Annotated in this window: 36 protein-coding genes and 1 pseudogene; 13 read left to right on the top strand and 24 right to left on the bottom strand. The window is 55.8% G+C overall.

Annotation, left to right across the window (positions count from 1 at the left end; genetic code table 11):
• Positions 1-208: pseudogene (locus WBL42_RS02915) on the bottom strand (hypothetical protein); the annotation flags it as partial.
• A 1,310-nt stretch (positions 209-1,518) separates the two neighbouring features.
• Between WBL42_RS02915 and WBL42_RS02910 the strand changes: the two are divergent.
• Positions 1,519-2,340 (top strand): N-formylglutamate amidohydrolase, encoded by an 822-nt coding sequence (locus WBL42_RS02910; RefSeq protein ID WP_424719767.1) that lies wholly within the window; start codon positions 1,519-1,521, stop codon positions 2,338-2,340.
• Between the two features lie 23 nt (positions 2,341-2,363).
• Here the strand turns inward: WBL42_RS02910 and WBL42_RS02905 are convergent, their stop codons facing one another.
• From WBL42_RS02905 to WBL42_RS02885, 5 genes are all read right to left on the bottom strand, one after another.
• Positions 2,364-2,858 (bottom strand): peroxiredoxin, encoded by a 495-nt coding sequence (locus WBL42_RS02905; RefSeq protein ID WP_424719766.1) that lies wholly within the window; start codon positions 2,856-2,858, stop codon positions 2,364-2,366.
• Between the two features lie 79 nt (positions 2,859-2,937).
• Positions 2,938-3,651 (bottom strand): YkgJ family cysteine cluster protein, encoded by a 714-nt coding sequence (locus WBL42_RS02900; protein WP_424719765.1) that lies wholly within the window; start codon positions 3,649-3,651, stop codon positions 2,938-2,940.
• A 79-nt stretch (positions 3,652-3,730) separates the two neighbouring features.
• A complete protein-coding gene (locus tag WBL42_RS02895; RefSeq protein WP_424719764.1) occupies positions 3,731-5,023 on the bottom strand; it encodes a nicotinate phosphoribosyltransferase in 1,293 nt (430 codons plus the stop codon).
• A gap of 146 nt (positions 5,024-5,169) precedes the next feature.
• Positions 5,170-5,529 (bottom strand): hypothetical protein, encoded by a 360-nt coding sequence (locus WBL42_RS02890; protein WP_424719763.1) that lies wholly within the window; start codon positions 5,527-5,529, stop codon positions 5,170-5,172.
• A gap of 205 nt (positions 5,530-5,734) precedes the next feature.
• Complete coding sequence (locus WBL42_RS02885; protein WP_424719762.1) at positions 5,735-6,232, bottom strand: hypothetical protein; 498 nt, start codon at positions 6,230-6,232, stop codon at positions 5,735-5,737.
• A gap of 152 nt (positions 6,233-6,384) precedes the next feature.
• On the opposite strand from WBL42_RS02885, the gene WBL42_RS02880 reads away from it, so the two are divergent.
• Both WBL42_RS02880 and WBL42_RS02875 read left to right on the top strand, forming a co-directional pair.
• On the top strand, positions 6,385-6,942 hold the full coding sequence (locus WBL42_RS02880; protein WP_424719761.1) for a DUF308 domain-containing protein: 558 nt from the start codon (positions 6,385-6,387) through the stop codon (positions 6,940-6,942).
• A gap of 393 nt (positions 6,943-7,335) precedes the next feature.
• Complete coding sequence (locus WBL42_RS02875) at positions 7,336-7,788, top strand: hypothetical protein (protein WP_424719760.1); 453 nt, start codon at positions 7,336-7,338, stop codon at positions 7,786-7,788.
• Between the two features lie 45 nt (positions 7,789-7,833).
• Here the strand turns inward: WBL42_RS02875 and WBL42_RS02870 are convergent, their stop codons facing one another.
• Entirely contained in the window at positions 7,834-9,435 is a 1,602-nt protein-coding gene (locus tag WBL42_RS02870; protein WP_424719759.1) for a DEAD/DEAH box helicase, read from the bottom strand.
• 527 nt (positions 9,436-9,962) lie between these two features.
• On the opposite strand from WBL42_RS02870, the gene WBL42_RS02865 reads away from it, so the two are divergent.
• From WBL42_RS02865 to WBL42_RS02855, 3 genes are read left to right on the top strand one after another with little or no spacing between them, the layout of a single operon-like run.
• Positions 9,963-10,538 carry a flavodoxin family protein gene (locus WBL42_RS02865; protein WP_424719758.1) on the top strand — a complete coding sequence of 192 codons (576 nt, stop codon included), beginning with the start codon at positions 9,963-9,965 and terminating at the stop codon, positions 10,536-10,538.
• 37 nt (positions 10,539-10,575) lie between these two features.
• Positions 10,576-10,740 carry a hypothetical protein gene (locus WBL42_RS02860; RefSeq protein WP_424719757.1) on the top strand — a complete coding sequence of 55 codons (165 nt, stop codon included), beginning with the start codon at positions 10,576-10,578 and terminating at the stop codon, positions 10,738-10,740.
• A complete protein-coding gene (locus tag WBL42_RS02855; protein WP_424719756.1) occupies positions 10,740-10,952 on the top strand; it encodes a hypothetical protein in 213 nt (70 codons plus the stop codon). Before WBL42_RS02860 ends, WBL42_RS02855 begins: the two co-directional genes overlap by 1 nt.
• 14 nt (positions 10,953-10,966) lie before the next feature.
• Here the strand turns inward: WBL42_RS02855 and WBL42_RS02850 are convergent, their stop codons facing one another.
• Positions 10,967-11,710 carry an MBL fold metallo-hydrolase gene (locus tag WBL42_RS02850; RefSeq protein WP_424719755.1) on the bottom strand — a complete coding sequence of 248 codons (744 nt, stop codon included), beginning with the start codon at positions 11,708-11,710 and terminating at the stop codon, positions 10,967-10,969.
• A 138-nt stretch (positions 11,711-11,848) separates the two neighbouring features.
• Between WBL42_RS02850 and WBL42_RS02845 the strand changes: the two genes are divergently transcribed.
• Both WBL42_RS02845 and WBL42_RS02840 read left to right on the top strand, forming a co-directional pair.
• The gene (locus WBL42_RS02845) at positions 11,849-12,688 is read left to right on the top strand and encodes a deoxyribonuclease IV (RefSeq protein WP_424719768.1); all 840 of its coding nucleotides are present in this window, start codon (positions 11,849-11,851) and stop codon (positions 12,686-12,688) included.
• 262 nt (positions 12,689-12,950) lie between these two features.
• Entirely contained in the window at positions 12,951-15,617 is a 2,667-nt protein-coding gene (locus WBL42_RS02840; protein ID WP_424719754.1) for a PAS domain S-box protein, read from the top strand.
• Between the two features lie 291 nt (positions 15,618-15,908).
• Here the strand turns inward: WBL42_RS02840 and WBL42_RS02835 are convergent, their stop codons facing one another.
• Genes WBL42_RS02835 through WBL42_RS02810 form a run of 6 tightly spaced genes read right to left on the bottom strand, consistent with a single transcriptional unit; the run spans position 15,909 to position 23,203 of the window.
• Positions 15,909-16,112 carry a DUF2997 domain-containing protein gene (locus tag WBL42_RS02835; RefSeq protein ID WP_424719753.1) on the bottom strand — a complete coding sequence of 68 codons (204 nt, stop codon included), beginning with the start codon at positions 16,110-16,112 and terminating at the stop codon, positions 15,909-15,911.
• Positions 16,113-16,141: 29 nt separating this feature from the next.
• Complete coding sequence (locus WBL42_RS02830; protein ID WP_424719752.1) at positions 16,142-17,770, bottom strand: hypothetical protein; 1,629 nt, start codon at positions 17,768-17,770, stop codon at positions 16,142-16,144.
• A complete protein-coding gene (locus WBL42_RS02825) occupies positions 17,767-20,577 on the bottom strand; it encodes a hypothetical protein (protein WP_424719751.1) in 2,811 nt (936 codons plus the stop codon). The genes WBL42_RS02830 and WBL42_RS02825 overlap by 4 nt, the downstream gene beginning before the upstream one ends.
• A 5-nt stretch (positions 20,578-20,582) precedes the next feature.
• Positions 20,583-22,142, bottom strand: coding sequence for an AAA family ATPase (locus WBL42_RS02820; protein WP_424719750.1), 1,560 nt, complete (start codon positions 22,140-22,142; stop codon positions 20,583-20,585).
• A 3-nt stretch (positions 22,143-22,145) separates the two neighbouring features.
• Entirely contained in the window at positions 22,146-22,544 is a 399-nt protein-coding gene (locus tag WBL42_RS02815) for a DUF1257 domain-containing protein (protein WP_424719749.1), read from the bottom strand.
• Positions 22,545-22,552: 8 nt separating this feature from the next.
• Positions 22,553-23,203 carry a 4Fe-4S single cluster domain-containing protein gene (locus WBL42_RS02810; protein WP_424719748.1) on the bottom strand — a complete coding sequence of 217 codons (651 nt, stop codon included), beginning with the start codon at positions 23,201-23,203 and terminating at the stop codon, positions 22,553-22,555.
• Between the two features lie 291 nt (positions 23,204-23,494).
• Between WBL42_RS02810 and endA the strand changes: the two genes are divergently transcribed.
• From endA to pheT, 4 genes are read left to right on the top strand one after another with little or no spacing between them, the layout of a single operon-like run.
• Positions 23,495-24,505, top strand: coding sequence for a tRNA-intron lyase (gene endA / locus WBL42_RS02805; protein ID WP_424719747.1), 1,011 nt, complete (start codon positions 23,495-23,497; stop codon positions 24,503-24,505).
• 8 nt (positions 24,506-24,513) lie between these two features.
• Positions 24,514-25,770: a tryptophan--tRNA ligase gene (locus WBL42_RS02800; RefSeq protein WP_424719746.1), complete on the top strand. Its 1,257-nt coding sequence runs from the start codon at positions 24,514-24,516 to the stop codon at positions 25,768-25,770.
• A 2-nt stretch (positions 25,771-25,772) separates the two neighbouring features.
• Positions 25,773-27,281, top strand: coding sequence for a phenylalanine--tRNA ligase subunit alpha (locus tag WBL42_RS02795; protein WP_424719745.1), 1,509 nt, complete (start codon positions 25,773-25,775; stop codon positions 27,279-27,281).
• 2 nt (positions 27,282-27,283) lie between these two features.
• Positions 27,284-28,912, top strand: coding sequence for a phenylalanine--tRNA ligase subunit beta (gene pheT, locus WBL42_RS02790; protein WP_424719744.1), 1,629 nt, complete (start codon positions 27,284-27,286; stop codon positions 28,910-28,912).
• On the opposite strand, the gene hisF is transcribed toward pheT, so the two are convergent.
• A complete protein-coding gene (gene hisF / locus WBL42_RS02785) occupies positions 28,881-29,687 on the bottom strand; it encodes an imidazole glycerol phosphate synthase subunit HisF (RefSeq protein ID WP_424719743.1) in 807 nt (268 codons plus the stop codon). The two genes, pheT and hisF, sit on opposite strands and share 32 nt — an antisense overlap.
• A gap of 196 nt (positions 29,688-29,883) precedes the next feature.
• Between hisF and WBL42_RS02780 the strand changes: the two genes are divergently transcribed.
• Positions 29,884-31,110 (top strand): adenosylhomocysteinase, encoded by a 1,227-nt coding sequence (locus tag WBL42_RS02780; RefSeq protein ID WP_424719742.1) that lies wholly within the window; start codon positions 29,884-29,886, stop codon positions 31,108-31,110.
• 172 nt (positions 31,111-31,282) lie between these two features.
• Here the strand turns inward: WBL42_RS02780 and WBL42_RS02775 are convergent, their stop codons facing one another.
• From WBL42_RS02775 to WBL42_RS02735, 9 genes are all read right to left on the bottom strand, one after another.
• Positions 31,283-32,671 carry a dihydrolipoyl dehydrogenase family protein gene (locus WBL42_RS02775; protein WP_424719741.1) on the bottom strand — a complete coding sequence of 463 codons (1,389 nt, stop codon included), beginning with the start codon at positions 32,669-32,671 and terminating at the stop codon, positions 31,283-31,285.
• 110 nt (positions 32,672-32,781) lie between these two features.
• The gene (locus WBL42_RS02770) at positions 32,782-33,021 is read right to left on the bottom strand and encodes a winged helix-turn-helix transcriptional regulator (protein ID WP_424719740.1); all 240 of its coding nucleotides are present in this window, start codon (positions 33,019-33,021) and stop codon (positions 32,782-32,784) included.
• A gap of 25 nt (positions 33,022-33,046) precedes the next feature.
• Positions 33,047-33,397 carry a hypothetical protein gene (locus WBL42_RS02765; RefSeq protein ID WP_424719739.1) on the bottom strand — a complete coding sequence of 117 codons (351 nt, stop codon included), beginning with the start codon at positions 33,395-33,397 and terminating at the stop codon, positions 33,047-33,049.
• A 32-nt stretch (positions 33,398-33,429) separates the two neighbouring features.
• A complete protein-coding gene (locus WBL42_RS02760) occupies positions 33,430-34,218 on the bottom strand; it encodes a family 1 encapsulin nanocompartment shell protein (RefSeq protein WP_424719738.1) in 789 nt (262 codons plus the stop codon).
• Positions 34,219-34,230: 12 nt separating this feature from the next.
• Complete coding sequence (locus WBL42_RS02755) at positions 34,231-34,548, bottom strand: ferritin family protein (RefSeq protein WP_424719737.1); 318 nt, start codon at positions 34,546-34,548, stop codon at positions 34,231-34,233.
• Between the two features lie 100 nt (positions 34,549-34,648).
• Positions 34,649-35,266 (bottom strand): superoxide dismutase, encoded by a 618-nt coding sequence (locus WBL42_RS02750; RefSeq protein WP_424719736.1) that lies wholly within the window; start codon positions 35,264-35,266, stop codon positions 34,649-34,651.
• 671 nt (positions 35,267-35,937) lie between these two features.
• On the bottom strand, positions 35,938-36,216 hold the full coding sequence (locus tag WBL42_RS02745; protein WP_424719735.1) for an Hsp20/alpha crystallin family protein: 279 nt from the start codon (positions 36,214-36,216) through the stop codon (positions 35,938-35,940).
• 339 nt (positions 36,217-36,555) lie between these two features.
• A complete protein-coding gene (locus WBL42_RS02740) occupies positions 36,556-37,896 on the bottom strand; it encodes a response regulator (RefSeq protein WP_424719734.1) in 1,341 nt (446 codons plus the stop codon).
• A gap of 5 nt (positions 37,897-37,901) precedes the next feature.
• Positions 37,902-41,597 (bottom strand): PAS domain S-box protein, encoded by a 3,696-nt coding sequence (locus WBL42_RS02735; RefSeq protein WP_424719733.1) that lies wholly within the window; start codon positions 41,595-41,597, stop codon positions 37,902-37,904.
• Positions 41,598-41,633 lie beyond the last annotated feature (36 nt).

Below are 41,633 nucleotides of genomic sequence, written 5' to 3'. Positions count from 1 at the left end.
TCGACGGTAGCGCAATGTTTACTGCTGCACCGTCAAACGGGGTCAAAAACCCTGCGAGGACTGCGATCAGGAGGACGATTCCCTTTTCGGTCCCGGTCAGTACCTCGGGCGGGTTCCGGCAGATATCTGCAGGCCCCTGTTCCTGGCTGACTGTATCATGTTCAGCACATCCGGGATCTGTGCCACCTGGTGATTCTGGTTTCTGCATTTGTATCAGTGGTCCGGTATCAGGTATTTCCGGAAGCGGCTCTATGTAACCTGCGCATAGTTGATGTGAGGCGCTGTTGATCCCTAGAAGAGATCCTCAATCCAGCTTTCCATGAGAAGTATTTCTTTCAGTAATCTTGTGTGTCGTACTATCAATTATTATGTCGGATGTTACTTTCGGAAACTCCCTCATGATACTCATGAAGCATGAAAAGAACCTGACCCCTTCATTCTCTTTTGTCTGGAAGCACTATCCCTTGTTGATTTCTGATCCGGATTGACGGGAGTTTCTCACTCATCAGGTATATCAGCACATCAGTAAGCCGGCAGTATTTGCCAGGGTTCATGAAGTGTTGGGCACAGGGAATGTTATTACCGGATTGATCATGATCATCAGAAATCTGGCGTTCAGGTGCGATTTCAATAAACCTACCGGGAGTTTATTGGCAATGGTATTCGGTTGCATGGGTATATGTATCATCATACGTTTATCCATGCCATTACAGAGTAGGATTGACTATTTTTTTTAACAAAAACAAGGAGTACCTGACGGAAACGGATGATCGTCTTATGATACCTCCCGGGGCCTGCAGAATAACACATCCAAATCCGGATACTTATTACATCTTCTATAAAATACTCTGTAAAAAAAATCGCATATTCTGGGAGGGTTTCGAAATTTTATAGTAGAATCTGGCGTATCCCGTCAATCCGGCAAATTAATAATACTTTTATACCCCTTCCTTTCCACTGGAGAAACCTGCACAAACGCCACAAACCCGAAATAATACTTTTTAATAGCATTCCCGGTCTTGCCGGTTCAAAAGGAAATACAGGTTTCCCCCGGTTCATCCAAAACCAGGTACAATGAGGGAAATATGATTGTGCCCAGGAATACAATGCCACCGAAAGTACCTGATGCCCGATGCTCAAGCACGAACTGCTCTTGCAATACTGGCATGATCCACGGTATGCCTTTTTATGAGGTTATCGTATGTTATGCCGATCGGGGGCACCAGGCGACCGCTCATTGCGTGAACGGCAGGGAAATCCGTCTCATCGAATCGTATTATTTTGAGATTGGCGCCGGCGAAACTACTAAATGAATCCCCCTGTCATCGCATACGAAAGATTACCTGTGCCGGTGAACCGGTCCGGGGACCGGTCAGGTGGGAAATGAAAAAAGAGCAGGCCGTTTTCACGCGAGAGATCCTGCCGCAAAGTGCGTTTATTTCTTTTGGATAACTCCAGATACTGTGCCTTATCCAAAGATTAACTAAACCACCCCTCCCATCTTCAGTCAGGATAACAATGCAGTATCCGTTCTTCATCTCCATTCCGCATGGCGGTACGGAGATTCCCCCGGAAGTGACAGACCGGTTTGCTCTGAACCGGCAGGAAGTCGCCTACTATAGTGATCCTGTCACGCAGACACTGTACAATTTTGGCAATGCGGCCGGGGCGGTGATCGATACACCCGTTTCACGCATGGTCGTGGATCTCAACCGGCCCCCGTTACCCCTCCCCCCCCATGATCCCGATGGTATCATCAAAGTGCGCACTATCGATGGCAAACCGGTCTACCGTGCAGGCCTTTTCCCTGACATACACCTGATCCACCGTCTCATGATGGAATGGTATTTTCCCTATCACCAGCAGATCGATGAGCTGATCGACAGGAACAGGATTAAAATCGCGTTCGACTGCCACACGATGCTGCCGTTCGGATCAGCTGAACAGAAGGACGCAGGTAAAAAAAGACCCCTGATCTGTCTTGGAAACAACGGTGACAACCGGGGCCTGGCAGTGAATGGGGGTATCATTACCTGCCCCGGACCCTGGATACAGGAGCTTGCCCAGGAATTCCGCAGGGAATTCTCTCCGGAATTCCCTGGAGGTGCGGTCGCGATCAACAACCCGTTCTCCGGTGGTTTCATCATCAATGCGCATTACTGGCGCAAAGGTATTCCCTGGATCCAGATCGAGATAAACCGGTCCCTGTATGAACCGGGGGTGAATCCGGATCCGTCACGTGAGCCGGCATATGGGCAGATCGATCTGTTGCGGGAAAAGATCTGGCGGGTACTGACCGGTTTCTGGGACCGGCCGGGAAGGGATGAACCGGGTGAATAAACCCGTTGCCCTTTGCAGGATCTTCAGGAGACGTCCTGCTTTTTTGCAAGTAACACCGTTTTGACTTCCTCCGCGTGCCCTTTCGGGCTGACCTTTCGCCAGACCGCAACGATGATCCCTTCAGGATCGATCAGGAACGTATCCCTCTGCGTCCCGAGAAACTCCTTACCGAAAAGGGTCTTTGGTTTCCAGGAGCCATACGCGTCCAGCACCGTATGTCCGGTATCGGAAAGGAGCAGGATGGAGAGACTGTGTCTCTCGGCAAATTTCTGGTGGCTCGCAGGAGAGTCCGCACTGATCCCTATGACCTGCGCCCCAATCTCTGCAAACTTCTCAAGCGCGGCATTGAACTGCATCGCTTCCACGGTGCAGCCGGGGGTATTGTCCTTCGGGTAAAAATACAGCACTATCCATTTTCCCTGGAATGTACCAAGACATACCTGAGACTCATCTGCATCCGGCAGGCAGAACGGTGGCGCTTTCTTTCCCATGAGGGGATCATCGGGTGACTGTACCATTGGTATCAGCAGAGTGATTGGTACCCCGGCTCTTCAAGGTACTGTTCGGGGAACAACCGGGTCCTCCCTGTGGTGTTTTTCAGTCACTGCGGATAGTGTGCTCTTCGAACCGGTCATCGTAATAGACCATTACCCGGATCACCCCGCCTTTTGCAAAGGCCCGCATCCGGTCATCGTAGATCTTCTGCACGTGCCTGAGCTTGTGCCGGGCAAAGTGATCCTGGATACATTCGAGAAAGTTGATCTCCTGGGTCAGGAACGCATTCTCGTACTCTTTGGTCTCCCGTGCCATAGCCAGGGTCTCTTCCTCAGGGAGCTCCCTGCCGTAGTCCCCATGCAGGTCAATCCCTGCAAACTGCCGCCAGTCAACGACACCGGTTTCGTCGGGCTCGCGGTGGAGCATATATGGGTAGATGCGGCAGATGGCAAACCTGCGATCATAGATCCGGCACCGGCCGTTTTCGAGGAACCAGCAGGTACCGGGTTCGTCCGCCTTTGCTTTGAGGGCATACCCGGAGACATAAAATGTCCCGTTCTGGTCGCAGAACTCCGGGTCCGGGGCCGGCTCCAGGGCCTTTGGATCGATCGACCTGACTGTTGCCACATCGCGATCAAGCAGGAAGACATGGCCGTTGAAGTCGCGTGTGCAGCATTTTGCACAGCAGGTGCATGTAAACCCAATCTCCCGGATGATTGCGGCAAGACGGTCAACGGGGTACTCATAGAGACTGTTGCGCTCCCGGGTGAGAGCATCGATGCGGAAGGGAATCGGGACAAGGGAAATGGTGATCACACCATATTGGTTATAGGGAGATTTGGCAGGGCAGGGTATTGTTTTTTTGTCCGGCAAAGGCCGGGCACATTGTCATTCATCATGGCATCCCCGTCTCCAGGTCACGTTTCTGGTGCACGATCACAGGATATTCTCCTTTTGCCAGGGTTTTCAGGCGGTCAGGAAGTTGTGCGATCCCGCTCTCGTATGTTGCCCGGATCCCTGCCAGTGCCGGCAGAGGTTCGACAGATTTTCCCTTCCTGAGATATACCCTTACCAGGCCCTGCCCCCCGTCACCGCTGGCAATTACAACCTCGTCGTGCTCCATGATGCCGCCAGCATAATGCCGCTGGATCTGCCGGCGGTACGGGAATGTGGCCTTGCCCGGGCTGCTCTTGGACCTGGGCTCACCCTCGTACTCTACGAGTTTGTAGATCATATCGAGGAATGGTGCATCCGATGATGTGATGAAATGCGTTCCTACACCGAATGAATCTATGGGAACACCTGCTGCCAGCCACTTGTCAATAGAGTACTCGTCAACACCGTTGCTGACGAAGATCCTGATCCGGGACAGGCCGGTCGCGTCAAGGCGTTTTCGGATCGTGAAAGCCTGTTCCGGGATGTCCCCGCTGTCGATCCTGACTCCCATAACCGGAATACCCTCCTTCGCAAGCCGTATGATCGTGTCCGTGCAGGTACGTGCATCATAGGTATCGATCAGGAAGAGTCCACGGTCCGGGAAGGATGCAGAGTATGCCCTGAAGGCGGTCTCTTCATCGGCAAACAGCATGATATAGGAGTGCGCCATCGTCCCGATTACCGGGATACCGTACAAACGGCCGGCTTCAAGGTTCGAGGTCCCGGAAAACCCGGTAATATATGCTGCCCGGGCCGCTGCAATCCCGGCCTCCGGCATATGGGAGCGACGGAAGCCGAAATCGACGATACTTTTCCCCCGGCTGACCCCGGTGATCCTCGCGGCCTTGGATGCAGAGAGGGTTTCGAAATGGATGCAGTTGAGCGCCAGCGTCTCAAGCATCTGGATATCGGGGAGAGGGCCTTCGATCTGGACAAGGGGTTCGTTCTGGAAGACAATCGTGCCTTCCGGAACCGCATAGAGGTTCCCGGTGAACCGGTACCTGCGGAGATACGAAAGAAAATCACTGCTGAATATGCCAAGACTGTCGAGATACGCAATGTCCGCATCGGTAAACCGGAACTCCCCGAGCTTCCGGATGAGTGTTTCAAGGCCGCATGCGACGAGGAAATTCCTCTCGCCCGGTAGAGACCGGCAAAAGATGGAAAAGACCGCAGTGCCGGTTTTGCCATGCCCGAGATAGCTCTGCGCCATCGTCAGTTCGTAGAGATCGGTGAGCAGTGCTGTTCCCATGGATGTTTCACCGGGTTATTATCCCGCTTCCTGATCCCGGAACGTTCCCGGGATCTTCTCCTTTTTTATTTAACATCAGATGGGAAAAAACAATGGATGTTGTTGTTCCAGGCTGCACACGGACCGTCAGACTACCGCGACTCACGTTATTCAAATTCCAGCAGGACACGGATTTTGTGTTCTATATGTCCTGAGATCTGGTAACAGCCATCCGGGCAGAGATCGCCCATCAGGTTCCTGATTGCCTCCTCCAGTTCATGACCGGATATCCCATGCTGTTCGTGATCCAGGGTTTCTTCCGGGGGGCATAGTTGCGGGGACGCAGGAATTCTGCACAGGTACGGGTTTGAACCACGGACCCGGATAAAGTAGTAATTATTCCCTACCAGGGACCGGCGGTCTTTCTGTACCCTTTCCAGAACAATGCCATATTCCTCCAGATCTGATCCATGCACCGGATCTGTTATGACTACCCAGCGGGATTCACCCGCATGCAGACATCCCATCTCTTTCCCTCCAGGCTTTTAAAAGAATCTTCCTGCATCTCCCGGGCATTTTGCAGATTGCAACCTGATCTCCGGATGGTGGGAACCGGGTTTCTCACAGTATATATTTTTTGGAGACGGACGTTCATGAACATGCCCGGGTAAAGGAACGTGGCGAGACCGGACGACCTGTCCGAACCCTGGTAAAAACACGTCTGGAAAAAAATTAATTGTACGACCGGAACGGTACGTAGCCATCATAGATCTTTACTCTGTCTCCGTTGGGGGTAATCGCCCAGACTTCTGCCCTGTCGCTATTCTGTGTCGTTCCGGCAAGAACGATATTCTTTCCTACAAAGAGTGGCTGGACCATCTTATCACTCTCAACGACCCCGTCGGACCGCGTAACCTGTACATCGATCTCGGGAATTACATTCATGCCCTTACCTCCGCGGAGGGAGGTAGTGATCTCCGGGTCGATCGCTTCCCCGTTGCTCTGCACCTGGACCTGAATGCTCCAGATCTCTGAGAGCGTATCGGTAGGTCCGGGTGTGGTGGATGCGAGGGTGGTGGGCACACTTGTCGGGGGTGCAGTTGTTTCTGTAGTCTGGATGGTGGTCGGTGCCGGTGTTGCGGCTGCCGGCGCTGTCGGCTGGGCGCACCCTGCCACAAGTGCGAGGACCATGCACAGCATCAGCGTGAATACAATAGTCATCTTATTCATACCGCATGTTTTCACGGGAGGGTATTTGAGGGTATTGTCAAGTAAGGGAATGTGGCCCGGTTTTCCTGCACGTAATCCGGAAAATGCGCATACATTTTTCCATGAAGTGAGTGGGTCGAAATAGTTATCAGGCGGGGTGTCGACGTTTTACCATGCATGAACCTCATCCGCTCCGGTGGAAATCCATGATCTTCTTAGGCATTCTCACGTTCCTGATCGGGATGATCCTGCTCTTTTTGCCGGGATTTGACACCGGCATGTTCACTATATTCACCGGCATTGCCATCATTCTGCTTGCTGCAATTATCGTTGCCGAGAGCCTGTTCATCGACCGTGAAGGCATGTCCCGGTGGGGAATACTCATCCTCGGGGTCCTTGGTATCCTCTTTGGTCTTTTTGTGATTTCCGCCCCCCTGCGTCTTGTCCTCGCGACCGGCATCGCGCTGGGGTTGTTCCTCGTCATCTTTGGGATCATCGAGGCGTTTGTCAGCTATATCATCCTCGAAGACCTCATGGTTCGGCTGGTCATCGGGTCCATGGGATTTGTTGCAATCCTTCTCGGCACGGTGATCCTCATCCGAACCGTGGCCGTTATTGGGATGCTGACGTTCCTCACCGGCCTCTATCTCGTGATCTTCGGCCTGATGCGGATCGCGCACGGCCTCAACGAGCGCAATGCTGAACAGAACATCACGATTAAGCGGCTGTGATACGGGGCATATCTTTTTTTAGTAACTCACTTTTGTTTGTAATTTCGTCAAAAAATATTTTTTATTTTCATACTCCTGTCACTCTTTTTTTTATTGTGGATTGGGACTCCAACAATACCTCCTGCTTAATGCAATAATTTACTCCATTATGGCAGGTTTTGTAGAGTTCGTGATGTTTTGTGCTGAGGTGAAAGGGCAAATTTCTTAATTTTTTGCTCTGTAGAAATCGTTTGAGTTATTTGACGCTCTAGGGGCTTCGCCCCGCCGCTGGGGCGCTCCAAATGCGATTGTGCTGTATTACCAGTGCACAAAAATTCAGAGAATTTTTACAGGTAATACCGAGGCATCACACGCGCCCCCGCCCCCATTTGGGGCAGGTCTGGCGCAAGGGGGATGATCATCATTATGAAAAAGAGGATTTCTACAGAGCATAATTTTTCTATATGTGGCCAGGAAGTAGCGTTCTTTAAATCCACATCTGTCCTTGACATAATTCCCTCATTATTCTCTGTAAGCCAGGGTCTGGGAACATATTTCCCCCAGAGGCCCACGTCATTATTGCCGGATCCTCATCTCTTTTCCGGAAGGAGTCCGCTTTCACTCTCGTCCCCTCTCTCTGAACTACCCCCACAGGCAGGCAGTGGGGATGGGAGTGCAATCGTTGAAAAAAAATATGTGGACTATTGGTTATCCCGAAGAAAATATTCCCACTGCCTCTGGCAGTTCCCTCCGCTGTGGCAACCCTGGAATGCGATACCTCCCGGACAGGTAATTCCCTCAGGCATCATAATGCGCAGGGGCGGTGAGGGGGGACAGGTACTGTCCCTCCTCTCTAAAAAAATCTGATAAAATTATTCCTGTACAAATATTCCTGCGAGTGGCAGAAAAAAATTACGCCCGTTTTCCCGACGCGGGCTCGATCCCGGTGGGCTGGTTGCGGATCGTCCGGTCCTTCATGATGTTATAGACTTCCGCGGCATTCTCTTTTGGCACCTCGACAAATGAGTAGGAATCAAGAATACGGATCGCGCCGATCGCTTTCCCGGGAATCCCGGTCTCCCCGGCAATCGCCCCGACAATGTCCTTTGGGGCGACCTTGTGCATTCTCCCGACACCGAGGAAGAACCTGACCATGCCGTGCTCTGCACCGGTTTCGCCAAAATCGACTTCCCCGGAGGGTTTCTCTGCGGTCAGCTCGGTCCCCATTTCCATCTGCAGCTTGAGGAGCGCAGCGGCAATATCGACGGTGCTGATATCGCCCTCGGCCTCGGTCTCGATGATCCGCACAAACTGCTCAAGGCCGCCAGCCTGAATCGTCTCGCGCACCTGCTCAAAGACCACACGGGTCTTCGACTGGGCAACATCGCTCTCTGACGGCACCGGCATACGGGGGATCTGTACCTTGGCATAGTGCATGATCTCCCGGAGCTTGGTGAAGTCCTTGGGGGTAACAAAGGTGATCGCCTTACCGCTCTTGCCCGCCCTGCCGGTCCGGCCGATGCGGTGAATGTAATATTCCACATCCTGCGGTACATCGAAATTGATCACCATGTCCACATCGTCGACATCTATACCCCGTGCAGCCACATCGGTTGCGATCAGGATCTCGATGGTGCCCTTGCGGAACCCGCCCATGACCCGGTCCCGCTGGGACTGCTTCATGTCGCCGTGCAATTCGTCTGCCCGGTATCCCCGGGCCCTGACCTTACCGGAGAGCTCCTCTGCGCGCCGCTTGGTGTTGCAGAAGATGATCGTAAGGTTCGGGTCAGCCATATCGATGAGCCGGCAGAGTGTGTCCAGCTTGTCGCGTTCCCGTACCTCGATATAAGACTGTTCGGTCTGCGGCACGGTCAGCTCTGCATACTCGACCCGGACAAACTCCGGCTTTGTCTGGAACTTCTGGGAGATCTCCAGGATCGGTTTTGGCATGGTGGCCGAGAACATGAGGGTCTGGCGTTTCTGCGGGACCTTCCGGAGGATCAGTTCGATGTCGTCCCGGAATCCCATGTCGAGCATCTGGTCGGCTTCGTCAAGGACGACCGTTGTTACCTCGTCGAGCCTGAGCGTGCGGCGGTTAAGGTGGTCCATCACACGACCGGGTGTGCCGATCACGATGTGGACACCGGACTGCAGGGCCCGCAGCTGGCGTTCGATCGGCTGGCCGCCGTAAATTGGCAGAACCGTGATGCGGGGGAGGTGGGCAAGGAGGTTGGAGAACTCCTCTGCTATCTGGATCGCCAGTTCACGGGTAGGGCAGAGCACGATGGCCTGCACAACCCGGCGGGTCGGATCGATCTTCTCAATGACGGGAATACCGAACGCTGCGGTTTTGCCGGTGCCGGTCTGCGCCTGGGCAGTCACGTCACGACCGGCCTGGATGAGAGGGATGGCGAGTGCCTGGATAGGCGAGGGCTCTTCAAAGCCCATATCTTCTATTGCTTTCCCGATCTCGCGCGAGAGCGCAAAATCGGAAAACTGTATACGCGTATTCATATCGCAACACCATTTGGCGCATGAGCTCATAAGATGGCGCACGATACAATGTACTGGACTCAGCACTTCTCTAAATTATTTCACTCTTTATGGGATAAAAACGCCCTGCCCTCAGACATACGGTCTCGCCCCTCAATCCGGGGCCTAAACGGGCTTATTTTTCCCTCAGGATCCGGTGGTGAACACAAAAATGGAACAATTTTGTCCACCACGGAAATTATCTCCGCGATTTGTGGCGAAAATAAAAAACCGGTCAAATTGCGGGGCGTTATATTTCCCCTTTAGCGGTGTTCTGGAAGGGGTGTTTTTTTGGTCGGACTTTGTATCATCTGGTACCCGATCGGGTTCCCGGAGGCCATTATGGACCAGAATCCGGATTGGGGATGGGCAGGAAAATTTGGGGTTATTGATCCAATCTGAAATTAGTGAAGTACTGGGACTGTACAGGAAATGTTCACTATGGGGGCCGGAACCTCCCCGTGTTTTTTATACCGGGACGCGAGACAGGGTTAGTACAGGAGAGTAGCATGAAGGTTGTTGCATTCAATGGCAGTGCCCGGAAGGATGGGAATACCGCGATCCTTGTCAGCGCGGTCTTTAAGGAACTGCAAAAGGAAGGGATCAAGACGGAGCTTGTCCAGCTCGCGGGAAAAAAGATCCACGGCTGTATAGCGTGCGGGAAATGTTTTGAGAAGAAGGATGGGCGGTGCGCGGTCAAAGGCGACATTGCGAACGACTGTATCGAGAAGATGGCGGACGCGGACGGGATCATCCTTGCATCCCCCACGTATTTTGCTGACGTCTCGACCGAGATGAAGGCGCTGATCGACCGGTCCGGCTATGTGGCAAAGGCAAACGACGACATGTTCCGGCGCAAGGTGGGGGCGGCGGTGGTGGCAGTCCGCAGGGGCGGTGCGATCCACGCGTTCGATACCATGAACCATTTCTTCTTCATCAGCCAGATGGTGGTGCCCGGTTCTTCCTACTGGAATGTCGGCATCGGCCGCGAAGCCGGTGAGGTGAATGACGATGAAGAAGGGATCAGCACGATGAAGACGCTAGGCGCCAACATGGCGTGGGTCCTGAAAAAACTGAACAAATAATTTTTTTGTTTTTAAAATCTTCTCCGGGAAATACTATGTGGTGATCGTGTCACACCGCTATCCCGGTGATAATCCCTGCGATCTCCTGAGCGGTTGCTGGGTCCATGTCCTGCGCGAGCACCTGCCCGGCCAGCTGCGAAGACGGCCCGGAAACAGACCGGTCATTATTGCTGCGAGCCCGAACTCCCCGAACCGGAAGTAATGCCGTTTCCCTGCACAGTTCTTCTTCTCTGCATACGTCAGCTCTTCGATCCTGGATATGCGGAGCTGCCGGATCAGGTTGCGGAACTCAGCTTCGATCTCTGCCGGCGTTCACCGAAGGCCGCTATCAGGATCGGGACGCAGATATTCTTCCCGCCAATGACGATCACGAAATACGGGGGGATCATATTCCGGTCCGCTGTACCGATCTGAAAAAAGGAATACTGCTAAACGGTTATGGTGAGGTCATCGTTTGCCACAACCAGCCCCGGACACTCCGCGGCAAACCGCTCATGAACCGCCCGGCGTTCTTCAAGAGTGCGGTACACTTCCGCGCCGAAGTGCGTCAGCGCAAGCCGCCGGGCGCCGGCCTCTTTTGCGATCCTGATCGCCATCTCCGGGTTCAGGTGCGGCCACCCGGGACTCTCATCGCCAGGTTTCAGGCCGCATTCCGTTATAAGCATGTCTGCGTTGCAGCCGAGAGTCACGGCATTATCGCAGACGCCGGTGTCCGTGCAGTACGCGATCACCTTCTCGTCGAGTTCCAGCCGGTACCCGAAGCAGGGTGCCGGGTGGATGAGCGGTAGGCAGGTGACCGTGAAGGGGAGGTAGTGCGTTCCCGCAATGAGTTCGCGAACTTCATTTTTGAACGGGAGCTCTTTGAACGGAACCGTGTAAGGCTCGTTGACAAATGTCCCGAGTTGCCCCAGCGTCCCTGCCTGCGTGAAGATCTTCAGCCCCTTGCGGAACCGGAACTTGCAGAGGGTGTGCAGGCCGGTGATATGGTCGATGTGCATATGGCTGAGGAAGAGGAACACCGGTTTGTCCTGCGTGATATACCGGTCAGCCTTCGCGATGCCATTGCCGGCGTCGAAGATGATATCATAGTCCTCTGACTGCACAAGGACTGAGACGGTGTTGCCGGTCACGCTGTCGTACCAGCCGTTGGTGCCAAGGAACGTCACCTTCATGTGTACCGGATTGGCGTTATCCCCTAAAAAGAACCCGGTGCGGGTACTCGTGTGGCGGAGACCTCCCCGATCACAACCCCCAAATACCCCGGCACCAGATTCCTGATTAATGGCACAGCAGCAGGGGCGCAGAACGGTATGGTGAAAGTCGGGGTCCATGTCTCGATTGCCGGTTCCCTCGACTTCGCGGTGGACCGGGCAAAGGATGCAGGATGCAACGTGTTCCAGATGTTCTCGCGCAACCCGCGGGGATGGGGATACCAGCTAGTCCCCGCCGAAGTGGCGGAAACATTCCGGGCAAAAGTCCGCACCACCGGCATCATCCCGGTCGACCACATGCCCTATCTCCCGAACCTTGCCTCGCCGAAACCTGAAATCTGGGAGAAATCGGTCTCTGCCCTGACCGCCGAACTCGGCCGGTGCGGAACGCTCGGGATCCCCTGCCTTGTGACCCATCTCGGCCACCATCTCGGCGACGGGATTGCGGGGGGACGGGCCCGGGTGATCACGGCAATCAATACGGCTCTCGGCGAATCGGACAATGCCGTGCAGCTGATCCTTGAAAATACCGCGGGGGAGAAGAACAGCGTGGGCAGTAGTTTCGAGCACATCCGGGGGATCATGGACGGGATCGAAGAGAAGAAGCGGATAGGTATCTGCTTTGACACCTGCCATGCGTTCGCGGCAGGCTACGAGCTCCGGTCAGAAGAAGGCCTTTCCGAAACGCTTGCGCAGTTCGACGAGCAGGTTGGCCTGAAGAATCTTAAGGTCATCCACCTGAACGATACCAAAGGCGACCGGGGCAGCGGTCTTGACCGGCACGAGCACATAGGCCTGGGGTTCATTGGCGAAGACGGTTTCCGGCACATACTGCACAACAGGATATTTTCCGCCCTCCCGCTGGTCTGCGAGACACCCGTGGATGAACGGCGGGACGACCGGGGCAATATCGCAAAAGTGCGGGAACTGGCCGGGTAAGAATACCCGGAAATGCAGAAATACGGCGCGTCCTCCCGGTTCCTTGTCGGGAACCGGTGTACCCTCCTGGCAGCAGTTGAGTGGAAATGGTGCCGGCATCAGGTTTATGCAGGACTGCCATTTTCCTTTTACCCATAAGTCCCTGCATGAGCAGGCATACATTTCTGTCCCGGTCTTCCGGTTGTATTGCAAAAATACTATTTGCAAATCTTTATACGACTCCATGATGACCAGAAACAATAGCCCGGCCTGATGGACCATCATGATCTCCCTTCTCTATGTTGATGACGAACCTGACCTCCTTGAGATCGGGAAAGAGTTCCTTGAACGGGCGGGTGAGTATTCGGTTACCCCCGTGACATCGGCAGAGGACGCCCTTGCATTGATGGTTTCCCGGCATTTTGACCTGGTACTCTCTGATTACCAGATGCAGGGGATGGACGGGATCGCATTTTTGAAGGAAGTCCGGTCGCGATACCATGACCTTCCCTTCATCCTCTTCACAGGGAGGGGGCGGGAGGAGGTCGTCATCGACGCGATCAACAACGGGGTCGATTTCTATCTCCAGAAAGGGGGCGAACCGCTCGCGCAGTTCACCGAGCTCAGCCACAAGATCATGATCGCCACCGAGCGAAGACGTGCCCTGGATAAACTACGGGTTGCCTACGAGCAGATCATGGTCCAGGAAGAGGAACTCCGCGGGCAATATGACGAGATGGTCACACTCCATACGCGGACCGATGAGTACCAGCGGATGCTGCAACAGGTCCTCAACACGGTCCCGGTCCGGGTGTTCTGGAAGGATACGAGCCTGCGTTTCCTCGGCTGCAATGAACCGTTCGCCCGTGATGCCGGCTTCTCTTCTCCCCTCGACCTGATCGGGAAGACGGATTTCGAGATGGCGTGGAGAGAGCAGGCCGAATTGTACCAGACCGGCGACCGGAATGTCATCGATAACGGTATCTCTAGGATCGGCTACGAGGAGCCGCAGACTTCACCAGGTGGCCGGCAGATCTGGTTACGGACAAGTAAAGTCCCCCTGCGGGATGCAGCCGGAACTATTACCGGAGTGCTTGGTACGTACGAGGACATCACCAGCAACAAACAGGATGAGGAAAAACTCCGGCTCCTCAGGATCTCGGTTGAACGGGCGTATGATGAGGTGTTCTGGCTTGACTTCGAAGGAAATATTCTTTATGTGAACGATTCAGCCTGCCGGATTACCGGGTACTCGCGGGAGGAACTCATTGCCATGAAAATTTTTGAGCTGGATCCGGATTTCCCCCCGGAAGTCTGGAACCGGTCTGTTGCCGACCTCCGGGTTAAAGGCTCGCATCTGTTCACGACCCGGCACCGCTGCAAGAACGGTGTCATCATCGATGTCGAGATCATGACAACCTACGCCATGGAAGGTTCGAAGGAGTTCAGCTTCGCCTTTGTCCGCGATATTACTGCCCGGAAGCAGGAGCAGGAAAAAATGCAGGCAGCCTACGAGCTGCTGGTTGCCGGCCAGCAGGTGCTGCAGGAGAGCGAGGTCCGGTTCCGGAAGCTTCTTGAGCAGTCGTTCGATGCAGCGATCATCCACCAGGACGGGCTGGTCGTTTTTGCCAATGACCCGGCTGCCAGGCTCCTGAAAGCTCCGGGTCCTGAAAGCCTGACCGGAACAGCAGTTATGGATCTCGTGGATCCGGTATCGGACACGGTTGTCCGTCAACGGATCAGGACCATGGCCGAATCGCCGGAGAATGTTGTGCCGGCAATCGAAGAGCGGTTCCGGTGTCTTGATGGTACTCCCGTTAATGTTGAGGTCATCGCCTCCGCCTCCGTATACCGGGAGAAACCGTCGGTCCTCGTGCGGTTCCGGGATATCAGCGAGAGAAAAGCGGCCGAGACTACCCTCCGGGAGAGCGAAAAGCGGTACCGTCTCATCCTGCAGCATGCCTCAGACGCGATCATTATCCACGAGGTTACCAATGAACACCCCGGCAGGCTCATTGAAGTGAACGACAAAGCCTGCCGGATGCTGGGGTACACCCGGAAAGAACTGCTCGGGATGAGCATTCCGGATATCGATGTCCCGGAACAGGCAGCACATAGCCCTGCTATCCAGCAGCAGCTCTTTTCTGAAGGTACTGCGTTGTTCCAGACAGAACATGTAACAAAGGACGGTACGCGGATCCCGGTGGAAGTGAGTGACAGCCTTGTTACCCTTGATGACCGCCATGCAGTCCTTTCGATCATCCGTGACCTGCGGACCCAGAAGAGGACAGAACAGGTGTTGCGGGAGGCCAATCGGAAACTTGGCCTGCTCAGCAGCATCACGCGCCATGATCTCCGGAACAAAGTCCACGCCCTCCTGGGGTATCTCGCCCTTGCAAAGCATAAATCAGCAGATCCTGTCATGACCGGCTTTATTGAAAAGCTGGAGTCAGTCACCGGTGCCATCAGCGTGCACATCGAGTTTACCAAAATCTACGAGGACCTCGGCAGCATGGAACCGCTGTGGCTGGATATCATGGCGGTAATTCCCCGATGGCAGGTTCCCCCGGAACTGGCCCTGGAAGAAGACCTGCCACAGCTCATGATTTTTGCCGATCCCCTCATTTCCAGGGTCTTTTCCAACCTCCTGGATAACACAGCCCGTCATGGAGAACATGCGACAACGATCCGGATATCCGCAAGGGAATATCCGGAAGGGCTTGTCATCGTATGGGATGATAACGGGATTGGCATAGCGGTGAACGAAAAGGAGAGGATCTTCACCCAGGGATATGGAAAGAATACCGGCCTCGGCCTGTTCCTTTCCCGGGAAATCCTCGCGCTCACCGGTATGACTATCCGCGAAACGGGGACGCCCGGAAAAGGAGCGCGGTTCGAGATCCTCGTGTCCGGAGGGGCATATCGTTTTATTGGCAGGGAGCCGGAGTAACTTCCAGCCGCCCGCCGGATATCCGACACATTTTTGCTGTCCACGGGTCCCCCTCGGCACCATTAAAGAGCCCGTTCTCCCGCACTGCGGTGCATCTGTACCTGTCCTTTCCTCTTGCCGCTGCCCGGATTGCAGCAGGCTTGCGGATTGCTGACAGGAATGGGAAAAAAAGGAAACTCTTGCAAAACCAGACGGGCAGGCCTGCCTCAGGATCTTCAGGAGCATCCTGCTAAAACGACACCCGGGCCACCCTGGCAGGAGTGCAGATATGCAGGAATTCTTTTCCCGGTCTCAGGTCCTGCGGATATACTCGTGCTGCTGTGTTGAGACCGGTTGTTCGTAATACGCGGGCAGGAATTCCCGGCCTTCTACATCTCCTGCAGCATGTTCCAGTTTTTTCGTCATCTCCAGGCAGCCGGCACCATGCGCCCCGGTCACTTTTACCTGTATCCGTCCTTCGTTGTCTATCGTGATCTCCAGCTCCTGCATGTCCATGGTCAGTTCACTCCTCACTTACTCGTCATTCACACCAGCGTATGCAACGCCTCATCCTTTTTCAGCAGCCTGTTCGTGCCAAGATCGCGTACCGTGACACAGAGGTTTCTTCCGGCATCGATCGTAAACGTCAGTTCGAACCGGGGCTCCCCCTTTACCGCGGGCGGCGATGCCGCCAGGTAAACCGGGGTGCCCCCGGTCACCGGCACCGGCCTGCCCCGCGCACCGGAATCCGGTTGAGCACCTGCAAGCCGGACCCCTCCGGTTTTATCGGCAACCAGCTCGAGCGCTGTTATGCCGTCTCCCTGTGGCGCAGGCATCTCGTACAGGGGAATCCCGAGCTGGGTCTGCCCGTCGTAGGCAGCGCAGATGGTAACCCGGGCTGCCTGGCCGGCGCTCGGGAACCGGGCCCCGCTGTGCACGAGGAAGCGGTACCGGTGCTCCCGTGCTACCGGATCCCAGTACCGGAGCGCATAATCGCGCCGGATCCGGCCCGTGTCCTGTACTGGCTGTGCACATAAGGCGGCCCCGTGTGCCGCGGCATCGCGGGAACGGTCGCAATGGACGGGGCACGGGGCAAACCGTTTCCGCACGGCATCCTGCACTACGGAGAGGGCGCACCCGCTGCCAACCAGGAGTACTGCCCTGAGTGCGTCTTCCTCAAATCCGCGGGAGCGTGCCTGGGCCAGGGCGCGGTCGATCGTCTGCTCAAGGGATGTGAAGAACCCGTTCGAGTCGAGGACCCGGGCAAGGTCTCCCCGGGAGAATTCCGGCACGGGGCCGCTCATGTATCCTGCCCCTGATCGATCCGGGGGACACGCGTCCGGGCTGGTCAGTCGCGACCGGATATCCCGTGCAGTCCGGAGGAGTGCAGGGAGGATCGGCTCTCCCCGGCTCCCTGCACGGGTCCATGCCCTGTGGCTCCGCACCATCAGGTCGCGGGCAATCCATTTGTCGATCGCTTCGCATCCGTCAGGCTTCCCGGCCCTTCCCCGCACTGCCATTGCTGAAGACGTGCCTCCTTCAGATGGATCCACAGCAATAACAACCGATACATCGAGCTCCAGTTCATCACAGCGGAGGATGAGGAAGCTATCCCCGGGTGACGGCGCCATGCCGTATCCTGCCACAACCGCCAGGGACTCATCGATTGTCTGCCAGGAAGGAGCATCTGCGGCGCCGGCAATGCGCCCCAGCCACTGGATGTACTGTTCCGGTGCACCGGGGGGGATCGAGAAGACGATACCGTGGCTCCTGCCGGTCTCCCGGACGGCCCGGGTCAAGACCTCCCGGAGGAACTCTTCTCCCGCATCCTGGTACCGCATCCCCCGGCTCCCTCCGCCCGGCATCCGGACCGGACTGTTTTCCAGCACGTATTTTCGCATCCACCGGGCCGTGCACGGATGAGCTGCACGATCCCCCCGGGCGGACAACGCTCCCAATACAGGTTCTCCGGTTTCCGTGTAATGGATGCAAACCGGGATGCACGACGACGGGCCCTCAGGATCACCAAAGGGAACCTCATCCGACCAGCCGGGAAACGTCACCTGCCAGCTGTCATCGCTGCCACCCCGGGTAATGACGAGGGTATCGTTGCCAAAATCCACCCCGATCCGGGCGGGCTGTTCTCCATGCATTTCCGTTATGTCCGTTGTCATCGCCCCGCTATCTGGATATCGAACGGCCCTGCCTCATGGGAGGGAGAACAGATACCAATCTCCCCGCGGAACCTGCCTGCGAGCATCCGGTAGAGAAATGTCCATTGCGATCTCATGGCCACATTGTCTCCTGTTGTTTCCTCATACGCACACGGCATGTCATCGATTCTGGTTTGCGACAGGTTTTTTGTCCAGGGAAGCCGGGTGACCCGGACCATCCCGTCCGTCCCGCTCGTTGCCACGTGCTCCACCCCTGGAACAAAGGCAATGCCGCTTACGGCGGCAGTGTGGACCGGGAGGATTCGGATGAGCCGGCGCTCCGTCAGGGAGCAGAACGCAAGGGAACCGTTCTCGTAGCCGGCAATAACCAGTTCGCCATCCGGAGAACCGGCAAGGGAAGTGATTTTTCCGGGGATTACCGGAATGGTGCACTCCGTTTTACCGTCCGGCAACCGGTACACGCGGATCGCCCCGTCGGCACTTCCTGCAGCAACGAGCGATCCGCCCGGCAGGATTACACAGGCGCTTACTTCTTTCCGTGTGTCCCGTATCACGACTGAGCTCCTTTTTGCCTCAATGTCCCAGATACGGACGGACGTGTCGTTGCTGCCGGTAACCACCTGTGATCCATCCGGAGTTACAGCACAACAGGTCACGATGCTGGAATGTCCTCTTCCCTTTCCTGCCAGGTGAAGATCCGGCACCCGCCAGTACCTCACCAGACCGTCCCAGCCGCCGGATACCAGCAGGGAGCCGTCCGGTGAGAACGTGAGTGAACGCAGGGTGGTACCAAGCCGGTCCCGGCCCGCCACCAGGCTTCCGGTCGCAAGTTCCCAGAGCCTGAGCGTAGCATCGCTCCCGGCACATGCCAGGAACTTCCCGTCAGGACTGATCGCAATCGCTTTTGCTGACGGTATATACAGGTCGATCGAGCAGAGCAGGGTCCCCGTTTCCCGTGTATACTGTCGTGCGATACCGTCCGCAGTCACTGCGATCAGTACCGCCCCTGCTGGTGTCATGCCAAGTCCGGTCACCGGACCCGCTGGTCGCTGGAGGGTCCGGCGGATCTCCCCGGTCGGGAGGTCACGAAGCGTCACCGTTCCGTCCCACGAAGCCGTTGCAACCAGGGAACTGTCCGGGGAGATGGCACAGGCCGATACCGGCCGGGTATGGCCCCGGAAGTCCCGGACCAGCCTGCCACCAGGCGATACAAAAATCCTGATCGTCCCGTCGTCGCACCCTGCTACGCACAGGCCGCCATCCGGACTGATCGCGCAGCAGCCGGGACGCCGGTTATAGAACGGGATGCCGGCGCAGGGACCGGGCTCATCCCATCTCCAGAGCCGGAGGATATTGCCGGTATCCCAGACCATGGTTATGCAGCCGGCAGTGCTGATCGCATGAGCCGCGGGTGTACCGGAAAATCCTGCACAGGTTAGCACACGTCCGCTTGCAGCCGGATCCCAGACCGCAGGCTGCGCATGTTCGGATAATACGAACAGGAGCGACCCGTCATCGCTGAATGCAAGGGCGCGGACCTTATCACCGCTGCCGGAAACTCTTTGGTCTGCACTGGTCCTTCGGTCCCGGTACCTGATGGTCCCGTCATCATGCCCGCAGGCTACCGAATGCCCGTCCGGAGCAGCTGCAAGGGCTGTGACCGGTGACGGGTATCCCTCAAACCCGCCCGCTATGTCTCCTGTGCTGCAGTCCAGAAAGACCACGCCCCCGTTTCCTTCTCCTGCCAGCAGGAACTCCCCGTTCGCAGAAAGGAGCATTTCTGTAATCCTGTGGAGCGGCTCATCGAATGACCAGCGCACCGCGCCGCCTGGAATATGCCGGCACCGGACTATCCCCCTGTCGTCCAGGGAAACAAGGCTGCTGTTATCCGGCAGGAGGACCGGGTCTCCCGCACGACCGCCGCCTTCGGACCAGCTGGCAAGAAGCCTGCCCTGTGCGATCTGCCAGACCGAGATCGTCCCGTCAGCATGAGAACCCGCGAGCAGGGAGCCGTCCCGGGAGAAGACCAGTTTCAGGCACTGGCGGTCCCGGCACGCGAGCGTGAGCTGGACCGGGTCCTTTGGGTGCGGGAAGTCCCAGGCCGAAGGAAGGGATGCGATGAGATCGTTGAAGAGATGGCGGTCCGCTGGCGGCGGTTTCCATCCCCCGTCATGCAGGGCATGGAGGGACCGTACTGCAAGGGATGGGGGAGCGGAGAAGAGCAGTATCCAGAGGGTATCCCAATCCTCTTCGTGTATGAGCCCGGTGATGATGGTTTCCCATTCGGCCCGAGACCATGAACCGGGGTCTCTTGTGTCAGGTTCTCCCAGAAGGGCCCGGGCAAGGACCGGGCACATTCCGTCTGCGTCCCTGCCGGTTGCCAGAAGGACGTTTTTCCGGGTCAGCGGACCTGCAAGCCGGTATCCCTCCGACAGGAGCGGGTAGCGGGGGCTGCGGTCAATGGCTGCGAGGCAGTCTTTCTGCCCGGTTGCCGCATAAAACAGTGCCCGGGCCGGGAGGCCGGATGGTGCATAATGCCGGGATAGGGCGATCTCTGTGAGCCGGGGATGGACGTATCCTGCGTCAAGCACCCGGTTGCAGAACATGTCAACCGTTTCCCGGGATGGGAGTGTACTGAGGGCGGACCGGGCGGTTTCCCGTATTACTCCATCATCAGAATTCACAAGTATACGGCAGAGCTCCCGGACTGCAGCGGGGTCACCGTTCCGTGCTGCACGGGCAATTTTTTTCGCACTGCGCCGGACCAGCAGCGTGCCGATAACAGGGACAGTAACCGGGAGCTGCATCTCTCTCACGGGAGCCGGGGAGCAAAAGCTTCCAGTGCGATCGCTCTTCCTTCCGGGGGAACCGTAACCGGCGGGCGGGACGCGGACTGGGCCCTCCCTTCGGCAAGCCAGGCACGGAGTGCAGCAACCGTTTCCCGTTGAGAGACCGAAAGAGGAACCTGTGTCCTCATACAGAGGATAATATCATCCGTGGTAACACTGCGCATGTTCTCATTGAATGCACGGTACATCGCATCGATGACGGTCTGCTCGATCTCTGCCCCTACGTACCCCTCGCTTTCCTTACCCAGCAGGTCAAGATCGAACTCCGCAGGGATGCACCGGCGTTTCCTGAGGTGTACCGAGAAGATTTCCCTGCGTTCCTCGAATGTCGGCAGATCAAGGAAGAAGATCTCATCGAACCGCCCTTTCCGGAGCAGTTCCGGCGGGAGTGCGGCAATGTTATTGGCCGTGGCAACGACAAAACAGGGGGCGGTCTTGTCCTGCATCCAGGTGAGGAGGTGCGCAAAGACCCGCTGGCTTGTGCCCGCATCCCCGCTGCCGAACGCAAACGCTTTCTCGATCTCGTCTACCCAGAGGATACACGGGGATATCGCTTCGGCAAGGGCAAGCGCCCTGCGCGTCCTCTCCTCGGACTCTCCCACGAGGCTGCCAAAAAGTGCTCCCACGTCAAGCCGGAGCAGGGGCAGGTGCCAGAGATCGGCGATCATCTTCGCGGTCAGGCTCTTTCCCGTTCCCGGGATCCCGATCAGGGCAATCCCTTTCGGGGCAGGAAGGCCGTAATCCCGTGCATCCTGCGTAAATGCCCGTTCGCGCAGCCGCAGCCAGTCCTTGAGGACAAGGAGCCCCCCGACATTCTCTGGTGTCTCGGTATAACTGTAGAACTCCAGCGCGTCGGAAGAGCTCAGGATATCTTTCTTATCGGCGATGATCGCATCGATATCCGTATCCCCGATAGTTCCGCTGGTAACGATCACCTTGGAGAAGGCCCGGCGCGCCTGGTTGATAGTCATGCCAAGGGCTGCCTGGATCAGTTTCTCCCGCCCGCCCTGCGAGAGGGTACTGGTAATGCCGCTTGTGGAGAGCAGGGTATCGAGGTCTGCTGAAAGTTCGGCTGCACCGGGCGGCGGGAAGTGGATGGTCACTGCTTCGTCCCGGATCTCGTCCGGAACCCGGTGGGACGGTGTCACGATCACGATCGTGCGCCGGTTGTACCGGAACTGCTGCGAGAAGTTCCGGATCCTGCGCTTAACCTGCGGTGTATTCCAGTATTCGTGGAAGTCCTTGAGAATGATCACGGCGTTCTCGTCGGTCTTCCCCACGTCCTCGAGCGCTGCCAGCGGGTCGCGGGACTGGGCAAGGAAATTCCTGCTGCCCGCGATCACGGCAAAGCCGTCCACGCTGTCCCAGGCAATGCACTGGCGGTGGGGATCCCAGGTCTCGCAGACCTCCCGGATCCGGGAGACGACCCGCTCTTCCTCCGGGGTGATCACAACGATCAGGGTCACCCGGGCCCGGAGTGAGATGTTGAGCCTCCGGGCAAAATCCGGCTCCTGCTTTGGCATCACTTACTGCCACCTCCTGACCACGATACGGAGTGTCCCATCCTTCTCCTCGACCTGTGAGACCACGTCAAACCCGTCGGCCCTGGTCTGTTCGAGCACCATCTTTTTCGCATAGGCCTTCTGGATCAGGCCAGCCTGTGCATCCAGTTCCGCTGTCATTTTAGTATGAGTCCTGCTGCCGGCTCCCCACAGGTCTGCCACCATATCGTACGTGCCATCGGTATTTTTCACAAAGCCGATACCGTATCCGCCGGAATTCCGGGCAGCGATCTCCACGTCATGATGCCCATGATATCCTTTGACGGTTGTATCCGTCTCCACGCTGTACCCGAGCCCCCGCAGGCACTCCACCAGGGCCTGGCGGTGGCGGAATTTTGTCCTGATGCGGCTGAAATGCGACACGGTTTGTCTCACGCTCCCCTGCACCGGCATGCGAGCTGTTCCACGAGCGGCTTTTCCGGAAATCCGCTGGTCGTGATGCTGCCATCCATGCCGATCGTAAATTCCACCCTACTGTCCCGCCTTTCGGGCCCGGAACGCCCCCCGGAGACCGGGCCAATCCTTCCGCTTATGGGGATGACCTGCTGGTTTGAGGACCCCCGGTACATCCCTGTGCACGCAAGGCTGTCGATGTAGGGCCCTGCGATAAGAAGATCCGTGATACTCAGGAGATGATACCATGAAGGGCGGTGGCCCCGTGCGAGTTGATCGGTTGTGAATCCCGTATAGGTCACGAGCGTCAGTCCCGCCTCTTTGACCCGGTCCCCAAGCAGGGCAAGGGTGGCGGCCTGTGCGAACGGTTCGCCCCCGGAGAAGGTGACACCGTTAATATCGGGTATTCCTGTTATACGGGACGCGAGCTCGTCGACCGTGACAATGTGTGCGGGAGAAAAGGGCCAGTATGCCTCGTTGAAGCATCCCCTGCACCGGATCGGGCATCCCTGCACCCAGACGACAGCCCGGTTGCCGGGACCGTTCACCTCAGACCTCGGGAGAAAACCCGCGAGGTTGAGTTGGTCTTTTCGTCGGCATCCGGGGTCGCTGAACTGATGCACCATCATTTTTCCGCCGCTTTTATATTGGCCTTCCAAAATGATTCCGGTGTTGGGTGATCGATGTACCTATAGTATTACCCAAATATCCCGGAATGAAGTCATCCTCGGGGACGTGCAATTAAGCATACTTATGAGATACAATCTGACTATACAAATTTGATTCAACCCCTCTTAATGCCATTGTCCGGAAAAATTGTGATACATAAGGATTTCGCTGAGGAATGGTCAGCCGCACGCAATGATCGCATTCCCATGCTCCCGCGCCCTTATAACCCTCCGGAAACAATAGATCCGGCAGTGAAGGCAGTATTTGACGGCATGGTGATCCGTGTGGAAAAGGACGGGCGCCCGCTCTACGAGCAGAGCGGGTATGGCCGGCCGGAGGCGGACGGTCTCCGGCTCTCCCCGCAGGAGGCGCTCTATCTCCTCCTCCGCCAGAAGATCGAGGTGGATGGATACACGTTCGACACGCTCTTTGCCGAATTTGCCGACCAGCGGAATTTCATGCGGAGTTTTCTTGTGTACCGCGACCTGCGGGAACGTGGCTACGTGGTCCAGACCGGCCCGCACGATTTCCGGGTCTTCCGCAGGGGGGAGAAACCCGGTACCGGCGAGTCGTTGTACCTCGTGCGGGTACTCTCCGAGCGGGACCCGATCCATTTCGGGAAACTGATCGAGGAGGTCGTCGCCTCCCGGAACATGCGCAAGCAGTATGTCCTTGCCGTAGTGGATGATGAGGAGGAGCTCACCTACTACGAGATCAAGCTCCAGAAACTGGCGGATGCCTGCAATGAGGTCACGCCAATCTCGTGCCACGATGCGATGCTGACCGGGAAATCGGCTATGGTGCGGGTGCCAGCCCACTCCGACCTTGAACAGGCAGGTTACGGGAAACGCCTCGACCCGGAGCGCCTGATGCTTTCGCCGGTCGAACTCCTCTATCTCATGGGCCGGGAACATATCGTGCTGATGAAAGGAAATTGTGTGATCAGCCCGGGGGACTTCCTTACACTTGCGAGCGAGACTGACCGGGAACTGACCGGGAAACATGCGGTCTACACGGAACTCCGTGACCATAAGTTCACCCCGCGGACCGGTTACAAGTTCGGCCACCACTTCCGGGTCTACAGCGGCACAAATGTCCACTCCGACCTGCTCGTCCACGCCGTTGAGAAGGAAGCGACACTCCCCATGAGCCTGATCTCGCGCTCCGTGCGGATGGCACACAGCGTCAAAAAGAAGATGTTGTTTGGCGCCGTACATTCATCCGGAATCCAGTTCGTGGAATTCGCACGGATCAAGCTGTGAGCAAAATCATGCAGGAACCGCAGATCAACCCCTGGTCAAGCACGCCGTCCCTTGATATCGCAAAAACCTTTGCCGAGTTTGGGATCGACCCGATAGCCCCGGTCATCCCGGAACTTCCGGAAGTACCGTATTTTATGCGGCGGGGTATCGTGGTCGGCCACCGCGACTACGGCCAGATCGCACAGGCAATAAAACACAAAACCCCGTTCCATATCCTCACCGGGTTCATGCCGAGCGGCCATCCGCACCTCGGCCACCTCATGGTCATGAAGGAGGTGGTCTGGCACGTGCAGCAAGGCGGCAACGGCTATATCACGATCGCCGACCGGGAAGCCTATGCGGTCCGCGGCCTCTCGTGGGAGAAGTGCAACGAGTTCGGGAAGGAATACCTCTCCTGTCTCTATGCACTGGGGTTCGAGGGCAAGACCTATTTCCAGAGCAGGAACGACCGGCTCAAGGACCTTGCCTTTGAAGCTGCTACCAAGGTGAACTTCTCGGAGCTCTCGGCCATCTATGGGTTCGGCCCCGATACCGACCTTGCCCACGCGGACAGCGTGATCACGCAGGTCGCGGATATCCTCTACCCGCAGATTGATCGCGAACCGGCGCCGACTGTTGTGCCGGTCGGGGTAGACCAGGACCCGCACATCCGGCTCACCCGCGGTGTGGCCCACAAGATGCGGATGTTCACGGTCGAGGAACGCGACGGGTACATCAGCGTCCGGTCCAAGAATGCCCCCGATGCCGCTCTCGAAGCGGTCAAAAAAGCCTTCCCCCACGCGAAAAAATACGAAGGGCACGTCGATATCAACGAAGCCGGGTGCGCCGATGTCAAGGCAAAAGTGCGGGAGATCGAGAGGGCACAAGGAGGCTACGCGTTCTTTACCCCCTCGTCCACGTATCATATCTTCATGCCCGGTCTTACCGGTGGGAAGATGTCGAGCAGTATCCCGGAGAGCATTATCTCCTTTTACGAGCCTGAGACGGTGGTGCGCAAGAAGGTGATGAGCGGGATCACCGGTGGGAGGATGACGCTTGAAGAGCAGAAGCGCCTTGGCGGCGAGCCGGACAAGTGCTCTCTCTATCTCCTCAATCTCTTCCACATGGTGACGGATGATGCGGAGCTTGTGGAGATCCGGAGAAAGTGCACGGCCGGCGAGATCACCTGTGGCCAGTGCAAGAAGGATACCGCGGAACGGGTTGTCGCGTTCCTGAAAAATTTCCGCGAAAAGATGGACGCTTGCGCAGACAAAATCACGGTGTGACGATGGCAGAACTGACCCAGAACGAGAAACGGTTGCTTGCAGTGCTGGAAAAGGAGAAGAAGGCCGATGCCCCGCATCTCGCTGATCTGCTGGATGCTACACAGGAAGCGGTGGTGCAGTGGGCGCATCTTGCAGAGGACAAGGGACTTGCTACCGTTGAGCGGATTGTATCGAAGGAGTTCGTGTACACGGATGAGGGAAGGGCATACCTGAAGGACGGGCTTCCCGAGAGCCAGCTCCTGCGGTTCATTAACCCGGGGACAACGCTTGCCGATCTCCAGAAACACGAGGCGTTTAAGATCGGTTTTGGCCAGCTTCGGAAGAAGGGGCTCGTGAAGATTGAGGGAACCTTGGTTGAAAAAGTCCTACATATTACCGAAAACGGGACAGTAGGGGATTCGAATCTCAAACGCGGAAAGGATTACGAGCCCTTAGGTTCCTCCATCGATTTGGATGAATCCGCTCTCAGAAATCCGTCAGCAAATAACCCGAAGACAAAGGAGCTGATCAAGCGCGGGATCCTGCAGGAGTCCGAGACCGTCCGGTACGTCATCGCAATCACGCCCGAAGGGTTTGCGCTCGCAAAGAAAGGCCTCGACCTCTGCGAAGAGACCGGCACTCTCACCCGCGAACAGATCCTCTCCGGCTCATGGAAGACGGCGAACCTCAGGAAGTACGATGTCACAAAGCTCCCGAAGAAGGCGTACCCCGGCAAGATCCACCCGTACCAGCGGATCATCGCCGAGATGCGGGAGATCCTCCTCGAGATGGGGTTCGAGGAACTCTATGGCGGGATCGTCCAGCAGTCGTTCTGGAACTTCGACGCCCTCTTCCAGCCGCAGGACCACCCGGCCCGCGAGATGCAGGACACCTTCTACCTCCGGGAGACCCTCCCGCTCCCGCCGGGGTACGAGAAGGTGAAGGCGATGCATATCTCCGGCGGCGAGACCTCGTCGACCGGCTGGGGCGGGGTCTGGAAGGAAGAGAAGGCCGAGCAGTGCGTGCTCCGCACCCACACGACAAGCGTCTCTATCCAGCACCTGGCCCGGAACCCGAACCCGCCCGTCAAGGCCTTCTGCATCGGCAGGGTCTACAGACGCGAGACTATCGACACCACGCACCTCGCTGAGTTCGAGCAGCTCGAAGGGATCGTGATGGACGAGGGTGTCACGTTCGGGAACCTGCTCGGGATCCTCCGCGAGTTCTATCACCGGATCGGGTTCGAGGGTGTACGGTTCAAACCCTCCTACTATCCCTATACCGAGCCGAGCCTCGATGCCGAAGTGTATGTCGAAGGCATCGGCTGGATTGAGATGGGGGGCGCCGGAGTCTTCCGCGAGGAGGTTACGGCCCCGCTCGGGATCAATTACCCGGTCCTGGCATGGGGCCTCGGCGTGAGCAGGATCGCAATGCTCCGTCTTGGGCTCAAGGATCTTCGCTACCTGCACAAGAGCGACGTGGCGTTCCTCCGCGAGACGCCTTCCCTGCGCCCGAGCAAGGGAGGTATCTGAACATGGCAGTCATCACCCTCCCCTACAAATACCTCGAACGCCTCACCCGCACCGACCGGAAGACGATCCTCGACAAGGTTGCCCTCATCGGTTCGGACGTGGAGCGGATCGAGGAGGACCACGCAGACGTGGAGTTCTTCCCGGACCGTCCCGACCTCTTCAGCCCCGAGGGCGTGGCCCGCGCGATGCGGGGCTATCTCGGGATCGAGACCGGCCTGCCCACGTACCCGGTCAAGCCGTCCGGAATAAAATTCACCATCGATCCCCAGCTTGCAAACATCCGCCCCGTGCTCGGTGCCGCAGTCATCCGCGGCGTCTCGTTCGACGACGAGTCGATCCAGAGCATCATGTCCCTGCAGGAGTCGCTTCACTGGGCTGTCGGCAGGGGCAGGAGCAAGGTGGCGATCGGCATCCACGATATGGACACGGTAAGGCCGCCGTTCCATTACATTGCCTCCCGGCCGAGCCGGGGCTTCATTCCCCTCGACTTCAAGGAGAAGATGACTATGGCGGAGATCCTCGAGAAGCACCCGAAGGGAAGGGACTACGCGAAGATCGTTAAGGACTTCCCGCTCTACCCGCTGATCGTGGACGATGATGACCACGTTCTTTCCTTCCCGCCCATCATCAACGGTGAGCGGACCCGTGTGACCATCGACACGAAGAGTATCCTCCTCGATACGACCGGTACCGACAAGCGGGCGGTCGGCGTTGCGGTCAATATCATCTGCACGGCGATGGCCGAGGCAGGTGCGAATATCGAAAGCGTGGAGATCGGCGGAGTTCAGACCCCGACACTTGCGCCCGCGGAACGGACTGTGAGCGTTATGGAGTGCTCCCGGCTTCTCGGTATCGACCTGACTGCAGCCACGATGGCAGACCTCCTCCGGAAGATGCGCTTTGGTGCCGAGCCGGTGGGTGTGGGAAAGGTCAGGGCGCAGGTGCCGTGCTACCGGGCCGATATCATGCACGACTGGGACCTTTTCGAGGACGTGGCAATTGCCTATGGCTACGACAAGATCCAGGACCTGCCGCCAAAGACATTCACGGTGGGAAAACCTCACCCCGTGCAGGTCAACGCGGTTCTTGCCCGCGAGGCTTTCTGCGGCCTCGGGTACCTTGAGGTGATGCCGTTCACGCTGACCAGCGAGGACGTACTCTACAAGAGGATGCAGCGGCCGGGACGCCCGGGCGTCCTCCATGTCATGCACCCAATCAGCATCGAGAACACGGTGGTCAGGACCGAGCTCCTCCCCCTGCTCCTCGAATTCCTCACCCTTAACCGGCACCGTGAGCTGCCGCAGCGCCTCTTCACCGTCGGTGACGTAGTGGATTCCTGCCACACCTACCAGCAGGCATCCGGGGTCAGCACCCATCCCGAAGCGGACTTCTCGGAAGCGTATGCATCGGCCGACGCAGTGCTCCACGAGTTGTCCGTCGATTATACCGTGAAAGAGTCCGCTGACCCGGCGTTCATCGAAGGACGTCGGGGCGATATCATCGTGACCGGAAAAAAGATTGGGGTCTTTGGCGAGATCCATCCTGCCGTGCTGACCGCGTTTGAACTCGAACACCCCGTGGCGGTGTTCGAGTTCGATCTCAGAGCCGTACCGGGATATCCCGTCCTCTGAGATACTCTTTTACATCCCTGACCGTGAACTCCCCGTAGTGGAAGACGCTTGCGGCGAGGCAGGCATCCGCCTTTCCTTTTGTGAAACCATCATAGAAATGGGCAAGGGTGCCGACACCCCCGCTTGCGATAACGGGAATCCCGGCAGCGTCCGAGATCGCAGACGTAACCGCGATGTCGAACCCATTCTTTGTGCCGTCGGTCTCCATACTGGTGAGGAGAATCTCACCGGCACCTCGTTCCTCCGCTTCCTGTGCCCAGGCTACCGCGTCGATGCCGGTCGGCTTGCTCCCGCCGTAGATAACTACCTCGTACCAGCAGGTATTCCCGTTTTCGAGGGTGACGGGAATCGCCTTCGCGTTTGGGGTAAAATTACGGCGGACGTCCATAGCAACTACGATACATTGCGTGCCGAATGCCTCCGCACCCTTTGTGATCAGGGTTGGATCGTGGACCGCGCTCGTGTTAAGGCTCACCTTGTCGGCACCGGCCCGGAGGATCTGCTGGATGTCCTCAAGCGACCTGAGCCCTCCTCCGACAGTAAGGGGCAGGAAGAGCTGGTCGGCCGCCCGCTGGATAAGCTCAATAATGATGCCCCTCTTCTCTTTGGAGGCTGTGATATCGAGGAAGACGACTTCGTCGGCGCCCTGCTCGTTGTACCGCCCGGCAAGTTCCACCGGGTCGCCGGCATCCCGGAGCCCGAGGAAGTTGGTCCCCTTCACCACCCTGCCGTCCTTGAGATCCAGGCAGGGAATGATCCGTCTCGTCAGTACCATTCGTACAACCTGTGCAGGCAAGACACATCTATATTTCTACAGATCTTCCTCGCCGGGGAAATGGAGGAAAAATTCCCGCGGTACCCCACTAATTTCCCCGGTTCTTGGGAGTTTTTATGTAACTTGGGGTGCGTACTGGTAGGGTAGATACTACCGGACCGGGCCTGTCGCAGGTTTCTGTCCACGAGGATGTTTCATGAGTACCGGAAAACTGAAGATCGAGTGGGCCGCGCAGTATATGCCGGTCATTGCCGCCATAAAAAAACAGTTTGCCAGGGAGAAACCTTTTGCCGGCATGACGATCGGCATGGCGCTCCATGTAGAGGCAAAAACCGCAAACCTCGTATCCACTCTTGCCGCAGGAGGGGCGGAGGTGCACATCACCGGGTGCAACCCGCTCTCCACGCAGGATGATGTGGCAGAGGCCCTGAACCATGTGAAAAATGTCCACTGCTATGCGAAGCGGGCCTGCACAGTAGAGGAATACTATGCCGCTATTGACAAGGTCCTCGATGCAAAACCGGTTATCACTATCGATGACGGGATGGACCTCATCCACTATATCCACACAAAGAGGCGCGACCTGCTCAAGACAGTGATCGGCGGCTGCGAAGAGACAACAACCGGAATCCACCGGCTCCGGGCAATGGAGGCCGAAGGAAAACTCGAGTTCCCGGTTGTTGCGGTAAATGATACCCCCATGAAACACTTCTTTGACAATGTCCATGGGACCGGGGAGAGTGTCCTCTCCTCGATCATGATCACCACCAATACCCTCATTGCTGGGAAATATATCGTTGTTGCAGGCTACGGTTACTGCGGAAGGGGACTTGCACGGAAAGCCCACGGCCTTGGCGCAAAAGTCGTTGTCACCGAAATTGACCCGCGCCGGGCGCTCGAAGCGCACATGGACGGGTTTATGGTCATGACGATGGAGCAGGCGGCAGCCATCGGTGACATCTTCATTACTACCACGGGCAACACGGGCATCATAGCCGGGAAGCACTTCAAAAAACTGAAAGAGGGTGCGATCCTCTCCAATGCCGGTCATTTCAACGTGGAAATCGATATCGACTGGCTCCAGAAACATGCCGACAAGATCATCAAACGCGACGGTATCGACACCTACATAATCAGAGGTAGGGCAGTTCATGTCCTTGCCGAGGGACGGCTCGTGAACCTTGCAACCCCGAAGGGCATGGGTCACCCGATTGAAGTGATGGATTTAAGTTTTGCACTCCAGGCACTCTGCACGCAGTACATTGCAAAGAGCGGTAAGAAACTGAAGGCCGGCGTCCATGAAGTGCCTAATGAGATCGATGAAGACGTGGCAAATCTCAAACTCTCTTCGCTCGGGCTCTCCATCGACAAGCTGACAAAAGAGCAGCAGAAATACAGCTGCAGCTGGGATATCGGTACATAACTAACTAACAGACCGGGTTTTTTTTTGACGGTTTATCCCCGGCTAATGTGGGAAACCGGCCTGGCTCCTTATCAGAAAAATCCATTTTATCTATCTGAACACATCCGGGAGTATTATCTGTATAAACGGGGCGATGTGGAGGTGGTTCAACCGGTTGCTCTGTTTTTTTCCTTTAATCCGAACAAGTCCCGCCAGTGTTTTTCCGGAACTGTCGGGCACACAGAGAGATTGCTTCGCCGGTGGTTGGGAAAATGTGGTACATATCCGCGAGGTCATTGACCGGCAGGTGCCGTATCACTGCGAGAACCGATGCCTGGAGGATCTCCGTTGCAAGAGGGGAACAGGCATGCACACCCAGTACGCACCCATCTGCCTTACTGACTACAATCTTCACCACCCCCCGGGTATCTCCTATCATGAAGGATCTGGCCAATGTGTCCATGCGGAGGGTCCGTGTTTCCGGATTCAGGCCGGCTGTCCGGGCCTGCGCTTCGGTAAGTCCCACACCGGCAACCTGCGGCATGGTGTAGATTCCATGGGGGATGAATGAGCGGTTGAAGGAACGCTTCAGTTCCTGGAAGGCGTTCATAGCGGCGATCTCCCCGGCATACCGTGCAGAGGTCTCAAGCATCGGCTCCCCGGTGACATCCCCGGCAGCCCAGATCGATGGCGCAGACGTTCTCAGGGACGCATCCACGAGTACGGCGCCTTTTGGGCCGGTCTTCACCCCGGCCCGATCGAGCCGCAGGCCTTTGGTATTCGGTGAGCGGCCGGTGGCAAGGAGCAGCCGCTCTGAGGAGAAGACCTGCAACGTTCCTCCGATGGTAACCGTAACTGCCACTCCTTCCGCGGTCTTCTCCACGCCACGGATCTCCGCACCGGTCCGGATATCGATCCCCTCGTCCCTGAGGTAGCCGGCGAGGAGATCGGCAAGCTCCGGCTCTTCTTCGGGAATGATACGTGCGCTCCTCTGCAGGAGCGTGACTTTTGTCCCAAGGTGGGAGTACAACTGGGCAAACTCTAGTCCCAGCGCCCTACCCCCGATAACGATGAGAGAATCAGGTATGCGTTCCGGGTTCAGTGCTTCAACGTTTGTCATGAACGGGACTGAATGGATCCCTGGTACCGGTGGGACCTGTGGGGATGAACCGGTGGCAATAATGATCCGGTCCGCTGTCACTTTCCGGTTGCCAACCTGTAGTCCGGTTGAAGAGAGAAACTCTGCACTGCCTTCGATAATCTCGATGTTGAGATCCGTGATTATCCGGTCCGTTTTCTTCTGTTTCAGCCGTCCGATCAGGGCATCTTTTTCGGCAAGAGCCACGTACAGATTGAAACGGCTGTCTGTCCTGATACCGGCATGGCCATGGTTTTTGTAATAGTAGTACTCCGCAAGGGTGAGCAGGAATTTGCTTGGGATACACCCGTTATTCACGCAGGTGCCCCAGAGGGGTCCCTGCTCCACGATCGCTACACTGGATGCTCCCTGGTGAACCGCTGTCGTAGCAGCAGTTGCCCCGGCGGCACCGCTTCCGATCACTACCATATCATATGCAGCCATGCAATCCTTCCGTCCTTTATTTTGATACTGCATCAGGGCAGTACCGCGGGCCTGTCAACTCTGGGAAACCATGATAAGCCTGCTCCCGGGTAATCCTTTACTGGTTTTACTCAGCTGTCCGCGATCCCGGTCTCCTGCAATGGGATCATCCGGTACTGATATATGATCTGGCGCATGTCCTGCATGTTCATCTTCTCTATAAGGAGTTTCTTTTCCTTGAGTTTTTTCAGAGCGTAGCGTATCGTCCTTGGGGAAAAGTGAGATTTTTTCACGATATCCTTATGGGTCATTGCTCCTTCCGTACCGAGGATCTCGAGCACGATTTTTGATGACTGAGGTAACGGATTCATAATCCTCCATGTTTTTTTAAAGAGTTCAGCCGCAGCTGCTCCCGCAAGCTTCCTCCTCTCCTGCATCTGCCGCATTCTTATCGGAAAGAATACTGGCAAGTGCTTTTTTTACGAAATCGTCAAACGATTCCATCTTTCCCCAGGATTCCACCAGGTATGCGTCAGATATAGCGGGGTCCGGCAGGATCAGGACATTGCCGTCCTGGTTTGGCCCGGACACGTATTTTTTTCCCTTGTGCAGGTGGTGGAGTTCTTCCTCATGGCTCTTAGGGATCCGTGCATGGATGATCCAGTAGGTCAATGCATCGGTGGCATCGACGTAAACTTCGTAATCCCGCTCGAATTTTTTTAAGAGTTCCGTTGTTGATTCCTTCATGGTCTCACCTGTTCCTGCATGCACCCTCTGTATCAGGTGAGCACGCAGATTGCCTCCGGCACCCGGATGAGCAGCGCAAGGCTCTCGGAGATGCTGAATTCCAGCGAATCCCCTGCCGGGCCGTTATACCCAATGCTCATGTCCTGCCCGATTACGAGCGAACTGTACTGGCGGCCGGAGGCGAGCAGGACGCCGCCTTTTTTCAGGACCGGTGCCTTGACCACATTCCCGCCGATGATCGAACCTACGTGGTCGAGTTCGGTGCCATCTCCCTGGGGGTACCGGCGCAGGAGGAGGTTGTACTGGGCCGGGGCAAGCGCCATGCAATAGGGGCCGTGGAGCCCGGCATCGTCCAGCAGGGTAACGGCATTGATCACCTGGTCAGCTGCTGTACCGACCTTGTCCCATTTTGTCAGAGAAAGAGAAGATGAGCCTTCTGCCCCCAGCAGCCCGGGCACGTCCAGGATACCGTTGAAGATGATGTCATCCTCCTTTGCTGCACACGCCATCGCAGCGCAGGCGACCGGGTCCGAGTCCAGGACCAGCCGGTCCCGCTCCACTGCTGCAAGGTCCCGTTTGTTGAGGAAAAATGTAGTGGATACCAGATTCACCGGTATAAACGGGCTGCCCGAGATCCCGTCGGCGACCTCGCAGTCGCTGAGGGGGATCACCTTGAGCCCGAATCCGAACGGGCCATCGATACTGATTAACCGTCGTCCCGAAAGCTGGCTCTTTGCCGCTTCAATCATAGTGGTATCGAGCAGTTTCCAGGTTTCGGTGCTTACAGGGGCGTCTTCGCGCCCCAGGTAGGTCTTTTCCATGTCTCTCATCTCCTAGGAGGATTTTAACGATCCGATGGTGGTCTCACCCGCGTCCTGCGGGGATTTTTGTTCAGGCAGTGCCAGCGATGCTGCAATGGCGTCGACTTCGAGGCCTCCTTTCCTGAGGTGATCGTCCTCATCGCCCGTCAGGATAGAGATGAGACGGGCAAATTCACCTGCATGCACTCGCTCTTCATTCGCGATATCAATCAGTACCGCTTTTGCAAGGGGATTATCCGTTGCATCGGCATGGGAAAAGTAGGTATGCACGGCCTCGTGTTCGGCGGCCAGGTCAAGGCGCAGGGCCCGGACCAGTTCTTCAATACTCATTCTTCGTTCCGGTATCATTCCGGTAAAAGGGTTTACAAATTCCGGCATTTCATTCACGTTCCCTCATTTGGTTTTTATGCAGGTCCCGGTCCTGCAATTCTCATTTCTTCAGGTTGTCGAACCGTTGTGCGACCTCATCCCAGTTCACGATGTTCCAGAATGCGTCGACAAATTTTGCCCTGTCATTCCGGTAGTCAACGTAATAGGCATGCTCCCACACGTCGAGGACCATAAGTATATCGAAACCGGGGAATACGTTCGTATTGTGTTTTTCTATCTGTACTATGAGCGGCCGCCCGGTCTTCCGGCAGAACGTCAGGGCTGCCCAACCGGAGCCCTCGGCACTTGCCGCTGCCTGGGTGAACTCTTTTTTGAACCGGTCGAATTTTGAAAATTCACCATTGATTGCCTTGGCCAGTTCTCCTTTCGGAACCCCGCCTCCTCCCTTTCCCGCAGGAGCAAGGTTCTCCCAGAACAGGTTGTGGAGCTTGAAACCGCCGATATGGAACGATAGTTCCTTGAGGGTGGCTTTCATATCGAGATCGGCATTTTCCTTGCGCGCCTTGTCCAGTTTTTCAAATACAGCATTTGCGCCGTTTACGTATGCCTGGTGGTGTTTCTGGTGGTGAAGCTTAAGTTGCTCTTCAGAAATATGAGGTGCCAGGGCAGTGTATTCGTACGGCAGTTTCGGCAATGAATAAAATCTGCTTTCTTCCATGTTTCTCTCCTGGGAATTAAGGGAGCTGCCGGTTTACGGCAGGTTTCTCACCTGTTTGGAACTGCACAATGTATGGGTATAGGTTCTTTCCTAAAAGTCAAACTATGAGACAAATTTTGAAACGATGACAAAATGTCAACGGGATCAGGAAGCGGACCTGACCTTGGCCTCATCGACAGCTGCCGTATACGTGGATTACGGTACTTATTCAAAGAACGGGTACCGCGCCGATCAGTCCCGTGACGCTGTTTTGTTGCCAGTCTCATCTGTAACTGCCTTCCTGCAGCGGGAGAATTTTCCCGTACTGCAGGTTAATCACAGTGCGGATATTTCCAGTAATGCCGGATAAAACCCGCATATATACAGTTCACCACCGTGCAGTGATGACAGCCCTGCGCAGAACATTCCGTCCCGTATATGTCGAATGCAATCCACGAATCCACCATGAAGTCATGCCTGCCGCGACAAAATGTTCGCCAGATCGTATCCAGATCCTCTCCTGCCATGAAGAGTCCTTCAGAGTTTTCCAGAAGGGGAATTAAGTCACACCCACGCGAAGTATTTTCATAGGTATCTTATAACATCCTTCAAAAAATACAAACTTTGAAACAAATTCTGAACCATTGTGCGGGGAACCTTCAAAAGTACCCATTATTGGTACGATTGCAGTCTTACAACGGTCGTTCGAGTATAATTTCCAGGATTCCGTCACGGAACTTTTTTTTGCTTATCTGTGAGCCATCGGGAACCGTAATTTTCCGCATCACCTTCTCGGTCCGTACCAAAGCAGATATGATAAGCTGCGTCCTTTCCAGATCGATCCGGATATCCTCTTCCGGAACCCCGTGCAGCTGGCTGATAATACAGATCGACCTCCCGTTTTCAGAGATGCCGGTTGGCGGAATGATCACGGTTTTTTCATTCTTTCGCTTTTTTCTTGTGGTACCCATACTGTTCCCTCGCCGTCACGAATAAAAACCGTGGCCTGGTGTTTACCGGTTGCCAGAATTTCCCCGATACCTTAATTCAGATAACTTCTCCCAAGATTACGACAAATGCTGGATGGGTACATCCACAGTCTGTTGTTCCAACCGTCATGCGGAGCACTGAACCCACACGGCATCCCCTTGACTACTTCATCAGAAATAGGTATGCCGATATTGCAGTAATTGTTTCATTATTTAGAACGTTATGGTGCATACGATTCCCTACATTTCACCAGTGAATGCAGACGTTTTAAGAAACCAACTGCGACTTGAACTGATCGCAGCTGTCAGGGCCCCCAACAATCATGCACTCTTATCCGGGACTACCGGTTCATCTCCGAGAATATGCTGGAAGACAAACTTGAATTCGTTTAACCGTTGCCGGATGTATTTTTTTCCTGTTTCTGTCGGAGAGTACAACTTTGATTTGCCGGACACTTTCATTTCCAGGTATCCTTTATCCTGGAGCTCGTAGAGGTATGTATAAATCCGGGCCTGGGGAATGAGAACCTTATACCGGTTATGGATCTCATGTACGATATCATACCCCGAGATCGGTTTTTCAAGTATCGAGAGGATCACCGGTTCAAGCATTTTTTTCACCACGTCGTCAAGTGTTGCCTGTGGGACAATAGTGAGTGACTCTGCCGGGAACGAGGGATGGGCAAAGGAAATGGTCGTATCCTTACCGGTCGAGACGATGATCTTTGTTATGCCCTCCGAGAGCATTCCGATGTGGTTATGATCGAGATCTGCCATATTCAGCGCGATAATACCTGTGATAGGGACCCCGGCTTCTTTTTTTGCAAGGATCAGGTTTTTTACAGCTATGATGTCAGCAAATTCTTCCGTATCGGAAAAATCAAAGAGAATCTGGAGACTGCCATGCGGGCTGGCTGGGGGGAGAGTTGCTATACACTTCTCAAGGATTCGGGGCAGGAAGAAAAGTTCTCCTTTTTTTACGCGCCGGGTAAACAACTCGCCGTTCCGTATCTCCTGCAGGAAATATTTCTGCAATACGGAACGGTGGTAGGCAAAGAATAACCGTCCTCCTTTTTTTATCCCCGCTTCGATGGCGAATTTGAATATCGGATCCTTCACAGACGCATCCGCGTACAGGAAGAGGACAATATCGGAAAAGATATCCTTTAAAAGGACCGTTTTTATCTCAGGCAGGTTCAGATACTCAGCTTCCGACACCTTCGCGGCACCGGGAGTTGTTCCGGGGGGCATCCGGGCCCGGGCTGCGTCCGCGATTTTTTTCATCTCCAGTTCTGCGGCTTTGCGGAACAGGGCTACCTCAATAGCAGCTTTTATTTCCAGTTCATTGAAGGGTTTCACGATATAGCCGTACGGCCGTACCTGCTTTGCCTTCTCGATGATCGCGTCATCCGCGTACGAAGTGACAAAGACCACCGGGATGTCCAGTTCGCCGATAATGACCTGCGCCGCCTCAATCCCGTTCAGCCTTCCGGGCATGACAATATCCATAAGGATCAGATCCGGAGAAAGCCGGCGTGCCTTCTCGATCGCATCCTCACCGGAAGCCGCCATACCCACAACGGTATACCCCATCGCATGCAGCCGTTCTTCGAGCTGCATGGTAATGATCGCCTCATCATCAACTACAAGAATCTTCGACATTGTCCTCATCTCTCCATCTGAATCGGGAACTCTACATTCACGACAGACCCCAGGTCTGTGCTCTCGATCAAAAGCGTTCCCCGCAACTGCTGCACCAGGCTCCGGATCAGTTTCAGCCCCAGGCTCGTGGCGCGGCTGATATCCACATCCTTCGGGATGCCGGTACCGTCATCCCGGATACTGATGCGGAAAATCCCCCCGTCCTGCCATGCAGAGACCGCAACGTTCCCTTTCCCGCGACCCCGAAAGGCATGTTTGAATGCATTCGACAGGGCCTCGTTGACCACCAGTGCACAGGGAATTGCCTGGTCTACCGGGAGATAGAGGTCCTTTGCATCCACCTGGCACGTGATCTCGGGGCCGGACCGGCCGTAGATGCTGGAGAGGTCTGCTGCCTGTTCCCGGATCTGGCCGCCTATATTGACTTTATCGAACTGTTTGCTCTCGTACAGCCGCGTATGGATCTGGGCCATGGTCTTGATCTTCATCATCATATCAGTCAGTATGCCGGCTGTTGCCGGATCGCCACTCCTCATCCGTGTCATGTCGAGCAATCCGGAAATGATCTGAAGATTATTTTTTACACGGTGGTGGATCTCCCGGATCAGGATCTCTTTCTCCGCCAGAGCGGCAACGATCTTCTCGTTGGCATATTTTGTATCGGTTACATTCTTAAAATAGCCTATAAGTCCATCGATCTCGCCGGCAGCATTCCGTTTCGGTACATAAGACCCGTCAAAGAAGTTCATCTCACCACGGGCGTTGACCAAAGGGATTTCGTTGTTCACCGCGGTACCGCTCTCCAGCACATGCCTCTTGATTTCTGTCAGGTTGTCCGCCTCTTCTCTGGGTAAGATATCATAATCGGTCTTCCCGATCATGTCCTGCTCCGTCAGGCCCATCTGGGGATTGATCACCTGGGTATACCGGAGATCACTGTCCTGTACCAATATGTGATCAGGAGTATTGGTAGCAATAATCCGGAATTTTTCAAGGCTCACGCGCAGGGCTTCTTCTGCCTGCCTGCGCTCGGTGATGTCGCGGTAACTCCAGACCCGGCCGACAATGATCTCCCCGATCTTCTGGGGCTTGGAATACCGCTCGAAGACCCTCCCGTCCGTAATGCTGACTGTGTCATAGCTCTCCCGTCCCGGGTGGGCATACAGTTCCTTTAACCGGGCGACAAACTCCCGCGGGTCCCCGATCAGCGGTGTCATGTAGGTGAGCGCCGTCTTCTCTCTTGCAGAGTCAAGCGTACGTTCCGGAATACTCCAGATCGCACAGAATGTCTTGTTGTAACCGGTGATGTTCCCGTCAGTGTCGACAACAAGAATACCGTCAGCGGTGGAATCAAGGGCAGCATTGAGCAGCGACGCGGTTTTTGTAGTGGTCTCTTCCGCAATTTTACGCTCCGTGATATCCTGTCCCTGGGCGATAGTGGAGGAGATTGTGATGCCGTCTGCATCGTGGATGTTCGCTGAATTCCAGAGAACGATCTTTGTCGCACCGGAGACATGCCGGATGGGGATTTCCACAGATTCCCACCGTTCACCAGTGCCTGTCTTCTGGATCAGTTCCATGGATTCATGGCGGGATTTTTCCGGAAAGAGAATGTCGAGAGGTTTCCCGAGGACTGAACCGGCAGCCATCCCCGTCAGGAATTCGAAGGCGTGATTGAATCGCTGGATTCTCAGGTCCTTGTCCCACACGATAATAGGGGCATTAGCATAATCAATCAGGCTCTCGAGGTACTGGCTTGTCCCGCGCAGGGTGTCCTCTACGTTCTTCCGCGCCATTGCCGTGGCCACGAGATCCGTTACTGCCCGCATCAGGTCCAATTCATCATCGGTGAAATGTGACTGATCACAGGTCCCAAAGGAGAGTGTACCGAGAGTGCGACCATGGTAGATTAGCGGGTAGCACGCATAGCCGGAGATGCCGAACGAACGGACCAGTCGGGTCTTTTCGTCATCTGTGGTGAGAATGTCGTGAACCACCATCCGCTCTCCGTCGCGGGCTACCCGTCCGCAGATTGCTTCGCCGAGGTTCATGTGTTCGATCCTGCTTGCCTCCTCATCCGTGATACCAGCATACGCGTTCAGCCGCATCCTTTCTCCACTCCCGTCGATGATGTAATTGAAGAATGTTTGGCAACGGAGGTACCGCATCACCCGTTCCCCTACGAGCTGGACAATATATTCGGGCATTTCAGAACTCAGGAGCAGCCGGGCAGATTCCGCGAGGATGTCCAGTTTGCCGCTCTCTTTTTTCAGTTTATCCTCTATCTGTCTTCGCTCGGTAATATTCTGGAACGTACCGATAACAAAGGATCGGGCCCCATCCGTTACCAGGTTCAGCCCCCTTAGCTCGGTCCAGACCTTCTTTCCTGTCCCGGTCGTTGCCAGGACCTCGAGGGTAAAAGGTTCCCCGGTGGAAAGGCAGGTCTCTATTCTGTTCCTGATGAGGGGTCGGTCTTCCGGTGAAAAATAGTTCAGGCTTTCGGTAAGGCCCGGCCGGTAATCCCGCGGAGCCTCGATGATATCGTAAATCCCCTCGGTCCACAGAAAGTAATCGAGATGTGGGTTCGCCTTCCAGCCGCCGAGCTTCGCAATTTTCTCTGTCTCCCTGAGGAACCGGTCGCTTTCCTGCTGGTTCCGCTCCGTTTCTGTGAGCGCATCAATATTCTGCCGCAGTTCTTCTTCAACGGCCATGAGTTCCTCATTGATTTCCCCCAGTTCTTCGTTCTTGTGTACGAGTGCCTGTTCTGCCTTGTCAAGGGTCTGGCCAATCTCTCCGGACAACTGCCCGACAATGGAAGCAGTAGCGATAATAAAAGTGACCATGCTCACCGAGACTACGAGGGCGTTGGGAATAATGTACCAGGACGAGATGATGTAAAAAAGAATATTTTCACAGAGAGTAATGGTAACCGTCAGCGTGACAAAATTCCGGAGCAGCATGGCCTTGATGGATGTTCCCCTGAAATGGCAGACCGGTGGTGTTGCCGGCCCTGCTGCAGCAATAAGCCCGGCCCCGACAAAGAATGCAGAAATGGCAGAGAGGGCTGCAATAGGAATAACCGGTATGGCAAAGATCAGCGGGTTCCCGTAGAAATAACTTAAAACCAACGTAAATCCTGCGAGGGTGATGATGATCCCTGCTACTACGGTACTTTCCCTCGCCCGGAGACACTGTGGAGAAAAAAATGCCGGGTCAACAGAAAAAAACAACCCGATTGCGGCAAGGATGATCAGCACAGCCGCCACCGGAGAGATCGGAGATGAGAGCGGTCCGAACAGCACAGACCCGGCGGCAACAGACCAGGATTCAACAAAAAAATGCCCACCCATAAGATTTGCGAGGATCACCATACATTCCGTGCCTGCGACGACGACAAGCGTTGCCCGCAAGATAAGAGACGGTGTCCGGCCCATCGTTTTTATTGAGCTATAGACAAGGATCGCACCAAAAAAAATCCATATGACTGCCGCACTCAGTGCCATAGTCTTGCAGCCCTGGCATACGCTGCTTATGAGGATAATACCGGAGATGTTCCCGATAATACCGGTAAGGCTCGTCAGTATAACGAGCAGACCGAAAACACAGGTGATTTTTTTGAACAGATCCGCCTCCGCCACCGCGCACGGTTCTGCCGCAGCCTGTGGTACGTCATCATTAGTGGATATTTCCGGTATGATCATTTCGTATCTTCCCAAAAAACAGGTATAGGATCCAGT

Origin of the sequence: Methanoregula sp., assembly GCF_049686655.1 — an archaeon.
Classification (GTDB): Archaea; Halobacteriota; Methanomicrobia; order Methanomicrobiales; family Methanospirillaceae; genus Methanoregula.
Note: the sequence above shows the minus strand (reverse complement) of the source record. Positions and strands in the feature narration are given on the sequence as shown.

Excerpts from the sequence above, each read along its gene's own strand:
- WBL42_RS02910 (WP_424719767.1), top strand. The coding sequence starts at position 1,519 with ATGCAGTATCCGTTCTTCATCTCCATTCCGCATGGCGGTACGGAGATT.
- WBL42_RS02905 (WP_424719766.1), bottom strand. The coding sequence starts at position 2,858 with ATGGTACAGTCACCCGATGATCCCCTCATGGGAAAGAAAGCGCCACCG.
- WBL42_RS02895 (WP_424719764.1), bottom strand. The coding sequence starts at position 5,023 with ATGGGAACAGCACTGCTCACCGATCTCTACGAACTGACGATGGCGCAG.
- WBL42_RS02890 (WP_424719763.1), bottom strand. The coding sequence starts at position 5,529 with ATGGGATGTCTGCATGCGGGTGAATCCCGCTGGGTAGTCATAACAGAT.
- WBL42_RS02885 (WP_424719762.1), bottom strand. The coding sequence starts at position 6,232 with ATGAATAAGATGACTATTGTATTCACGCTGATGCTGTGCATGGTCCTC.
- WBL42_RS02880 (WP_424719761.1), top strand. The coding sequence starts at position 6,385 with ATGCATGAACCTCATCCGCTCCGGTGGAAATCCATGATCTTCTTAGGC.
- WBL42_RS02875 (WP_424719760.1), top strand. The coding sequence starts at position 7,336 with ATGATCATCATTATGAAAAAGAGGATTTCTACAGAGCATAATTTTTCT.
- WBL42_RS02870 (WP_424719759.1), bottom strand. The coding sequence starts at position 9,435 with ATGAATACGCGTATACAGTTTTCCGATTTTGCGCTCTCGCGCGAGATC.
- WBL42_RS02865 (WP_424719758.1), top strand. The coding sequence starts at position 9,963 with ATGAAGGTTGTTGCATTCAATGGCAGTGCCCGGAAGGATGGGAATACC.
- WBL42_RS02855 (WP_424719756.1), top strand. The coding sequence starts at position 10,740 with ATGCCGTTTCCCTGCACAGTTCTTCTTCTCTGCATACGTCAGCTCTTC.
- WBL42_RS02850 (WP_424719755.1), bottom strand. The coding sequence starts at position 11,710 with ATGAAGGTGACGTTCCTTGGCACCAACGGCTGGTACGACAGCGTGACC.
- WBL42_RS02845 (WP_424719768.1), top strand. The coding sequence starts at position 11,849 with ATGGTGAAAGTCGGGGTCCATGTCTCGATTGCCGGTTCCCTCGACTTC.
- WBL42_RS02840 (WP_424719754.1), top strand. The coding sequence starts at position 12,951 with ATGATCTCCCTTCTCTATGTTGATGACGAACCTGACCTCCTTGAGATC.
- WBL42_RS02835 (WP_424719753.1), bottom strand. The coding sequence starts at position 16,112 with ATGGACATGCAGGAGCTGGAGATCACGATAGACAACGAAGGACGGATA.
- WBL42_RS02830 (WP_424719752.1), bottom strand. The coding sequence starts at position 17,770 with ATGACAACGGACATAACGGAAATGCATGGAGAACAGCCCGCCCGGATC.
- WBL42_RS02825 (WP_424719751.1), bottom strand. The coding sequence starts at position 20,577 with ATGCAGCTCCCGGTTACTGTCCCTGTTATCGGCACGCTGCTGGTCCGG.
- WBL42_RS02820 (WP_424719750.1), bottom strand. The coding sequence starts at position 22,142 with ATGCCAAAGCAGGAGCCGGATTTTGCCCGGAGGCTCAACATCTCACTC.
- WBL42_RS02810 (WP_424719748.1), bottom strand. The coding sequence starts at position 23,203 with ATGATGGTGCATCAGTTCAGCGACCCCGGATGCCGACGAAAAGACCAA.
- WBL42_RS02800 (WP_424719746.1), top strand. The coding sequence starts at position 24,514 with ATGCAGGAACCGCAGATCAACCCCTGGTCAAGCACGCCGTCCCTTGAT.
- WBL42_RS02795 (WP_424719745.1), top strand. The coding sequence starts at position 25,773 with ATGGCAGAACTGACCCAGAACGAGAAACGGTTGCTTGCAGTGCTGGAA.
- pheT (WP_424719744.1), top strand. The coding sequence starts at position 27,284 with ATGGCAGTCATCACCCTCCCCTACAAATACCTCGAACGCCTCACCCGC.
- hisF (WP_424719743.1), bottom strand. The coding sequence starts at position 29,687 with ATGGTACTGACGAGACGGATCATTCCCTGCCTGGATCTCAAGGACGGC.
- WBL42_RS02780 (WP_424719742.1), top strand. The coding sequence starts at position 29,884 with ATGAGTACCGGAAAACTGAAGATCGAGTGGGCCGCGCAGTATATGCCG.
- WBL42_RS02775 (WP_424719741.1), bottom strand. The coding sequence starts at position 32,671 with ATGGCTGCATATGATATGGTAGTGATCGGAAGCGGTGCCGCCGGGGCA.
- WBL42_RS02770 (WP_424719740.1), bottom strand. The coding sequence starts at position 33,021 with ATGAATCCGTTACCTCAGTCATCAAAAATCGTGCTCGAGATCCTCGGT.
- WBL42_RS02765 (WP_424719739.1), bottom strand. The coding sequence starts at position 33,397 with ATGAAGGAATCAACAACGGAACTCTTAAAAAAATTCGAGCGGGATTAC.
- WBL42_RS02760 (WP_424719738.1), bottom strand. The coding sequence starts at position 34,218 with ATGGAAAAGACCTACCTGGGGCGCGAAGACGCCCCTGTAAGCACCGAA.
- WBL42_RS02755 (WP_424719737.1), bottom strand. The coding sequence starts at position 34,548 with ATGAGTATTGAAGAACTGGTCCGGGCCCTGCGCCTTGACCTGGCCGCC.
- WBL42_RS02750 (WP_424719736.1), bottom strand. The coding sequence starts at position 35,266 with ATGGAAGAAAGCAGATTTTATTCATTGCCGAAACTGCCGTACGAATAC.
- WBL42_RS02745 (WP_424719735.1), bottom strand. The coding sequence starts at position 36,216 with ATGGGTACCACAAGAAAAAAGCGAAAGAATGAAAAAACCGTGATCATT.
- WBL42_RS02740 (WP_424719734.1), bottom strand. The coding sequence starts at position 37,896 with ATGTCGAAGATTCTTGTAGTTGATGATGAGGCGATCATTACCATGCAG.
- WBL42_RS02735 (WP_424719733.1), bottom strand. The coding sequence starts at position 41,597 with ATGATCATACCGGAAATATCCACTAATGATGACGTACCACAGGCTGCG.